Below are 53,748 nucleotides of genomic sequence, written 5' to 3'. Positions count from 1 at the left end.
GCACGCCGTCTACGCTTCACTCCGCTATTGTCTTCCAGCAAATTTCCTGCATTTTCTGCATCAAAATGTTTGCAAAACTCGTCTATAATACAAAATAATTCTGTAACTTTGCAATCGGTAGTCATATCAAATATTTTTGTAACTAATTGATTTTCACCTATAAAGATACAAAATATTTGTAAGACTACCAGCTTTTTACAAGCTATTTATTATCCCGAACTGGGGTATTATTTTATTTTCTCTCAGATAAATGAACTTGCATTCATTTTGTATTGTCTTCGTTTTGCACTATCTTTGCACACATGAAGAAGATACTTTTTCTACACGGATTCTTCGCCACGGGAAGTTGTCCGATGGCGAGAGCCTTGAAAGAGGCGTTTGAGGGGACGGCGGTGGTGCTGACTCCCGACCTCCCATTGCACCCCAAGGAGGCACTGAAGGAGATTCGCTCCATCATCGACCGGGAACAGCCCGACTTACTTCTGGGCAACAGCTGCGGCTCTTTCCTTGCCCAGATGCTGGCTCCGGTGGTGGGCATTCCTGCCCTGCTTGGCAATCCGTATTTCATGATGACGGAGTTTCTGAAGGAGCGAATCGGAGAGCATGAATACAAGGCGCCGAGAAGAGACGGCAATCAGCGGCTGGTGATTGACGAGGCGTTGATTAAGGAGTTTGCGGAGTTGGAAGCCGTACAGTTTGACCATTGCACCCCATATTATAAGAATCGTGTGTGGGGACTATTTGGTGAACAGGACACCCTGGCTCATTTCGCCCCTCTCTTCCTGGAGCATTACAACCAAACCTTCCATTTTCCAGGCGGTCACACGCCTACAGAGCAGGAGGTAAAGACCTGGTACGCTCCCCTTGCCAAGAAAATGTTGATGAAGTTTTCAGTAAACTTTTAATCGTTTCACGGAGATAGATAAATAATTATGGAGACATTCAATAATGTAATAAACAGTGGCCAGCTTGTTCTGGTCGATTTCTTTGCTACATGGTGCCAACCTTGCAAGGCGATGCACCCCATTCTGGAGCAGGTGAAGAGTGTGTTGGGCGACCGCATCCGAATCATCAAGGTGGATGTAGATAAGTATGGCGTAACAGCAAGCCAATACCGCATCCAATCCGTGCCTACACTGATGCTCTTCCGCAACGGAGAAGTATTGTGGCGCACAAGCGGTGTGGTAGATAAAGCCGAACTGCTGGCTACGCTTGATCCATTCTTAATATAAAAAGATGAAAAGAATAAAGGAAGAGCAGCGAGTTGTGGAGCAGATGATACGTTTGTACTGCAGGAAGAAGGAGGGCAATAATGAATTATGTCCTGGGTGCCAAGAGTTGCTACAGTACGCTACTGCAAGGCTGGAACGCTGTAAGTTTGGCGATAACAAACCAACTTGCAAGAAGTGTACCATCCACTGCTATCGCCCTCAGATGAAAGAACGAATGTGCAAAGTGATGCGCTGGGCGGGACCGAGAATGATTTGGTATCACCCGATAGCTGCCATCAAGCATGTCATAAGAGAATTGTAACAATAAGAAAATGAGCATGAAACAGATAGAAACACTCGTCTTTGATTATGGAAGTGTCATCGTGAATATTGATGATGCCTCTGTTGTAAAAGCCATGGAGAGCCTGGGCGTTACGGCGTTCATGCGACTAATCCATGTCCGCAAGATCAAGAGACTGATGCACCAATATATTAATGGTCTGGTAGCGGAAGCAGAAACTTTGAAAGAGATGCTGAGCCTTTGCCGCAAAGGAACCACAACAGAGGATATTGAAAAAGTACTTGAAGAGCTGTGTGGCAATCTGCCTGTGGAAAGACTGGAGGCATTGGTCAAGCTTCGGAAACGATACAAGGTCTATCTGCTCAGCAACATCAACGACACGCTTTGGCAGAAATCGGTCAGTCTGATGAAGCAACTGGGATATTCCACAGACGAGCTGTTTGATGAAATCTTCCTCTCATACGCCATGCGGAAAGAGAAGCCATCCGTCGAAATCTATGAAGAGATGACGCAGCAGACAGAATTGAATCCTGCCACCACCCTCTATTTCGATGACCGTGCCGAGAATGCCGAAGCAGGCAAGCGTTTTGGTTTTCAGAGCGTACTGGTAAAGACCAATCATCTGGAAGAGCATCAGGAATGGCAAGAAATTAACAAGAATATAAAAGAATAATCTTATGCGCATAATAGGAAACTTACTTTGGTGGCTCTTCGGAGGTCTCGAAGCTGCCATCGGTTATTTTACCGGAAGTCTGGCTCTTGCATGTACCATCATCGGCATTCCCTTTGCGATACAGACATTCAAGATTGGTCTGCTCTGCCTATGGCCTTTTGGTTCTACAGTAAGAGAATCGAATAGTCCAACTGGTTGCATTCGCATTCCGCTGAATTTACTCTGGCTGTTTTTCGGAGGATTGTGGGCTTGCATCATGCATCTGTTCTTCGGCATTCTCTTATGTATAACCATTATCGGCATTCCTTGGGGAAAACAGCATTTCAAGATGGCTGGGCTTTCGCTCGCACCATTCGGCAAGGATGTAGAATTGGGATTTTAAAGAGATAAAAAAGTAGTTGAAAGGATGAATACATTACACAGTTGCCTCGCCTACTATCTCCTTGTCATCAATGCAGTTACATTCATCGTGTACGGCATTGACAAGTATAAGGCTAAAAAGGCCAAGTGGCGCATTCCGGAAGCCACGCTTTTGTTGCTGGCTGTGCTTGGAGGAAGCATTGGGGCATGGATGGGAATGAAAGTCTGGCACCATAAGACGATGCACAAGAAATTCAAATACGGCATTCCTGCTATTCTCCTGATACAGATTGCGCTGATGGCGTATTTCCACATGAATCTTTGAAAACAAATAGTTTGAAGAAAATTATGGCAATGACAATTGATACAACAAACCTCTGTTCGCATCTTCAAAAAAAGTTGTTTGAACCTGAGGGAATATATTATCCTATCTGGCAAGCCATGCAGAATGATGAGGGGTTGACAGCCGTGGTTCGCTCACGACAGCTTCATATTTATCGTAACGCTAAGAAGATTCTCATTCTCGCTGGCAAGGCTCAGGCGAAGATGCAATTCTGATGTGGGCAATGAGAATGCTATGGAACAGGAGCACTATTCAGACTCGGAGTATGTAGCCTGATTTCTGCATCAATGTTTAGCGGTCTAACTAAGCAACTTGTTAAAATAGCCAAAAATAGAACAGAAAAGCAAGTAAAAGTTCGTTTTCTATTCCAAATTTTACTATTTTTGCACCATGATAATGGATTTAGAACATATAGGTAACATACCAGTCAGTACTTCAGCTATAGCTTCATTGTTTACAAACATTGAAGCAGGAAATCAGAAAGTACGCAGTCTTGAGGCGGCTCATAAAATTATCCGACTCAAGAAGGGGCTTTATGTGGTAGCCCCAAATGTGTCTCGTGTTGCTCTATCCACAGAACTGATAGCCAATCATCTTTATGCTCCTTCGTATGTGTCTATGCAGACAGCCTTACGTTATTATGGATTAATACCAGAAGCTGTTTATACTACTCAGTCTATGACACTAAAGCACTCCCGTAGTTTTGATACTCCTGTCGGGCGTTTTGAGTATAAGAACATGTCAAGAGAAGCCTTTTCAATAGGGATTACAAGCATCAATATGCAGAGTTACGCCTTTCTGATGGCAACACCAGAAAAAGCTCTCTGTGACTTAATCGCAAATTCTCCGAAGGTTAATTTACGTTACCTGAAGGATGTAGAGAACTATTTGGAGGAGGACATCCGAATGGAAATAGATGATTTCAGAAATATGGACATAAGTATATTTGAGCGATATGCTCAGGTTGGAAAAAAGTCTAAATCCATAGAAACTCTAATTAAATATTTAAGGAAATGAATACAAACGAGATATTCAATCAAATGCTTTCGAGCTATGCCATAACGACCGAACTGCAAAAGCGCAATGCTATCTTTGAGGTCAACCAGCAGATTATTCTTTCTGGTCTTTACAATGGTGGCTTTTTCAACGAGGCAGCTTTCTATGGTGGAACATGTCTGCGTATATTCCATGGATTGCAGCGTTTCTCTGAGGATATGGATTTTTCCCTGCTTGCTCCGAATGAAAACTTTGATTTTACACATTATTTTCAGCCCATCATTGACCAATTCGCTATGGTGGGTAGAGAGGTTGAGATCAGAAAGAAGGACAAAAAGAACTTTGGCAAAGTGGAGTCTGCCTTTCTGAAAGACAACACAGATGTATATGATATTACATTCCAAACTGAGAAATCTGTTAAGATCAAGATTGAAGTTGATACTCAACCTCCTTTGAAATTCCAAACAGAACAGAAGTTGCTTCTGCTCCCCCAATCTTTCATGACACGATGTTTCACTTTGCCAGCTCTCTTTGCAGGAAAGATGCATGCACTGGTGTATCGTGCCTGGAAGAACAGAGTCAAGGGACGTGATTGGTATGACTTCGAATGGTATGTTCGCCACAATGTTCCTCTTGACTTTACTCACTTGTGCGAAAGAGCCTTACAGTTCAATCACGAAGAGCTTGACAAGGAGACGTTCCTTCAAAAACTGAATGAAAGACTTACCACGGCAGACATGAATCAAATAAAGGCAGACGTGTTGCCTTTTGTCAGGAATCCCAAAGAGTTGGATATTTGGTCGAATGACTATTTTATGGAACTTGCAAAAATGATCAGATTTGAATGAAAGAAGCATTTCGATAACATCTGGGCTGATCATTTCACCGGAAATCCTGCATCAGGAAAGGTCATGGAGAAATGCGGTTTCGTCAATACTGGTATGTTGAATAAATGCAGCCAGCTCGTGGGTGGCGACAAGGATATGGTTAAAGTGTTTAAGTACAAAGAATAACAATGAGAAAGGTATCAAGAGCAATGGATAGTGAGTGGGCTTTGGAAGTAATGCACAAGGCTCCGTATATAACTGTCAGTTTTATTGACGAAGACGGCAAGCCTTATGGTTTACCCCTGTCACTCGCATCAGATGATGATGTGAATTGGTATTTTCATGGTGCCTTGGAAGGCAAGAAGCTGGAGGCAATCAAGGCTCATCCTGAGGTTTGCCTTTCAGCCGTAACCCGTTGTGCGCCTACGGTTGGTCCGAAGGACGGCAGTTTCACCCTGCAATTCAAATCAGCCATTGCATTCGGCAAGGCAGAAATCGTGACAGAGGATGCAGAGAAGATTCATGGCCTCCGACTGATCTGTGAACGTTTCCTTCCTCAACACATGGATGCTTTCGACCAGAGCATCGCCCGTTCCCTATCGCGCACGGCTGTTGTTCGCATCACGCTTACTGAGCCACCAACCGGCAAGCGCAAGCAATATGATAAGGAAGGTGTGGAAATGAAATATGGAAGAATGGAATAAATCTCCGATAATGGTAATATCTTCCGAAAACCAGGTATAAGCTCTTTAGGAGAATGTGCGTATCTTTGCAGAAATTTAAAAGCATAGGATTATGAAGGAATTATTCTTTAATACCATACAGGAGTTTAACGACTTCATAGGGGTGAAAACGCTTCATCCCTTGGTAAGCGTTGTGCGTGTAGAGAATGCCTCTCCTATACAGGAGGCTGTGCATCACTACGGACTTTATGCCCTCTTTCTGAAGGAAAACAAGGGCTGCAAATTGTCATACGGAAGAACAGAATATGATTTTGACGAGATGACCGTCACCTCGTTTGCTCCAGGACAGTCGATTAAGGTAGAACCCATTCCAGGTGTTCCGTTTGCCAAATATACGGTATTGGCTTTCCATCCCGACCTGCTCAACCGCACCCAGCTTGGCAAAAACATCTCCCGATACGAGTTTTTCGACTATACCAGCAACGAAGCATTACACTTATCCACTGCCGAGGTAAACATCTTCCGTGATGTGCTCTCAATGATTAAGCAGGAACTGCAGCATCCTATAGATAAGCATTCGCGCGAACTCATCGTTTCCAACATCGAGTTGCTGCTGAACTATTGTCTGCGCTTCTACGACCGACAGTTTATCACACGCGAGGAAATAAATCATTCGGTGGTCAAGAAATTCATCTCTCTGCTCGATGAATACATTGCCCGTGAAGCGATGCGTGAAGGTCTGCCTACCGTAGCTTACTTTGCCGACAAATGCTGCTATTCGCCTAAATATTTCGGAGAATTAGTCAAGACCGAGACAGGCAGAACTGCAAAGAGTCTGATTAACGACCGACTGCTTTCTGTAGCCCGCCAACTACTTGATGATGAAACCCTCAGCATTACACAAATCAGCCAGCACCTCGGCTTTGAATATTCTCAGCACTTCGTCCGCTTTTTCAAGGCACAGACGGGCAAGACACCAAGCGAGTATCGCAAAACTGCGTAGATATAATGAAGTATGGATAGAATAACTGTTATTCTTAATACATTGAAGAGTTCCTGAAGAAGAATTAAAAAAAAATGATACAATGAAGAAAATAATCGTAATCTCTACCAGTCTGCGTACTGGTTCAAATAGCGACATGCTCGCAGATCAGTTTATCGAAGGTGCCAAGGCTGCAGGTCATGAAGTGGAAAAGATTTCACTTGCAGGAAAAGACATCAAGTTTTGCAAAGGCTGTCTGGCATGTCAGAAGTTGGGCAAGTGTATCATCAAGGATGATGTGAACGACATCATGCAGAAGGTGCTGAATGCCGATGTGGTTTGCTGGGCAACACCTATATATTATTATGAGATGAGCGGACAAATGAAGACCCTCATCGACCGCATGAATGCCATGTTCGCGCTTGACTACAAGTTCCGTGATGTTTACATGCTCACTACGGCAGCCGAAAATGAGCCGGAAGTGCCTAAGCGTGCTGAAGCCGGACTGACAGGCTGGATTGACTGCTATCCAGAGAGCCATCTTGCCGGCACTCTGTTCTGCGGTGGTGTTGACGCTCCACGTACCATTCTAGGCAACAAGAAACTGCAGAAAGCATACGAGTTAGGAAAATCTATCAAGGGATAGAGACTCAACTATTGATTCTTATGAAAAAATATGCAACATTCATCATATTAACGACTATTTCATTTAATATAATGGCACAACAGAAAATAGTACAGACAGCAGGGCGCACCCAGCTGGGTGAGTTTGCCCCGGAGTTCGCCCACCTCAACGACGACATCCTCTTCGGAGAAGTATGGAGCCGCAATGACCTGCTTTCATTGCGCGACCGCAGTTTGGTAACAATCACTTCGCTCATCAGCCAAGGAATCACCGACAACTCGCTGAAATATCACCTGCAGTCGGCAAAAAACAATGGAATTACCCGCACGGAAGCGGCAGAGATTATTACTCACATCGCCTTCTACGCTGGTTGGCCAAAGGCCTGGGCTGCCTTCAATCTGGCAAAGGAGGTATGGAACGAGGACGTGAAAGGAGAAGATGCCAAGGCTGCATTCCAGCGTGAGATGATATTCCCTGTTGGCGAACCCAACACCGCTTACGCCAAATACTTCAAAGGTAATAGTTATCTGGCACAAATATCCGACAGTCAGATACCTTTCTTCAATGTTACCTTTGAGCCTGGTTGCCGTAACAACTGGCACACGCACCACGCCACAAAGGGTGGCGGACAGATGCTGGTAGGCGTAGCCGGACGTGGCTGGTATCAGGAGGAAGGCAAGCCTGTGCAGGAAATCTTTCCCGGCACAGTCATCCATATTCCTGCCAACGTGAAGCATTGGCATGGTGCCGCAAAAGACAGCTGGTTTGCCCACCTCGCCTTTGAAATACCTGGCGAAAACACATCCAACGAATGGCAAGAGGCTGTAAGCGATGAGGAATATAACAAGATAAAATAGCAACTATATGATTTTACAATTATGAAGAAGATAAAGTTAAGCAATGGCGTGGAAATGCCACAATTGGGTTATGGTGTTTATCAGGTGGAACCTGATCCAACCCTACCCTCACCCATATTGGCGAGAAATATGGAAAGACTGCCGCACAGGTAGCCTTGCGCTGGCTGTTGCAGAGCGACGTAATCATCAGCCGTGATGTAATCAGCGACATGCACACCACTGAGTTCCACATGATGCTAACTTCCGATCATTAAGGTCATTAAGGATTTCCGGTTATTCAAGATGTCCCAAGTTGTCCCTCAATGCCCCTCTATCTTATAAATAGGGTCCACTAATTATTCGATTATTACAGATACAGAATATAAAGGATAATTGGCAAGCCAATCCTGCTCTCTATAAGGTGACATAGATAGGCGCACACCTTTTAATCCCTGATTACGTTCCACAAACACCCTCAGACTCTTAGCTTGTAAATTTTCCTCAGCCTTTACTTCTATCGGAATGATTCTTTCCTCATCCTGCACCAGGAAATCAATTTCACCACGTGAATTATCTGCCGACCAATAATAGATTGACAAAGAAGCTTTCTCCTTAAGCTGCTGCAGGACATACTGTTCTGTCAGCGCCCCTTTAAAATCAGAAAACAACACATTTCCTTCCAACAAGCTTTGGATAGGAATATTGCTCATGGCTCCCATCAGTCCCACATCAGACAGAAATAACTTAAAAGCAGAGAAATCTTCGTATGCAGCCAAAGGCAACAGAGCCTTCTTGCAGCGGTTCACCTTATAGATTAACCCTGCATCTTTCAGCCATTCGATGGCGAGCTCAAAATCCTTTGCTCTGGCCCCTTTCTTCACAGCACCATAGATAAATTTCTTGTTTTCCTTGGCGAGCTGGGATGGAATGGATTTCCATACCATTCGGATACGTGGAACTTCTATAGCCGGTGCATGTTTGGAAAAATCACGCTCATACGCTTCAAGGATTCCTTTTTGAATGTTTCTGACTTTAGACAGATTCCCCTCACAGACAAAAGACTGGACTACAGCCGGCATTCCCCCTACCAGATAATACTGTCGCAGACATTCCTCGAATTTATTCCGGAACATGGTTATCATATTCCAATCCTTTTTCATGAGCAGTTCCACCATCCTACTTTCACCGATTGCATCCAAAAATTCAAAGAATGTAAGGGGGTATAAATGCATAAAATCTACCTTACCTACAGGAAAAGAGTCATTCTGATGCATCGCAATTCCGAGCAATGAACCTGCAGCTACGACATGATATTGAGGTGCTTTTTCTGCAAAATACTTTAACGCGGTGATGCCCCTGGGCGCTTCTTGTATCTCATCAAGGATAATAAGCGTATTCTCATCAATAGAAACTCCTGTACTCCATTGTATGCTATTAATAATGCGGGAAATATCAAAGTCATGCGCAAAAACTTCCCGGAGCATTTCATTGTCTTCGAAGTTCACATACGCACTATGGTTATAGGCCTCTTTGGCAAATTCTTGCATCAGCCAGGTTTTGCCAACCTGGCGGGCTCCAAGCATGACCAATGGCTTTCGGTCGTTACTTGCTTTCCATTGATATAGGTAGTCGATGGCTTTTCTCTTCATAACTATCTGATTGCTTGATGATTTCTGAATGCAAAGATACATTTTTTATTTCAAACCACGCCAAAAGTCGTCCTTAAAAATGTATAAAACCACAAAAAGTCATCCTTAAAAGTGTAGAAAACCACAAAAAGTCGTCCTTAAAAGTGTATTTCCAGTGGTCATATCCTAATAGATATTACCTCTACCTTATAGTCTTCTGTCTCTGTCTGCGTCATGTTAAGGACAAAAGTAACAACAAGTACCATTCCCAATCGGAGGGAAGCCAGAAATCAAAATCATGGATCCACGGAGCACACAGAGCACACAGAGCTCACGAATCATCGGAATTACAAACTGCCCTTCCCATCAGGTTAGACAGTTTCCCGTCAAGTCTTCGATAGTTTCTCGCTATTATCTCGTTCGACGTTCGTTGCTCTTTCGTTCGTTTTTCGCTTATTCCTCGTTCGGTCCTCGTTCGGTCTTCGATAGACTAACGAATAACGAACGAGAGACGAACGAGAGACGAACGAGGACCTAACGAGAAGTGAACGAGAAGTGAACGAGAACCGAACGATAACCGGTCGGGTGGCAATCGAGCAATCATGCTCCTTATGTTGCAACCAGTTGGAGGTATTTGGAATAGTACATGTAAACATAAATGAATGATTTTTAGTTGTATGATATATGGTTTTTTGCTAAAGCGCCTTTTTGTTTACGACGCCATCATTTTGGTATTTATAAATGTACAACATCACACCCCCTAAATGCAAATATTCGCCCAATTTTGAGCTGATATTTAATTTTATTTAACTTATTTATAGATTTTTTTATATAAATCACATATCAATTCAAGCTAAACATTTCGGTCAAGAGACAATAGTCAGCCAATATAGTGATATATCTTTTGTGCCTAACGAACCCACATAGGCTTCCAGATTATCTGTAATTAATATTTATCTTCAACATCCATCTTTAGTTATTTTTTAGACAATATTGTAGAAGTTGGCACAGCTGCTCATTTTTTAGATCTTTGTGTCATCAGCAATGTTATTACCTCATCCTTCGTTTTCATAGTGTCACCAGTTATATCATGACCTAAAAAACGATGGAGTTCAAAAGATTTCCATACAAAAGTACCAAAATTAAAAAAATCTATGGTACTTTTGTATCAATAATAGCAAGACGCGAATGGTTTTTTATTTTTCAGGAACAGGAAACAGCAAACATGTGGCACAATGCCTGGCGCATGCCACAAAAGAAAAGTGTGTGTCAATAACAGACTGCATGAGGAATGGCGAATTTTCATTTTCCTTATGCAAGGACGAACGCGTCGGATTTGTCACCCCTGTCTATTTCTGGGGGCTCCCCGACATCGTTGTAAGGTTTCTCAATCTGTTGAATATTACAGACTTGCGACATCACTTCATCTACCATGTGGTTACATTCGGAACTTCCACGGGGCAAGCACATTATATGATGCAACAACTACTGAAACATAAAGGCTTGTGGCTTGATGCAAAGTATAATGTGAGGATGGTGGATGTATGGACTCCCCTATTTGACGTGTCGAATCACGAGAAGTGCATGCGAAAAACGGAAGAAGCAGAAAAGACCATTACCCAAATAACGGAATGGGCTGTGGCTCGCAAGGCAGGCAACTTCGATTACCTGCGCCTTCCCCATTGGTTGGCACGCTGGTATTACCTCACCTACGACAGCCAGCGCAAGACCAAGCATTTCCACGTGATGAAAGACAAGTGTATTGGTTGCAATCAATGTGCGCATCAATGTCCAGAACAAGCCATAACGTGTAAGGACGGTTATCCTGTTTGGACAAAAGAGAAATGCACGCTCTGTCTGAAATGTCTGCACCACTGTCCACAGTTTGCCATACACTATGGTCATCAAACCATAAAACATGGTCAGTTCGTGCATCCATAAAATTGCTCACACAAATCACAGATTTACACTTTTTCCCTCCATGTGCCCACCAGTAAAACGTCAGAAATCACAGAAATTCTGGAGCAGCGAAGACAGAGTGAAAGCTCGGTTTCACGATATTGAGTCGCAAGAGAATAAGCCAAAGGCAAATCACGGAAATCACAGAAATTTTTATTTAGTTGTCTGAAAGCAAGAAATAAAACTTAGCGTGTGATCCGTGTGAGGGTTTGACAGTTTACGTGCGTGTGGCAAAAAACTTCCATAGTGGTGCCAACATCAATGCCTGGCAGAACTGACCAGAACGTAGCATCTCATAGACTTCATCTTTATCGCGAAAGAACACTTCCAAATCTTCCGTGGCATCAAGGTGCGTATCGGAAACGAGTTCTACACCCTCTGCCAAATAGGTATAGCACAGATTATTCATCACACTGGGATTTGGAGCCGTAACAAGGAATTGTGTCCACGTTCCACCACCAAAACCTGTTTCTTCTTGAAGTTCACGTTTTGCTGCATCCATAGGATTTTCCCCTTTTTCTACCACACCTGCAGGAATTTCGGTTGAAACAATCTTCAAACCATGCCGCCATTGCCGCTCCAGAATCATCTTACCATCTTTTGTTATGGCAATAACATTAATCCACGTAGGATATTCTAACGTATAATACTCATCGTATATACGACCATCAGGTAACTCAACCTTTTCCACCTTGGCGGTTAGCCAATTGCGCTTGAACAGATATTTCGTTTCAAGCGTTTTCCATTCCATTTCCTTATCACTTCTCATGATGCGTTATCAGATTTTTTGTTCATGCAATATATCTGTTACAAATTTACTCATTCTTTTCTAAACTTATAGTAAGAAGTCGCCTACTACCAAGTGATGGTATCGCCACCATGAAACTGATGCAACCTATCATTCTGATCTGACAGCATGTCGAAACAATGATCACCCGTACAATGGCCTGTATAGAACGTAACGTTGGAATATGTTTCGCGCAGACTGGCAGAAATGGCTTGCAACTGCGTATCGGTTTCGTAGTGTTGATCCAGATGGGAATCTAAAAGATGGAAGCCACCTATTGCCACGTCAAAAGGTTGTTTTACCGTCTCCAGTATGTTCAACAGTCCATTGTGGGCACAACCTGTGAAGAGCACTCCATCCACCAAGAATACGAGTTCGTGATGGAACGCATCGGCTGTAAGACTATCATCCGAAGTACGGATTAAAAGATTTTTATCGCCCAAGGGTAGTGCGTGGTGTTGCATGATATGGGCATAGACCTGTACGGGCCCCACCATGGTATTGTTATCGACAAAGACAAAACGGTCTTGATACCTATCGAAATCAACATGACTGGTTATGGAATGTTGATAGCGACGCACCGACACATACTCTGCACCAGGAATCTGTGCAGAGAGTATGACCTTAGCTTTGCTGTTGAAGGAAAGAAACGCATTCAGTCCACCTATATGGTCGCTATGACCATGGGAAATCAAGCAGTAGTCGATGTCGGATAAATCGATGTCCAACAGTGCTGCATTGCGGACAAAGAGATCCGATGCCCCTGTGTCGAGTAGAAACTTACCCGATGGGCCCTCCATATAGATAGAGAGTCCATGTTCTGTTTCCAGTCGTGCATCATTGGTACGATTATCGCTCAGTATGACCAATCGGTTATTCATTGTTTTATGTCTTTTATGTGATGGGGAATCTCCACGATAACGCGACCCTCGGTTATCAAGGTGTAAAGGTAGTGCTTTTTTTTAAGAAATGATAAAAATGCCACCTTTTTCATGAATATTTCACAATTATTGGTTATCTTTGTATGATATAAGTTACATTGATACCATTCATTAGGCATAACAGTTAGCAGAAATGAAAATGAAGAAGATTTTATTAGGAATGGCTGTCGCGCTGACGCTGACGGCATGCAACGAGAACAAGCAACAGGTAACGACCGCAACAGATACTGCAAAAACGGTGACCGATGTGATGATGAGTCGCAGAAGTATCCGCGCATACAAAGACTCTGTCATCAATCGTGAGACCCTGAATGAGATTCTGAAATGTGGTATCAATGCCCCAAACGGTCAAAACCTACAGTCGTATGAAATCAGAGTGATTGACTCTCCTGCCCTCATCGACTCTATTACGCAAGCCGTAGTAAAAGACAATCCGAAGATTGCTGAGCGTAAAGGTTTTAAGAACATCTTTGTGAATGCTCCCTGTGTGATCTGCATCGCCAACAATACCGAATACGACATGTCGCAGATAGACTGTGGACTGCTGGGTGAGAATATCATTCTCTCGGCATGGGATAAAGGTATCGGTTCATGCTGTCTGGGAAGTTCTGCACGCTGGATACAGGATTCTCCATCTGCCAAGCCATTCCTTGACCGCATGGCATTCTCCAAGGGTTATCAGCTACTCTACTGTATTGCCTTAGGTTATCCAGCAGAGACTCCAGACGCAAAGCCAAGACGCGATGACATGATCAGATATATGGAATAAGAACCTGATAAGCATTCGGACAACAAAAGACACGATGATACGACTCACCTATCTCTTCCACAGCGGTTTTGTTTTGGAAACAGACCATTGCGTGCTAGTATTTGACTACTGGATGGATCCTGCCCAAAAGATGGAGCGCTTTATTGGACCACAAAGTCAGAAACCAATATATGTCTTTGTCAGTCATTTCCATGAAGACCACTTCACGAAAGAGATCTTCACATGGAAAGCCACCACGCCTGATATCACCTATATTCTATCAAAGGATATTCTGAAACATCATAGAGCGTGCAAAGAGGATGCTGACGTGTGGATGACCAAGGGTATGGTGTGGAACGACAGCCATATCCAAGTGACTGCTACTGGTAGTAACGACAGTGGGGTCAGTTGGATAATAGAGACCGCCGGTTACCGCATCTTCCATGCAGGTGACCTCTGCAACTGGTTTGCCCGTTTTTTGGCAGAGGGCACTCCTGAAGGAAAAGTGTATAGTGAAGAATGTGACCAATGGATAGACCCTGTGGCAGAAGAGAAACAGTTTTTGGGCGAGTTGAAAGACATCAAGAAGATTGCCGATAGCTTTGATGTGGTTATGTTCCCCATAGATGGTCGTATTGGCAATGGATATACATTAGGAGCACGCCAGTTTATAGAGCGCTTTAAAGTAGGATTATTGGTTCCCATGCACTTTGTGATGAGCGGTTTTGACTCTGTCTGGCGCATGGAACCATTCTGCCAAGAAAAAAATATTCCGTTTTGGTGTATCAGAAACGAGGGAGATAGCATCACACTCGCAGACCATCTCGTCATCAGACAGACTGCACCAGAAGACCTGCCACGCCTCAAGGAGATTTTTGCCATTGCCCGGAAATTCATGAGTGAAACAGGCAATCCAGGACAATGGGACGAGAACTATCCTGGTGATCAACTCCTTCGTGAGGATATGGATAATGGCGACAGCTATGTAATACAAAAGGGCAACACCATTGTTGCCACCTTTGTATTACGTGGTGGAACAGATCCCACCTACAATGTCATCTACGACGGACAATGGTTAAACGATGAACCGTATGCTGTCATCCATAGGGTGGCAAGTAGTGGAGAGGTGAAAGGGGTTATCCGAGTTGTACTGGACTTTGCACGCCGGCAATATCGGAACATCCGAGTTGACACACATGCCGACAACAAAGTGATGCAACACCTGATGCAGAAAGAGGGATTTCGATACTGTGGTGTTATCCACTGCTGGAACGGTACAGAGCGACTGGCATACCAGTATGTGCAATAGTAAAAGGTGGCACACGTGAAACTAAGAAATAGTTTGTTTTCTATTAAACTTTCACTAGCTTTGAAATGACACTACAAAACAATGCCCGACCATAGATGAAGCATATTCGTCAATGGTCGGGCATTAAGATATGTAATAATGTGTATGTCTTTATTCTGAAAGATGGAATTTAGATACCTCGCTAACGGTATTGATTTCCAAAAGTTTTGTTCCACCACCATCGCTGATGTTTCCCGATAGGTAGGCAATCTTGTCGTCAGCCTGAAGATAACCTTTCTGACGAAGCATGCGAACCGCAGCTTGGAAAAGACGCTGCTTAGAGATATGGTCTTTCTGGAAAACAGGAATAACACCATACGACAGGTTGAGCAAACGCTGAAGTTTCTCGTTATAGCAAACAGCAAGTACGGGGTTGGGACCACGGAATGCAGCCAAATCACGGGCAGTCCTGCCACTTATCGAATCGATGATAATACCTTTGACACCCAAGCGTTCTGTTGCCTCAATGGCACTATGCGCCATAAATTCACGAATGTCGCAGTTGGGAGACAGAGGAACCTCGATATCGTTCTCGCGCAATTTGTCACATTCAGCCTGTTCGGCAATGGTCGCCATGGTTTGTACAGCCTCAACAGGATATTTTCCGCTGGCTGTTTCACCACTAAGCATCAATGCGTCGGTACGATAATAGATAGCATTGGCGATATCGGTCACCTCAGCACGTGTAGGACGCGGATTATTGATCATGGTATGCAGCATCTGGGTTGCCACGATAACAGGTTTGCGTTTCTGCACGCACTTACGGATAATCTGACGCTGAATACCAGGAATACGCTGAATGGGAATCTCTATACCAAGGTCACCACGCGCAATCATGATACCATAGCTGGCATCGATAATCTCATCGATATTATCAACACCCTCTTGGTTTTCAATCTTTGAAATGATCTTGATATCAGAATGATAAGCATCGAGAATCGCCTGTACGGCACGAACATCGGCAGCAGAACGCACAAAACTATGAGCAACGAAATCGATATCTTCTTCGATAGCCAACATGATGTTATGACGGTCTTTGTCGGTCAATGCAGGCAGGTCGATATGACGTCCCGGTACATTGACACTCTTGTGGCTACCCAGTTGTCCATCATTCTGTACCTGTGCAATAACAGCAGGTCCGTTGATATCCAGTACCAACATATCGAGTGCACCATCATCGAAGAGAATGTGGTCGCCCACTTGCACATCGTTGGCAAAATCAACATAAGAGAGATTGATGATATCATGCTCTGTATCCACTTCAGGACGACCGAAGATCTTCACCACATCGCCCGTTTTATAATCAATCGGCTGGTCACAACCGGTAGTGCGTACCTCAGGACCTTTAGTATCAATGAGCAAGCCAATATGGTGGCTCACAGCACGTGTATTGCGGATAATCTCACGCAGACCGTCTTCTGAAGCATGGGCGGTATTCATGCGCACCACGTTCATACCGGCATCAAAAAGTTGTCGAATAAAATCCTGACTGCATCTGCGGTCGCTGATGCTGGCAACAATCTTTGTCTGTTTCATATATAGATATTAATTAATGTATATTCTTGACGTAAGTAACGAGGGGGGATGCTTGCATAGGAAAAGCAATACCAACCGACTAAGATTTTGCAAAGTTAGTCTAAATTACGAAAATTACAAAATAAAATAGCTGCAAACTGTCGATAATTCGATTTTTTGCTTTAACTTTGCATCATATTAACAAACACCTAATATGGAAAAGCATGATTTTGTGACTATTGCCAATCTCACACGAGAAAAAATTCTCTATATGATTGAGATGGCACAGGAGTTTGAGCGCCATCCCAACCGCGAGTTACTCAAAGGAAAGGTTGTGGCTACACTCTTCTTTGAACCTTCCACCCGCACCAGACTTAGTTTTGAAACAGCAGCCAACAGACTCGGAGCACGCGTCATCGGTTTCGCAGATCCGAAGATTACCAGTGGTACAAAAGGCGAAACGCTGAAAGATACCATTTCTATGGTTGCCAACTACGCAGACGTTATCGTGATGCGCCATTATATTGAAGGCGCTGCACAGTATGCTGCGGAAGTTACCGATGTGCCCATTGTCAACGCGGGCGACGGTGCCCACCAGCACCCCTCACAATGTATGCTTGACCTTTACAGTATCTACAAGACCCAAGGTACCCTTGACAACCTCAACATCTACCTGGTGGGAGACTTGAAATATGGACGTACCGTCCACTCCCTTCTGATGGCCATGCGTCACTTCAACCCCACATTCCATTTTGTGGCTCCGAAAGAACTTGCCATGCCGAAGGAATACAAAATCTATTGTGAAGAGCACGGCATCAAATATCAGGAGCATACCGCTTTCAACGAGAAAGTCATTGCTGATGCCGACATCCTCTACATGACACGTGTACAGAAAGAACGCTTCTCAGACCTTATGGAATACGAACGTGTGAAGAATGTATATATCCTCAACAACGATATGTTGAAACTGGCAAAGCCCAACATGAAGATTCTTCATCCCCTGCCACGTGTCAACGAAATTGCATACGATGTTGACGACAATCCACATGCTTATTATATCCAACAGGCAGGCAACGGACTCTTTGCGCGCGAAGCCATCTTCTGCGATGTGCTCGGCATCGATTTGCACCAAGTAAGAAACGATCAAACCATTATCCCATGAACAAAAACGAAATGTTGGTTGCCGCCATCGAAAACGGCACCGTAATAGACCACATACCTTCTGAGAAAACATATCAGGTGGCACAGTTGCTCAATCTTGACAAACTTAGTTCTACCGTCACTATCGGCTATAACTACAGATCGAAAAAGCTCGGCAAGAAAGGTATTATTAAAGTAGAGGACAAATGGTTTACCGACGAAGAAATCTCACGGTTGTCGGTCGTAGCACCTAATATTGTGCTCAATATCATCCGTGACTACGAAGTAGTAGAGAAAAAAACGGTATGTACACCCGATGAGATTAAAGGCATTGTAAAATGCAACAATCCAAAGTGTATTACCAACAACGAACCGATGCCTACTTATTTCCATGTCACCAACGGCATCCTCACCTGTCACTATTGCGAAAAGGAACAAGATATTAATAAGGTGGAACTGGTATAAGCCATTCCCCACCCTTTTGACCATATCACCCCCGACAATCGCCACACAACAGAGCGACTTGTCGGGGGTTTCTGCATAACGCCAAGCGTTTGGCGTATGAAAACATCACATTTCACACAATAAATCCGCCCCGCACTCGTTATACTGATAATGAAACTGCAAAGAGTCATCATCACTATACTCGCACTACTCACCTATTCATGGGCAGAGGCACAGTCGTTCTCACTATCGGGAAAAATTCTCGATGAAGACGGTCACGGCCTACCCTTGGCAACAGTCAGTTGTCAGGAGCAACATGCCACAACCATTGCCAATATCAAAGGCGAATATTCACTCCATCTTAAATCGGCAGACTCTGTCAAGGTGCGTTTTTCGATGATTGGCTACCAAACCAAGACACGCACCCTACGCCGTCCCAAAGGACGTCAACGCATGGTAGTGACGCTTTACCCTGCCACTACACTCAACGAAGTTGTAGTGACACAACAAAAGCGCCAAACCAATACCATGCAACAACTGAAATCCGATGCTGTCCGCCATGCGCCATCAACAGCAGGCAACGGCATAGAGGAACTCGTTCAACAGCAAGCAGGCGTCTCCACCCATAACGAACTGTCGAGTCGATATAATGTCAGAGGCGGTTCGTTTGACGAAAACTCAGTATATCTGAATGGTACGGAAATCTACCGTCCCATTCTGGCAAAAACCGGGCAACACGAAGGACTCTCCATTATCAATTCAGACCTGGTCGATAAGATAGGATTCTCGTCGGGAGGTTATGAAGCAAAATATGGCGGTAAGATGTCCAGCGTGCTCGACATCACCTATCGCAGGCCGAAACAATGGGAAGGCAATATACAAGCAAGCCTGTTAGGTGGATCAGCTTATGTGGGCTATGGCAACAAGCATTTCTCTATGTCTCATGGGTTGCGTTATAAAACCAACAGATACCTACTGGGCAGTTTGGAAACAAAAGGAGAATATAAACCACGATACCTCGACTACCAAACCTATCTCAGTTGGCGTCCAAACCAACAATGGGAAATTGAGGCATTAGGAGACTATTCAGAAAACAGATACCACTTCACACCCACAGACCGAGAGACCTCATTCGGAACGATACAGAACGCAAAGACCTTCAAAGTATATTTCGACGGACAGGAGCGTGATCTGTTTCGTACTGCCACAGGAATGACTTCCGTCAGTTTTAGTCCCTCCAATAAAACCATAGTGCGTCTGCAAGGGTCAGCCTTCCATACCCGCGAGCAGGAACGCTATGACATACAGGGACAATATTGGCTCGATGATACACAGACTTCTGAAAACCTCGGAGTAGGCACCTATCGGGAACATGCCCGTAATTACCTGACTGCTCATGCAGAACAACTCCAACTGACAGCATCCCATCGCAACAGCCGCCATCATTGGGAAGCAGGTTTCACAATGAAATGGGAGCACGTCAAGGAGCAGTCGAAAGAATATGAGATGCGTGACTCCAGCGGCTATAACATCCCCCATAAGAGCGACCGCCTTGACATGATTTACTCGATGAACAGTCGCCAACAAGTGACATCCACCCGAACAGAAGCATACCTACAAGACCAGATAAAATGGCAGTTGGGCACCGACAGCCATCAATCCTATTGCACCTTGAATATCGGCTTAAGATGGGCAAGATGGAATTTCAATAGCGAGTCAACACTATCTCCGAGACTGAGTTTTGCCATTATACCAGCCTTCAATACCGACATGACATTTCGTTTGGCAACAGGCATCTACTACCAGTCACCTTTTTATAAAGAGATGCGCGATACGACCACCGCCAATGGTGTAACGATCGTGGCGCTCAACAGTCATATCAAAAGTCAACGCTCCATCCACATCGTAGGTGGATTCGATTATCAGTTCCGCATGTGGGGACGACCTTTCCGATTCACAGCAGAAGCCTACTATAAGAAATTAGACCACCTTATTCCATATAACATGCAAAACATGAAAATCGTCTATGAGGGTAATAACATCGCCAAAGGCCATGCCACAGGAATCGATTTCAAACTCTTTGGTGAGTTTGTTCCAGGCACAGACTCATGGCTGACCCTCTCGCTGATGAGTACCCGACAAGACATCAATGGTATCAGCACACCATTACCCACCGACCAAAGGTGGGGTGTCAACCTTCATTTCACAGACTATTTCCCCGGTACCGAACGATGGAAGATGACGCTTCGCCTTGCTTTCACAGACGGACTCCCCTTTGGTGCGCCACACAGCGGATTAGAACAGCAGCAATTCCGTGCGCCAAGCTATAAGCGAGCCGACATCGGAATGAACTATCTGATAGCAGGACAGACCTCATCCAAGCGCAAGGGTCTGCGCCATATCTGGCTCGGTATAGACCTGCTCAATGTGTTTGGTACAGCCAATGTCAGCAACTACTATTGGGTAACCGATGTGACCAATCAACAGTATGCAGTCCCCAACTATCTTACGGGCAGACAAGTAAACGGAAGAATCACAATCGACTTTTAATTAGTGTTAATTCATTGGTGTTTTTCGTTTCCGTAACTTTTTATTAGTATCTTTGCAGCAGATTTAAATACATTAATTTAAAACAACATGAAAATTTCGCACATTGAGCATCTGGGCATCGCAGTCCAGAGCATCGAAGAGAGCCTCCCTTACTTCGAAAACGTATTGGGACTCAAGTGTTATGCCGTTGAAACGGTAGAGGATCAGAAAGTTAAAACCGCATTCTTGAAGTGTGGTGAAGTGAAACTCGAACTGCTGGAGCCGACATCACCCGAAAGCACTATCCAGAAGTGGCTTGACAAAGGCAACAAGGGTGTACACCACGTAGCTTTCTGTGTAGAAGACGGTGTTGCCAATGCATTGGCAGAGGTTAGCGAAAAGGGCGTTCGTCTGATTGATCAGGCTCCCCGTAAAGGTGCTGAGAACCTCAACATTGCATTCCTCCACCCCAAATCAACCGCAGGTATCCTTACCGAGCTTTGCGAACACTAATCGATCATTCAAGTTAAGAATCAAAATACAATTATGTCTAAACAGTTAGAAAAAATCAAGCAGCTCATCGAGAAGCGTGAGAAAGCTCGTCTCGGTGGTGGTGAGAAAGCCATCCAGAAGCAGCACGACAAAGGAAAATATACAGCACGTGAGCGCATTGAGATGTTGCTCGACAAAGGCTCTTTTGAAGAATATGATATGTTCAAGGAACACCGTTGCCACAATTTCGGCATGGAGAAGAAGCAGTTCCTTGGCGATGGTGTAGTAGCCGGTAGCGGTACTATCGACGGTCGTCTGGTATTCATCTTTGCCCAGGACTTCACAGTTCATGCAGGTTCTCTCTCTGAGACCATGAGCCAGAAGATTTGCAAAGTGATGGACATGGCCATGAAGATGGGTGCTCCCCTGATTGGTATCAACGACTCAGGTGGTGCCCGTATTCAGGAAGGTATCAACGCTTTGGCAGGTTACGCAGAAATCTTCGAGCGTAACATCCTCGCTTCGGGTGTTATCCCACAGATTTCAGGTATCTTCGGTCCTTGCGCAGGTGGTGCAGTTTACTCTCCTGCTCTTACCGACTTCACTCTGATGATGGAAGGCACCTCATACATGTTCCTCACAGGTCCAAAAGTAGTAAAGACCGTAACAGGTGAAGATATCGACCAGGAGCACCTCGGTGGTGCAAGCGTTCACGCTTCAAAAAGTGGTGTAACCCACTTCACCGCTAAAACAGAGGAAGAAGCTATTGAAATGCTGAAGAGCCTGTTGAGCTATATTCCATCTAACAACATGGAGCAAGCTCCTCGCAAGGAATGCAACGACCCCATTGACCGCTTGGAGGATTCCCTCAACGAGATCATCCCTGAGAATCCCAATGAGGCATACGATATGTACAAGGTAATTGGTGCTATCATCGATAATGGCGAGTTCTTTGAAGTACAGCCTAAGTTTGCTAAGAACATCATCGTAGGTTTCGCTCGTTTCAATGGTCAGAGTGTCGGCATCGTAGCCAACCAGCCTTCTTGCTATGCAGGTGTGCTTGACGTAAATGCTTCACGTAAGGGTGCACGCTTTGTACGTTTCTGCGATGCATTCAACATCCCCATTGTATCACTCGTTGACGTACCAGGCTTCCTCCCCGGCACAGGCCAGGAGTACAACGCAGTCATTCTGCACGGTGCTCAGTTGCTCTACGCTTACGGTGAAGCTACAGTGCCCAAGATTACTGTTACCCTGCGTAAGTCATACGGCGGTTCTCATATCGTTATGGGTTCAAAACAGCTCCATACCGACCTCAACTACGCATGGCCTTCAGCTGAAATCGCTGTTATGGGAGCAAGTGGTGCTGCTGCTGTTCTCTATGCGAAGGAAGCTAAAGCCAAGAAAGAAGCAGGTGAAGATGTTAAGTCATTCATTGCCGAGAAGGAAGAAGAGTACAACGAACTCTTTGCCAATCCTTATCAGGCAGCAAAATATGGCTATATTGACGACGTGATTGAACCACGTAACACTCGTTTCCGCATCTGCCGTGCGCTTGCTCAGCTTGCCACCAAGCGTGATGCACTGCCCGCTAAGAAGCACGGTAACATTCCGATGTAAAATATCCCGTCTATGAAGAATGAAGTATATGCAGCTATTGCCATGGCTCTTCATGAGATCAAAGGCAATAATGTCCACGACAAAGAGTCATGCATCATCACTATTGATGACAAGCAGACCCAGTGGAATGGATATGCTCTGACTATGACAGAACATCCCTAAACACAAAGCGCGATGAAAAAAGAATACAAATATACAATTAATGGCAACAAGTATGAAGTAGCCATTGGTGACGTTGTCGAGAACATGGTTACCGTCAATGTCAATGGTGAAGAATACAAAGTGGAAATGGAACCAGAACCTGAAGTGGAGAAGGTTGTTGTGAAGCCTGTTGTGGCAAAGCCCACAGCAGTTCCATCAGAAGCTCCATCAGGAAGAGCCAACTCCAACAATGCGCTTAAGGCTCCACTGCCAGGTGTCATCACAGAGATTCGCGTCAATGTAGGTGACGAAGTACAGGCAGGCGACGTAGTCTTGGTATTGGAAGCTATGAAGATGGCTAATAATATCGAGGCAGAGAAGAGCGGTAAGATTACCGCAGTATGCGTTCAGCCTGGACAGAGCGTCATGGAAGATGATGCACTTGTAGTAATCGAGTAATCTCTATTCATACTAAATAAAGGAGGGAGCCTCTACTGAGGTTCCCTCCTTTATTTTTGTTTATCTGATTGATGCAGAGACTATATTGTTGCTGTACGATTGCAGGCAGTCATCTTCTCTGCCGATGTTTACCCTGACATTAGCACTTGATTACAGGCTGTTGTCTGCTTTAGGAAAGACAACGGTCGGCGTAAACGATTTAGCCTCTTCAAAATCCATCAAGGCATAGGATATGATGATGCACACATCGCCAACTTGCACTTTACGTGCTGCAGCACCATTCAGGCAAATACAGCCACTGCCTCGTTCTCCCTTAATAATATAGGTTTCAAAGCGTTCGCCATTATTATTATCTACTATCTGGACTTTCTCCCCTGCTATCATATTGGCAGCATCCATCAAATCTTCATCGATGGTGATACTTCCCATATAGTTAAGATTTGCCTCTGTCACTGTCACACAGTGAAGTTTTGACTTCATTACCTCTATCATCATGACTATGCCTTATATTTAATGTGATCAATGAGTCGGATTGGAGTCTTTCCACAATATACTGTGATGCAACCTACGACGTAGGGAGTATCGTCCCAAGCGGCAATATCCTGCAAGGTGTTACCGTCAACGATAGAGAAATATTCCACTTCAAGGCCATCCACCGCATTGATGGTATTGACCACAAAATCATGGGTTTCGCCCACAGTATGCGTCTTAGCGTAAGAGATACTTTCCTTCAGGGTCTTGTAGATGGCAGGTGCTATGGCGCGCTCATCTTTAGCCAACAGGGTGTTGCGTGAACTGCGTGCCAATCCGTCAGCATCGCGCACGATGTCGCATTCCACAATCTGCACTTTCAAACCGAGTTGTTTCACCATAGCCTTGACCACAGCAATCTGTTGCCAGTCTTTCTCACCAAAGTAGGCACGATTGGGCTTAACGATATAAAACAAGCGGCTCACCACCTGACACACACCATTGAAGTGTCCGGGACGGTGTGCACCTTCCATTACCGTTGAAACTGGCGGAAATTCAAACTGACGAGTGTCTGGAGTAGGATACATCTCCTCCACAGAAGGAGCCAGCACATAATCAGCTCCACACGCATCGAGCAACTGACAGTCGGCATCAAGCGTGCGTGGGTAATTTTTCAAATCATTCTTGTCGTTGAACTGTGTAGGATTGACAAACACCGACACTACGGTAATGCCATTCTCCTTGACACTACGTCTAACCAACGATGCATGTCCTTCATGGAGGGCACCCATGGTAGGAACCAAACCTATTTCTTTTCCATTTTTTCGGTCTTCAAACAATTGGTTTTGAAGATCTACGATTTTACTGAAAACTTTCATTTCAAATTTCTTTGTTTTTCTAAAGCGAGTGCAAAATAACTACTTTTTTATCAAATAATGAAAGGATTTGGTGAAAATATGCCAAAAGAAGGTACAAAAACCTTAAAATATCGCATTTACAAATCATTTTTTGAAAAAAAATTCGTATCTTTGCAAAGATTAAATCATTCAATAATATGGCAAAGAAGATATTGTTCATCAACCAAGAGATTGTTCCTTATGTACCGGAAACAGACCTTTCACACATGGGTAAGGCATTGCCTCAAGTCATGCAAGAGAGTGGTCACGAGATTCGCACCTTCATGCCCAAATGGGGTAATATCAATGAACGTCGCGGTCAACTACATGAAGTGATCCGTCTCTCAGGTATGAATCTTATCATCGACGATACCGACCATCCATTGATTATCAAGGTAGCTTCTATCGTCCAGACTCGCATACAGGTATATTTCATTGACAACGATGATTATTTCACTCGTCGTCAGATGGACAAGGATGAAAACGGTATGGACTATGCAGACAATGGCGAGCGTGCAATTTTCTTCGCTCGTGGCGTATTGGAAACTGTTAAGAAGCTCCGTTGGGTACCCGATATCATCCACGTACAGGGATGGATGGGAGCCGTAGTACCCTTGTTTATCAAAAAGGCCTATTATGATGAACCTTCATTTGCCAATACCAAGGTAGTCACCTCGTTGTTCCCCAACCAGATGACAAGTGATTTGGCGCCCAACTTCAAAAAGTGTCTTGAGTTCCGCGATATTACAGCCGACACCCTCACAAAATACAACGAAGTATTTGATGCTACAGAACTGGCTAAGTTGGCTATCGACTATAGCGACGGTGTCATTGCTGCCCATCAAGACACAGAAGCAGACTGGATGAACTACGCCGCAGAGCAGGGCATCCCCACTCTCGCCTATCCCGGTGCTGATTTCGGTAAGGCTTATGAGGAGTTCTACGAAAAGATTTAATGCAAACCTTAATAAGGTAAAAGATAAATTAGGATATCATTAAGATAATCATTACTTCAATGACAAAGGAAACACTATTAGCAGCTATTGTCCTCCCACTGATGGCAATCTGCTCTTGCGACGAGGAAACAGCAAACGTCGGTAATTCTATTAGCGACAGCGCTGACTTGTTTGCTATTGCAACCGACTCTTTTCAGGTGAGTTCTCGGTCGCTTGTGGTCGATTCGGTGATTTCACGAAGTGAATACAGCTATCTCGGTCGCATCAAAGATCCAGAGACCGGATCATATATCACGAGTGACTACATGTCGCAGTTTACCTTGCTTGAAAACGAAAGCAATGCCATCTTCCCTCCAAAGGATAGTGTGGCAAGTCTGATTGACAATGAAATCGTAGCAGACTCATGCGTACTGAATGTTGTTGTCAACAAGTGGCAAGGTGACTCTCTCGCAGCTTTGAAACTCTCTGTTTTTGAGATTGGCAATCCTGTAGAAGAAGGAAAAACCTACTATACTAATTTCGATCCTGCTGCAAAGGGTCATATCCGTGAAGACGGACTGCACGAAAACAAGATTTTCTCTATCGTCAATCTTCAGTTGAGTGACAGTCTGCGTAAAGTGCAGCAATCAGGTTCCTATTATGAGTATGTCAGCATTCCCCTCAACAAGGAATATACCGACAAGGATGGTAATACCTACAACAACTATGGTACCTACCTGATGCGCACCTACTATGCTCATCCAGAATACTTTAAGAACTCATATAACTTCATCCATAAAGTATGTCCCGGTTTCTATTTCAAGATTACAGACGGACTGGGACTGATGAACGAGGTGAGTCGTACACAGCTGATGATTTATTTCCGTGGCAAAGAGGGTGGCAAGACCTACGTGGGTAGCAAAACCTTTAACGGCACAGAGGAAGTATTGCAGACAACCCGTATCACCAACGACAAGAAGACTGTGGCTCGCTTGGCTTCAGACAATAGTTGCACCTATCTGAAGACACCTGCCGGTATTTTCACAGAAGTGACCCTGCCCATTGATGACATCAAGCGCAACCATGAGAATGATACGATCACGTCTGCTAAGATTGTATTCAACAAGATGAATACCCAAAACGATCTCAGCGATAATCTCCTTCAGCAACCCACACAATTGTTGATGGTAGAGAAAGACAGTCTCTATTCGTTCTTTGAGAATCTGAAAGTCACAGACAACAAGACATCGTATTTGGCAACATACAGCAGTACAAAGAATACCTATACATACAGCAATATCTCCAACCTCATCAATCATCTCTATAAGAAGAAGCAGGCTGGTGGTAGCAATTATACTGCAACACATCCTAATTGGAACAAGGTTGTATTGGTGCCTGTCAAGACTGTGACCACCTCGTCAACATCTTACTATCAGACGTCAACCACTATTACCGGTATCAACAACGAGATGTCGCTGACCAGTGTTCGTCTTGTGGGAGGTAGCGAGAATGCCCATACCCCACTCCACATTACCGTCATATACAGTAGAAACCAATAGTCATCATTATGGCCGATAATTTTCTGGAGAAGCATTTCGAAGAATATGAGGCTCGCAAAGCCGCTTATCTCCGTAAAAAGAAACATCTACCCAAGATCAAGAAACCATCGATACAACGGCCTGACGACGAAGCACTATAAGTAAAAACCCCGATTTCATCTTTCATGAAATCGGGGTTTTCTGTTTCGCATCAATATAGTAAGGTTCAGCTGACATTTCGAGTGATGAACGATCAATGATGGTGTATATCAGCAATTTGGGAAATTCTGTTTCCCACAAAACCCTTAATATACAAGACTAAGAGAATTCAAAAGTCTTAATTTGCATATAATGTAAGAAGAGATTGTTTTTAATAGCCCAAGTATTAAGTAAACTCTTTGCTGTAAACAACTTATACAAGATAATTTTAAAACAATCATAGATTATTTAATATGCCATCACTCCAAATTCCTGAAGTCCCCAAAATATCACATGATGAAACAGCAAAACCCGAACAAATCTCGTTGACGACCCGAATACACCGGGAATAAATAGCACAACTTAAACTGCAATCATTCAGAATACATGATACGGTAAGGGTTCTGGCATTGCCTCCTCCAGATTGGTAGGATGAACAAAACGGAAGCGAGCGCCACCATGATAGGTATTGTCGAGCCATATACGTCCTCCAAGTATCTCTATGATCTGACGACATATCTGCAATCCAAGACCAGTGCCTTTGGTAAACTGGTCAAGTTTGACAAAACGATCGAAAATCTTTTCAGCATATTCCGGTTTGATGCCACATCCCTGATCGGTAACAGCAAACGAAGCACTCTCGTCATCATGGTCCACAACAAGTGACACTGTAATATTACCTTTGTCACTAAACTTAATGGCATTGGTAAGCAGATTGACAAGTACTTGCCGCAGACGTGTCTTATCGGTAACGAAATGAACAGACGGTTCGTCACACTCAAAAACGAAATGTATGGGTTTACGACACGTCATCTCTACCGATTCTATTGTTGTCTGGCACAATTGCTTCACATCACACAGAGTCAACTCCATCCTTACATGTCCACTCTCTATACGCGAGAGATCGAGCACATCGTTGATGAGATTGAGCAACGCATTGGTATTCTCTTGTATGACATTGCTGAAATGGGTTTTCTCTTGAACGCCCAAATCTTCTGACTGTGTAGCCAACAAATCTGAGAATCCCACAATAGCATTGAGTGGCGTGCGGATTTCATGACTCATATTGGCAAGAAAAGCCGATTTCATATGATTAGCTTCCTCGGCTTTATCACGTGCCTCTTCCAATTCCTTTCCTTTCTGAATCAGTTCTTTGCGTAAGCGGTGAGACTTGATAAGTGCCACAATGGCAATACTGAGTCCTATACTGAGAAACACCGTGGCAAAAAGGATGTAGTCGATAACCACACTATGTTTCTCGAAGAATGGTTTCGGCTCATTTATAATCGTAAAACCTTCGGGCAACCGGCTCTCGCTGATGTCTAAATCCTGCATGCGCCGATAGTCGAAGACAAAACCTTCATTCAGATATACCCATCCTTGGTCAGAGCGTGTTTCAAGATAATCCTTACACATCTCACCAAGTTTCTCATTCTTGTTAGCATATTCAGGAATCCAACCACCCACAGCCCATCCATTCATACCCGATCCCGCAACAGAGAATACCGGTACTGACGGATTGAGCGTACGAAACAGTTCTGCAGAATGGCTCACATTGAAACTGTTGTTAGCATCAAGTCGCCAAGAGCCTATCAGAAGTACATCAGTTTCGGGATTAAGCCGTTTTATTTTCTTGGCTAACGTATCAAAAAAGCCTGTACGCCCATCATAATAATGCATCTTAATATTGCTGAACTTAGCTTGCCGCATATCCTTGCGTGCCAAGGCTTGCAATGACACACCGCCCAACGAATTATCGGAAACGAAATAATAGTTTTTCGCATGAGGATACATCCGTTTGGCTAACTCTATATTTTTCTCAACAGAATAGCGCGTCAGAATACCACCAATAAGATTATAGTCCTGATAATCAGAGCGCAAGTATTTTAATTCAGGGGTCCACGATGCCACATCGGTTGTATCATCCGGCAATTCCACCATGGAAAAGCTACAACCACCTACGAGCACTGGGATTTTCTTATACTTTGGGTTTGGAATAGAAAGGAAAGTAGATACTGCCTCACAGCCCGTCAGCACTACGATATCGGGGCGCATGTGACCATTATTGTATTTGCTGATGATGCCTTCCATCCATTTGCGCCAGTCTTTTATGTCAATCATTCCATTACAGTTCATGCTCTCCACAAAAAGACGCGAATTGGGAATATTTGTCTTGACATAATTGGAAAACTCTCCCAAATTATCAGCAACTATCTTGTTGTCGGGTTCATAAGAAGTCACATAGAGAATGCGGTCATCGGCTAAAAGTCGGTGAGGCATGCCTAACATAAGCAACAATAGACAAATGTGTGTCCAAAAGGAAATATTCTTATAAATCCTATTCATGATGCAAAGATACTGTTTTTTATTGCTTTCTGCGAATAATTAACCAGAATATTTTCAATCAAAACATTTTTTCCCTATCTTTGCAAAACAATAACAAACAATAGAAATCATTCCCATAGCGTATGAATATCATTATGGTCAGACACACCCGTGTCAATGTTGCACCAGGCACCTGTTATGGTCAGACAGACGTTAGCGTAGCCGATACTTTTCAGCAAGAAGCAGAACAAACAAAAACACAGCTTGAAACATATTGGAAGGATGGTTTTCCTGATGCTGCATTCACTTCACCACTTACCAGGGCGCGATTGTTGGCAGACTATTGTGGCTTTGCCTCTGCCAACGCCGACAAGCGATTGATGGAAATGAACATGGGCGATTGGGAAATGCAACGCTACGACAACATTACAGCCCCCTATCTGCAACAATGGTATGATGATTATCTGCATTTGCCGACACCCAATGGCGAGAGTTTTCCAATGCAGTATCAACGGGTAGCCTCCTTCTTCGACGAATTGAAAGATCACAACTACCATCGGGTGGTCATCTTCGCCCACGGTGGTGTACTTGCCGCAGCTTCCATCTATGCCAAGCTCTATTCCCCAGAAGAGGCATGGAAGCATCAGACACCTTATGGTGGGGTGATAGAATTGAATATCGCCCCATAAAGCGCATCATACAGAACGTAAAAAAGAGTGAAGAACCTGATTCTTCACTCTTCTTTTATGATTTCAACTGTTCTGTTACTGTTTAGCGATAATCTTACCACCCTCTTCAATGGCTTGCATATTCAGCGGAATAAGACCATGATGACGTTCAGGCAACGTTTTGAAAAGAGCTTTCTCTACGCCAGCAGTACTTACAACAGGGGCAACCTTGAGCAGTCCACCCAACACAATCATGTTGAACACCTTACCGTTTTTCATCTCGGCAGCCTTGTCCATCGCATCAATACGATATACTGTGATGTCGCTACGTGTAGGAGGATTAATGATTCCGAAACTGTCGTATATCAGAATGCCACCAGGTTTGAGTTTTGGTTCAAACTTTTCCAGCGAAGGTTGGTTGAGCACAATGGCAATGTCAAACTTACTGAGGATTGGTGACGATATCTTCTCGTCATTCACAATGACTGTGACATTGGCAGTACCACCACGCTGTTCTGGGCCGTAAGCAGGCATCCATGTCACTTCCTTATTGTCCATCAGTCCCGAATAGGCCAGGATTTTACCCATAGAGAGTACACCTTGTCCTCCGAAACCGGATATGATGATTTCTTTTTTCATTGCTTCGTTGTTTATTTCCTGTTGATTGACTAAAGTCCCGTAGTGTCCTTGAGGTCACCCTTTGGATAGTATTTGAACATGTGTTCTTCCATCCATTCGTTAGCGGCCTTAGGTGACATTTTCCATCCACTATTGCAGGTTGATACAATCTCTACAAGACTACTTCCCTTTCCTGCCATCGAAGCTTCGAAAGCCTTACGTATGGCTTTCTTGGCACCACGTATGGCAGCCACAGTTTCCACACTCTGACGAGTCACATAGCATGTGCCTTCGAGTGTAGAAGCAATCTCGGTGATGTGAAGGGGATATCCATGAAGATCAGCCTGACGACCATAAGGACAGGTAGAAGTCTTCATTCCCATCAAGGTAGTAGGCGCCATTTGTCCGCCTGTCATACCATATATAGCATTATTGATGAAGATAATAGCGATATGTTCACCACGATTCAAGGCATGGATGGTCTCACATGTTCCAATACAAGCCAAGTCGCCATCACCTTGATAGGTAAACACAAGACGGTCAGGCCAAAGCCGTTTAACGGCAGTAGCCACAGCAGGAGCACGTCCATGGGCAGCTTCCTGCCAGTCGATGTCCAGATAGTTGTAAGCAAAGACGGCGCATCCCACTGGTGACACGCCAATGGTTTTATCGGTCATACCCATTTCCTCGATGACCTCAGCCACCAACTTATGTACCACACCATGTGAACAACCAGGGCAATAATGCATGTGGTTGTCGTTCATCAGGGTCGGTTTCTGATATACCAGATTCTCCGGTTTAATGATTTCGTTCTCCATAGTTACCTCATCTTCTTTATAGCTTCAACGATTTCCTCTGGCTCGGGAACAATACCTCCCAAGCGACCGAAATGCTCTACAGCGATATCGCCGTTAACAGCCAGGCGCACATCCTGTACCATTTGTCCGGCGTTGATTTCTACCACAAGTACGCCTTTCTTGCCTTTTGTCACTTGAGCGATAGCTTCTGACGGGAATGGCCACAGCGTGATGGGGCGCAACAGTCCCACCTTCAGTCCTTCTTCGCGAGCCATTTCCATGGCTTTCTGTGTCAGACGTGCTGCACTACCGAAGGCCACAACGATAAAATCAGCATCATCACACTGGATGGTTTCATAGCGTACTTCCTTCTCGCGGATGGTCTTATACTTCTCTTGGAGATGAAGATTTCGCAACTCCATAGCCTCAGGTTTGAGTTCGAGCGACGTGATGATATTGGGTTTGCGGTCTTTGGTGCGTCCGATAGTAGCCCAAGGACATTCTTTTCTGATTTCCTCTTCTGTGCGACGCGGTTTGATGGGTGGCAAAACAACCTTTTCCATCATCTGTCCTATCACACCATCAGCCAAAATCATGGCAGGGTTACGATATTTGAAAGCCAGCGTAAATGCGAGATCCACAAAGTCTGCCATTTCCTGAACGCTATCAGGAGCTAAGACGATGGTATTATAGTCACCATTACCTCCTCCACGAGTAGCTTGGAAATAGTCGCCCTGTGAGGGTTGGATGGTTCCCAGTCCGGGTCCTCCGCGTTGCACGTTGATAAACACACCGGGCAGTTCTGCACCAGCCATATAGGTAATACCTTCCTGCATCAATGCGATGCCTGGCGATGATGACGAGGTGAGCACGCGCTTTCCTGCAGCGGCTCCACCATAGATCATATTGATAGACGCCACTTCACTTTCAGCCTGCAACACCACCATACCGGTGGTTTCCCAGGGTTTCAGTTCAGCCAGAGTCTCGATGACCTCACTCTGCGGAGTAATAGGATATCCGAAATATCCGTCAGCACCACAGCGGATGGCAGCATGGGCCAAGGCCTCATTGCCTTTCATGAGTGTTACTTCCTGTTCTATCATAATCTTATCCCTCCATTTTTTGACGATAGACAGTAATACAAGCGTCCGGACACACAATGGCGCACGAAGTGCAACCTGTACACTTGTCTATCTGTGCAGGTTCCACATAGGGATAGCCATGCACATTGACACGATTGGCCAATACAATAACGCCTTGTGGACAAGCACGTACACACAGCGCACATCCTTTACAGCGGTCGGTATCAACCACAACAGCTCCTTTAACCTTTGCCATAATTTTTATATTTTATGGGTTATACGAATCCTTGTGATAATAGTTCAGTATATCGTCAAGCATTTGCTTTGCTTCGACAGCAGGACTCTCTGGGTCAATCTCGATGGCTTTCAAGTAATTGTTGATAGCTCCTTGCCAGTCGGCCTGTCTGCGGCAAGCATTACCTTGTTCATAATATTCCTGAGCTGTCATTGTCATTATTCTCTATTTATAGTATTCCTTCTTACCAGCAGCCAAAGTATTCTTCATCAGCGAGCAGATAGTCATCGGCCCTACTCCACCGGGCACGGGAGTGATAAACGAACACTTAGGTGCTACCTCATCAAACTTGACGTCACCATTAAGACGGAATCCGCTTTTGCGTGTGGCATCAGGTACTCGAGTGGTGCCCACGTCAATAATAACTGCACCAGACTTCACCATGTCTGCTGTAACGAAGTCGGGACGTCCAATGGCAGCGATGATGATATCAGCATTTCTACATTCCTCTTTGAGGTTCTCCGAATGAGAGTGACAAACAGTAACGGTAGCATCGCCATATTGTTTCTGCATCATGAGTTGTGCCATAGGTTTGCCCACGATATTGCTTCTGCCCAATACGACACACTTCTTGCCACTTGTTTGAACATTATAGCGCTTGAGCAAAGTAATAATGCCCAATGGTGTGGCAGAAATGAAGCAAGGCAATCCAATAGCCATACGTCCTACGTTGACGGGATGGAATCCATCCACATCCTTTCGATAGTCGATGGCTTCAATCACTTTCTGCTCATCAATATGTTTGGGCAATGGCAACTGTACAATGAATCCATCGACATCGGCATCTTTGTTCAACCGATCGACGCACTTCAGCAGTTCCTCTTCAGTAATATTGTCCTCATAGCGGATAAGGGTTGATTTAAATCCACAAGCTTCGCAAGCCAGTACTTTATTTTTCACATAGGTCTCCGAACCACCGTCGTGACCTACCAACACTGCTGCTAAATGAGGTTGCTTACCTCCATTGGCCATGATGCCTTTCACTTCTTCCGCTATTTCAGCCTTAATAGCCGCTGCGGTTGCTTTACCGTCTATCAGTTGCATAAAGTTTATTTCGTTTGAATTGTTATGTTTCTGTGTCCTTTATCTATAAGAACATTACATCTTGGGCATTCCACCCTTCATGTGGCGCATGGCATTAGCCATCTGCATCATTTTCGAGCTATTGCCGCCTGTCATCATCTTCATCACCTTACGGGTCTGCTCAAACTGTTTGAGCAGGCGGTTCACATCTTCTATCTTTGAACCACTACCCTTTGCTATACGCTGACGACGACTTTGATTGATGATATCTGGGTTTGCACGTTCTTTGGGTGTCATCGACTGAATGATGGCCTCAACACCTTTAAAGGCATTATCATCGATATCCACATCCTTGATAGCTTTTCCTACACCAGGTATCATGGCTGCAAGATCTTTGATATTACCCATTTTCTTGATTTGCTGAATCTGACTCATGAAGTCGTTGAAATCAAACTTGTTCTTGCGAATCTTCTTCTCAAGTTCTTTGGCCTGTTTTTCATCAAACTGTTCCTGAGCACGTTCAACAAGTGATACGATATCACCCATTCCAAGAATACGGTCTGCCATACGATCAGGATGGAATACATCAATAGCTTCCATCTTTTCACCTGTTCCCACAAACTTGATGGGTTTGGTTACAACAGTACGAATGGAAAGGGCAGCACCACCACGGGTGTCACCATCGAGTTTGGTGAGTACTACACCATCGAAGTCTAGCCGATCGTTAAACTCCTTGGCAGTATTAACAGCATCCTGACCCGTCATGGCGTCAACCACGAAGAGCGTTTCATCTGGATTGACAGCCTCTTTGAGCGTAGCTATCTCGTTCATCATCTCCTCATCAACGGCCAAGCGACCAGCAGTATCGATGATGACAACATTATAGTTTTTAGCCTTCGCTTCACGAATGGCATTATTGGCAATCTCTACAACATTTTTATTATCTGGCTCGGAATATACAGGTACACCAACACTCTCGCCCACTACGTGCAACTGCTGGATAGCAGCAGGACGATAGACGTCGCATGCCACGAGCAATGGATTCTTATGCTGTTTGTTTTTCAGCATATTAGCAAGTTTTCCGCTGAACGTTGTCTTACCCGAACCTTGCAGACCCGACATCAGCACGATGGCAGGACGATTCTCTAATGTAAGTTCGACAGCTTTACCGCCCATCAGTTCAGCCAGTTCGTCGTGTACAATCTTCACCATCAACTGACTGGGCTTCACAGCAGTCAGCACATTCATACCCATGGCTTTCTGCTTTACACTATCAGTAAAGCTCTTGGCTACCTTATAGTTGACGTCAGCATCCAATAAAGCACGACGCACATCTTTCAAGGTTTCTGCCACGTTTATCTCAGTGATTTTTCCTTCACCTTTCAGTATCTTGAACGAACGTTCAAGTCTTTCACTTAAGTTTTCAAACATATCTTATTACTTATATCTTTGGTGCAAAGATACAAATTAGAACCCGAAATACCAAATTTTACTGCACGTAATGCTTGGGAAAAATACAACCGCCCCTTCTATTTGCACACCACAAAACGGAATGTGCAATATCTGTAATCGAGAATCGCCATCAGAGATGGAAAAGAAAAACGGCCGGCAGCATACCGACCGATTTCATACTAAACTAAGCAAATACTATTACCATTTTTGTGTCTGTGATGTTCTTAACACGTTGCAAAGGTACGCCTATTCTCCCAATGCCACAATACCTAAAAATGAGGGATTAGCCAAACACAAAGCGTATGGACTCATAGATTTGCATGAATAGTATATAGAAAAGTATGAAAGGAGTAATACTACGGAGTCCATCCAACAACGAGTCATAGACATGCCCGATATGACGGATTCGCTCCATTACCGCTCCATATAACATGGATGAGGTGACGATGGAGAATGCCAATACAGGAAGGAGGCTTGAAGCGAATGGCGACGGAAACAGATGTCCGGTAGCGCTCAACAACACGGCATGGGGCAGTATGGTCAGCAAAAGTAATGCCACAGCATAGACCACCAAGAGTCCCAGACTCATCAGCAAGGCACGGCGTTCGCGATAGGTATTGCTGTAGGCCAATACTCCACATCGGCGCAAGCAACCATAAGCCATTCCCATCAACAATATATTCACCATCAATGGCGTTGCCAATATCTCAGAGAAATGTCCGAAAAACCAGCGCAATCCTTCACTAGACAGGAGAGAACGAACTTGATCGTTTGGAAATGCCGCACTCCATATCCACGAAAACAAGATTAACGCCACCTCTGCCATTGCCAAGGTTGTTGCAAAATATGCTAATCGCTTTTTCACCATATCGACATACTCATACTGATTACTCTCTTCACCTCTAATCGGTCAGTTTCATCACTCTGCGTCAGGTTCAAGATTGTCAAGGTCGAGGATACGCAACTCCAAGGCTCTTACCACCAAACGGGTGGCGTTAACACTCTCTCCTTCAGGAAAGAGTTTGTGGATCAGTTCATTCTGTCGTTTCTCCAGACTCTTCACGCCAAAGGGCATTCCCCGCAGGTTGGTAATCTGTTCTTTAGTATAGCCGAGGGCCAGATGACGCAGGAAACGCTCATCATATTCATCAATCTCATAGTTGACCAAAGCCTCTTGACGTACCAGTTGCATGGTAACATCCCGTTTGAAACGCTCAACAATCTTTTTGAGTATAGGTTCGTTGAATACCAGTTGTTTGCCTTCCAATACAGCTCCGACATCTGAACGAGTCAGCAATTCTCCACTTTTAAGAATGATGCCGTCTGCCCCCGCATCAAGTGCATCAACCCATAGTTTCTCATTGAGAATCTCGCCGGTAAAAATCAGCACTTTTACCTCTTTATAGTTTTGTTTGGTCTGACGACAGATTTCCACGCCAACAGTTGTAGAACCTCCAAGTCCGAGGTCAAGCAATACCAAGTCCGGTCTTTGCTGACGGATCAGCTTCCAATAGTCAGCTTCATTGCTTGCCGTACCTATGATGTCGGCTTCAGGAATATCGTTTCTGATGATTCCTTCCGTGCCTTTAAGTTCCAACGGCACATCTTCTACGATAATAAGTTTAAAGTTTTCCATATTTGGGTAATGTTAATTTCACATAAGTTTTACCATCCTCTACTGTTGCCCAAATGCCACAACCACGCAAGTTTGTTGTTTCTCCATGATCGCGCACCACCTGTCGGCATAACAGATAAGGTATATGTTCTGAAGAGGAAGGGGTGAAGAGTGTTTCTGCCTCCTCCTTTGAAATATTCATGTGTGGTTGGGTAATAGTAAAGAGCCAATAACGGTTGTCTTTGCTCTCTACACTAACCTCGCTGTCTTTTTGCACCAAGATTTGCCACATCACATTCAGCGCATGGCTATCTCCCAAAACTTGATGACCATAGCAATCGACAGCCTTGAGATGAAGATGGAAGCGTTCCACTTGTCGAAGTGCTTGTTCGCTGAGAATACCATAGAGTTCGCGATAGTAGCTGACCACTTCTGCGAGATTGTTCTGATCATCTGCAGAAGCCAACTGCCGGATGCGGTTGGGATAATACATGGTCTCATGTTTTAGCGTTGACAAACAGTTGTCAAGTACGGCATTGGTAACATGAAGATTGCTACATTCAAGTTCTGCCCGCCGCAATTCGTCATCCGCCAGTTCGATATCTATGCGTTGTTTTTTCTCCCTATTGAACTGTTTATATAGTCGATGCCGATAATATTGCATATAGTAGGCTGGGATGAGAAGCATGAGGATGATGATGAGCAGAATGACCGCGATACGCTTATTAGATTGCGATTGCTGCATTTTTCGGCAATAGTCAGCAAGGGTATTGTCTGCTGAGAGTTCTTTATACAGCTGGGTGTAGGCCTTGTTATTATAAGCATAGAGTTGCCAATCGTGAAGGGCAAGGGCTGCCACCGCACTCTCATTACGAATGTCGAGCACTACTTGATAGTTGACATCAACACTATCGTGCAGCCACGCTATTTCTGGCGATAGTGTGGAACTCTCGTCAATCAGTTTCATGAGCAGGCGGCTGTCAGAACGTTGTTTGAGATACTGCAAGTTAAGGTATTTCATGCATGAATCTGCAAATTCCAACGTGCGTTCATACGTTCCGTTGATATTGGAGAAATAGGCTGAGTCTGCATAGATATGAGCCTGATTGCGGTTATATTGAGCGACCATGGTGTTCCACCCTACCATTAGCAACAACAATACTGTGAGCGTACGACGAACTCCTTTGGGCAATCGGAAGGCAAACCTACTCCCCTTTCCTACTGCGCTTTCTGCAGTCAGCGTACAGACGCTGAAGATGCTGCTTATCTTACGGTATTTCTCAATAATACCTTTACAGTTCATCAATCCGAACCCATGCGAGCGTTGTTCTCCTGTTGGCGTTTCGCCCACATGATCTATTACTGGCTTGGCGTCGAAGAGATGGTCGAGGGTCTGTTGGTCCATTCCTTTGCCGGTATCGCTAACCGTTACCTCCACGTATGTTTCAGTTTCGCTGGCGCTGACCGTCACGAGTCCATTACGTTCTGTAAACTTCCGGGCATTATCTGCCAACGTATTAAGCATGAAGAGGGTGAGCACTCTGTCGGCCTTGACTACTGCGGTAGTTGGTTCCACTTCGAGTGTCACTTGTTTCATATTGAATCCTGTACGACTATGGGCAACAATATCGAAGAGTCCTTGAAGTGGGAAACTCTCGATATGGAGATTCAGACTGCCTTGACGCAATTGAATCCATTGTGTCAGCACATCATTATATTTATTGATTTGATCGGTCAGTTCCTGAATATAGCCAAGCCGTTCCTGCCGTATCTTGAGCATATTCTGCTGTTCATCAGTCGAAGGTTTAGCATGAGGAGTGTCCCCGAGTCGCTTCACTTCATGGATAATACGGTCTATGAGTGGTATGATGCTGATGACAAGTGCGACCTTGGCCCGCTGTTCCAAATGCTGTTTTTCGTTGCGCTCCACCCTCATCCATGCTTCTGCAACTTCTTCTTGCTTTTGTTCCAGGATCTCTGTCAGTTGGTTGTCCTGCTTCTGCCTGCGGTTCATGCGGTTGAAGATCCAAAGTAACAGTATCAGCAGAAAGATGGCCACGATAACGGCTATTATCATGACGTTAAGTTGCATGGAAGCCACTTCATACATATTGGCGCGTGCTTCTAATTCACGATCCTGACGAGTGCGTTCCTGTATATCGATATAAACATTGCGGTTATAATCGCTTTGGGGTTTATCGTTGAGAGCCGCATAGGCCACACTCATCTGTTCGCGAATACTTGCCACAAGGTCTGGAGCCTGATTGATGCGTTTGTCTGCCAATGCTTGGTAAAGGTGTTTGAGGGCTTGGCGGTCGTCTCCCATGACATGGTAGCATGTGGCCAGCGTGCGGTGTGCACCTGCAATCTGATAGACATCGCCAAACTGCCGGAACAGCATGAGTGCCTCTTCTGCCAGTTGCAGGTCATTCTGACGTTCTGCCAAAGCCTCTTTGGCGTTGGCTTCAAAGTAGGGATAATGACAACGTTCTGCCATGGAAACACAATGGAAAAGATTTTCTATTTCTTCGTTGGCAATATCTTCGGCTGTTCCCTCTATGATAATACCTCCTGCGCCGATATTGTAGAGGTAATTAAGATACTGTGCTGTGTCGCGACGCACATCATCCTCGTTGATTTGTCGAATGGCATTGGAGGCTTGTCGCTCCAAACCTACATAATAATAGTAGGTGGAATTGACGATGGCCAATTCGCTCTCGGCATAAATCATCCGTCGGGTATCTCTTGGCGAGAGTGCTGCACGCTCTTCGTTGATACGGCGCAAACAGTTTAGTGCTCGTTCGCGATGCTCATAAAAATCACGATTGCGAGAACGACGTTGACAGAGTCGCATCAGTTGCACTTGCGAGACGAGTTGTTCTATCTGATTGTCGGTTAGCGTAGCAGCCTCTGTCAGTTGCTGTTCTGCCTTGGCATAATCCATCCGGACAATATTGGCGAAGGCCAGATTGTTGAGTGCTTCTGCCTTTCCGTCATCGTCATACTGTGCCAGTTGGAGGGCTTTTCGGGCATAATGCTCCACAGAATCCAACGAGCGGTAATGGGCTTCATAGGCCTTGTCGTTGAATTGTTGTACATCTTGCCGTGGAGGAGCCTGACATGAGCTCGTCAGCAGAAGGAGTGCTAATGGTGCAATAAAAAAAACGTAAAGGAGATTAAGAAATGAACTCTCTGCTTTTATCGCATCGTGTTTCATATCGTAATCTCCTTTTGTATATGATGATAATAAGCCGATGATTTTCTCCTTTTAGCAAAGGGAGTGAGTCATCATGCGCGAGCAGCGGCTACATAGCCAAGTGCTTCCTTGCACTTGTCGGTAACATACTGCCAGTCGCCGGCTTTTACCTTGTCAGCGGGGAAGAGCTTCGAGCCCATACCTACGCAATAGACGCCAGCCTTGAACCATGCTTTGAGGTTTTCGGCTTCTGGAGCCACACCACCTGTAACCATGATTTTTGACCAAGGCATTGGAGCCTTCAGACCTTTTACCATGTTGGGACCTACCACATCGCCAGGGAACACCTTGGTCAGGTCGCATCCCAGTTCCTGGGCTTTACCGATTTCGCTGACTGTCATGCAGCCTGGGCAATAAGGCACAAGGCGGCGGTTGCACACGGGAGCAATTTCGGGATTGAACAATGGACCAACCACGAAGTTGGCACCCAACTGCAGATAAAGAGCTGCTGTGGGAGCGTCAACTACAGAACCGATACCGAGAGCCAGTTCGGGGCACTCTTTATCAGCCCATTTCACGAGTTCACCAAAAATCTCGTGGGCGAAATCGCCACGGTTGGTAAATTCGAATGCACGGACACCACCTTCGTAGCAGGCTTTTACCACATTCTTACAAACCTCAAGGTCTTTATTGTAGAATACAGGAACCATTCCTGTATCGCCGATTTTCTTCAGTACGGCTATCTTATCAAATTTACTCATAATGATTGCTATGATTAGAATGATTAGCGCTGAACACGTCCGTTGGCATTTCCGCCAGCCAAAGCCTCTACCTCGTCAGCACTTACAAGGTTGAAGTCGCCGTTGATAGTATGCTTCAGAGCTGAAGCAGCTACTGCAAACTCAAGGGCTTCACCCTGAGTTTTCTTGGTGAGCAGACCATGGATCAGACCACCAGAGAATGAGTCGCCACCACCTACGCGGTCGATGATGGGGTTGATCTCATAACGCTTCGACTGATAGAACTCCTTGCCATCGTAGATCAAAGCTTTCCAACCGTTGAAGGTTGCTGAGTAAGACTCACGAAGAGTAGATACTACATATTTGAAGCCGAAAGTTTCCTTCATCTGCTTGAAGATAGTCTCATAACCTGAAGCATCGGTCTTTCCACCTTCTACATCGGCATCGGGTTTGAATCCGAGACAGAGTTCTGCGTCTTCCTCGTTACCAATACATACATCAACATACTGCATAAGTGGACGCATGATAGAGATTGCTTTCTCTGAGGTCCAGAGCTTCTTACGGAAGTTCAGGTCAACAGAAACGGTCACTCCGTGACGCTTAGCAGCCTCACAAGCCAGACGGGTCAGCTCGGCAGCTTTGTCAGAAATGGCAGGAGTAATGCCTGACCAATGGAACCACTGAGCACCTTCCATGATTTTATCAAAGTCGAAATCGGATGCATCAGCCTCGGCAATAGCGCTGTTGGCACGGTCGTAGATAACCTTTGATGGGCGCATAGAAGCACCAGTCTCTGCATAGTAAAGACCGACACGGTCACCACCGCGAGCCACAAATTCGGTATTCACGCCATAGCGGCGCAGTGCGTTAACGGCAATCTGACCAATCTCGTGCTTGGGCAGTTTGCTGACAAAATAGGCTTCATGACCATAGTTGGCCACTGAGATTGCCACATTAGCCTCACCTCCACCGGGGATGATGCGGAATGATTCACTCTGAATGAAACGGTCGTTGCCGTTGGGTGACAGGCGAAGCATAATTTCGCCCAATGTTACGATTTTTGCCATTTGTTTTAGTAATTATCTGCTGTTTGATATTTTGTTTGCAAAAGTACATATTAAATTTCAAACGTGCAAATTCTATACTGTTTTTTCGATTTAAATATGCCGTAAACGTTTTAGTCTGACCTTTTTTTGTCCCTAAAGACGGCAGAAACAGACTATAAGAGTCATGCTATTCCGTATTGGTTATCATACACCTATTTTATATATATGTTTCAGAGTTTCTTCAGCACTTGATAGAATTTCTTCAGAACATCCACAATACCTTTATACAACTTTCGCATGATTCCGCCACAGCTTGCCACTCTTCATTTCTTACCATCAAACTCCCATTATCGTCTGTTATTTCTTGGGACTTACTTAGGACTCACTTAGGACTTATCGCTTGTAAACATCCCGAAGCCATTCCCAAGGCATCCCGAAGCCGAGAGCAAAGGCTTAAGTTTACTTTAAGACTATGCCGAGGCGAAGATGGCTCGACCAAAGGTCAAGGCATCCCGAAGCCGAGAGCAAAGGCTTAAGTTTACTTTAAGACTATGCCGAGGCGAAAATGGCTCGACCAAAGGTCAAGGCATCCAGAAGCCGAGAGCAAAGGCTAAAAATCGGTAATATATAACCACTCAATCCCTCCCCCACAACCAAACATGATACTATTATGCCATTTTCTGATACCAAGGACAGACTACATCTTAAGAAACAGACAAAGAAAAACGAGTTTTCTTTTTGTATTTTGAGCGAATTACATTACCTTTGCAACAACTATGGATACAGGCAAAATAAGGATCAAGGATATTGCCGAACGTGCTGGCGTCAGCGTCGGCACGGTCGATAGGGTGCTCCATAAGCGTCCCAACGTGTCGAAAAGCGCACTCGAGAAAGTAGAAAAGGCTTTAGCAGAAATGGACTACAAGCCCAATATGTATGCCTCTGCACTGGCGTACAACAAGTCGTACCAATTCTTTTGCATCCTTCCCAAACACGAATCGGAAGCATATTGGGACGAAGTGGAAGAAGGCACCCTGGCAGCATGCGAACGCTTCCGTGACTTCAGAGTCTCGGTCAAACTGCTCTATTACAATAGGTTTGCGACAGACACTTTTGAAAAGGTTATGGACGAATGTCTCAAGGAAGAACCAGACGGCATCATCATGGTGCCGACAAAAATCGACGTCATGCGCAAATACTGCGACTTGATTCACCAATGGCAGATTCCATTCGTACTACTCGACTCATACATGCCGGACCTCAAACCGCTGACATTCTTCGGACAAGACTCATTCTCCAGCGGATATTTTGCAGCACGCATGCTCATGATGCTCGCTCCTCACGAGACAGAAATCATGCTGATGAAACAAATGCGCAACGGCAACGTGGCATCAAAACAACAAGAAAACCGAGAAACGGGATTCCGACACTACATGCACGACCATTTCCCTGATGTAACGATTACAGAAGTTAACCTGTCACTCGACACCGAACGCGAACAATACGATGATATTCTCGAAGAATTCTTCACCTCGCATCCACTCATACACCATTGCATCACCTTTAATTCGAAGGCACATCTGGTAGGAGAATTTCTACTACGCTCCAACAGAAGAAACGTGCAGATTATGGGATACGACATGGTGCCCAAGAATGCTGAATGCGTACGCCAGGGAAGCATCTCATTTCTTATCGCACAGCATGGATTCATGCAAGGATACACCTGTGTCGATGCACTTTTCCGAGCCATCGTGCTGAAAAAAAAGGTGGAACCCATCAATTATATGCCCATCGAACTCCTCACCAAGGAGAATATCGACTTCTACCGACGTAACAACATCGGATAAACAGCTTCAGAAAACAAACTAAACTACTATACAAAATGAAACCACTCAAGACTTATCTCAAAATCAATCCAGCCGACTCGGTTGTAGTATGTCTCGAAGCCAAACAGAAAGGCGACATCATCGAAATCGACGACCAACAGATTTTCGTCAATCAAGACACTCCTGCCGGACACAAAGTGCTCATCAAGGATGTGAAACAAGGCGAAGACATCATCAAATACGGCTACCCTATCGGACATGCAAAGACTGACCTAAAAGCAGGCGACTGGGTAAACGAAAACAATCTGAAAACAAACCTCAGCGGAACACTTGAATACACCTATCAACCCGTTGATGCAACACTCAATATTGCCGACGAACACCGCACCTTCAAAGGTTATCTACGCAAAAACGGCGACGTAGGCGTACGAAACGAAATATGGATCGTTCCGACCGTGGGATGCGTCAACGGCATTGCAGAACAACTGGCACACAGACTGCAAGCAGAAACCCACTGCGAAGGTATTGACGCCATTTGGACTTGGCACCACAATTTCGGATGCTCACAACTCTCAGACGATCACGAGAATACTCGAAAAGTGCTACGCGACATCTGCCTACACCCCAATGCAGGTGGTGTACTCGTACTCAGTCTCGGATGTGAGAACAATCAACCCGAAGACTTCATGGCTATGTTGGGAGACTACGACAAAGACCGCATCAAACTGCTTGTCACACAACGTGTTGAAGGAGACGAAGTAGAAGCCGCCATGCAGGAACTACGCCAACTCTATCAAAACGCACGTCAGGACAAGCGCGTTGACGTACCCGTCAGCAAGCTCCGCATCGGACTGAAATGCGGTGGTAGCGACGGATTCAGCGGAATCACAGCCAACCCACTCGTGGGAGAATTCAGCGACTGGCTCGTAGCACAAGGCGGAACAAGCGTTCTGACAGAAGTTCCTGAAATGTTTGGAGCAGAAACCATTCTCATGAACCGCTGCAAAACTCCAGAACTCTTCCAGCAAACCGTTTCTATGGTCAACAACTTCAAAGAGTATTTCCTCGCACACGGAGAACCCGTAGGAGAAAACCCAAGCCCAGGAAACAAAGCAGGAGGCATTTCCACCCTCGAAGACAAAGCATTAGGATGCACACAAAAATGCGGAAAAGCACCTGTGAGCGGCGTCATGGAATACGGAGACCGACTGCAACACGACGGACTCAACCTGCTTTCTGCACCAGGAAACGACCTCGTTGCATCTACCGCTCTGGCTGCCAGCGGTTGCCATATCGTACTCTTCACTACCGGACGCGGAACACCATTCGGCACTTTCGTACCCACCATGAAGATTGCCACCAACCCCACTTTGGCAAAAAACAAACTACATTGGGTAGATTTCTCTGCCGGACAACTCATAGAAGGACGCACCATGCAAGAACTACTGCCTGAATTCATCGACAAAGTACTGGCTGTGGCAAGCGGACAACAGGCACGAAACGAAGAACATGGCTATCGCGAAATATCCATCTTCAAAAATGGAGTTACGTTATAATAAAAGTATAATCACAAAAAAGGTGTAACACAATCGTGAAAAAAGGCATCATCGCACTATCACCACTATTGGTGTTCATCGTCCTATATCTAGTCACGAGTATCATTGCTCGTGACTTTTACAAAGTGCCCATCACCGTGGCTTTCATGGTGGCCTCTATCTATGCGGTCATTATGGCAGGAGGAATCCCACTACGCAAACGCATAGACATCTACAGCCGAGGAGCAGGAACAGGACAGATGATGCTGATGATATGGATTTTTATCTTGGCAGGAGCCTTTGCCAATAGCGCAAAGGCCATGGGATCTATCGACGCTACCGTCAATTTAGCACTTACACTACTGCCCGCCAACATGCTGCTGGCAGGACTGTTTCTGGCGGCTTGCTTCATTTCGCTCTCTGTGGGAACAAGCGTAGGCACAATCGTCGCCCTGACCCCTATTGCAGCAGGCGTTGCCAGTCAGACCGGTACAGCACTACCACTCATGGTGGCAGTCGTAGTTGGCGGTTCGTTCTTCGGCGACAACCTCTCATTCATATCCGACACGACAATTGTTGCTACCTCAACCCAAGGTTGCAGACTCTCAGACAAATTCCGAGTCAACTCCTATATCGTCATTCCTGCAGCCATCGCTATCCTCGCCATATATGTGGTCATGGGACTCCATACTCAGGCACCACAAAAGGTAGGACCAGTATCGCTACTAAAGGTTATACCATACCTCGTCGTTCTGCTGACAGCAGTTTGCGGAATGAACGTCATGGCAGTACTCACGCTGGGCATCGCACTCACAGGAGCCATAGGCCTTATCGACGGATCGTTTGACTTCTACGGATGGATGGGATCCATGGGGCAAGGTATCATGGGAATGGGTGAACTCATCATTATCACCATGATGGCAGGAGGCCTGCTGGAAATCATCAAACACCAGGGAGGAATAGACTTCCTTATCCAGCGCATGACGCGTCATATCCACACCAAACGGGGAGCAGAACTCGCTATCGCCGCTCTGGTATCGCTCGTTGACCTCTGTACAGCCAATAATACCGTGGCAATCATTACCGTAGGAGGTATTGCCAAGCAAATAGGCGACCGTTTCGGAGTAGATAACCGGAAATGCGCATCCATACTCGACACCTTCTCATGCATGATGCAGGGACTTATACCCTATGGAGCACAAATGCTAATGGCTGCAGGACTGGCTGCACTCAACCCCATCAGCATTCTGCCTTATCTCTATTATCCAATGGCAATCGGCTTTACTGCCCTACTCGCCATCTTGTTGCGTTATCCTAAACACGTATCCTGATTATGAACATCATCCAGCGCAATTGTATCCGTCTGCTACGCGAAGGGGCTTTCAACGAGCATCTGACGCTTGAACCCATGTCGGCATGGAAATGGGAACGCGCACTCGTCTTTGCACAAATCCATGATATTACACCATGGGTATTTGACGGAATACGACAGTCTGCCGATGACTTCTTCCTACGTCTTGACGCAAGTCTATTGGCCAACTGGCAACAAGCAACTATTCATGCCGTTTCAGAGCAAGCAGAAGCCGATATCGACAAACAAGAAACCGAAGAACAACGGTTGTCCAATCCCCTACTCAACAGAAAACTGCGCCGACTGCTCCAACAAGCTGAAAAGGAAATATCAATAGAAAGCCTGCAAGCTACTAAGGCTTTCATGCTACGGTTGGTAGGAATCTCGCGCAACCTACTCACACAAGGCATACATCTACGGCGCTTCGTAGAACTGGCCATCTATCTACGAACCACACGCGACAACATCGACTATGAACACATCCGTTCATGGATAACACAACTCTACATGGAACATGTTGCCAGTCTGACAGCTTCCGTATTGGTCAGTCTCTTCGACTTCGATGCCGGCAATATCCCATTTGCAGAGGCATCTTCACCCAAAGAAGCACAGCAACTGATACGCGAATTCATGAAGATTTCAGGCAACGAACTCGATGAATGGTACTTCACACAAGGAGACCATGTCTTTGTCGGCACCAACAATTCCAGTTCTCTTATCTGGCACGTGAGACACTCCTTCAGATACATGTATGTTTTCCCACAAGAGTCACCATTCAATCTTTTGGGAAACTTCATCCATTCCCTATCGCATATCGAAGAATAATCGAATCTGAATATCAGAAATTCCGTTTGATGTAAACGAATCTAAAAAAAAACATATACCTTTGCATCAATCTTGGTAAACCGACCGACGAATCCCCATAGGTTAACGCCATAGAAATGATCACAATTAAATATTATTATTAAAAAACAATTAATCATATGGAAACTAAAGAATTCAACTACTCAGGCATGTGTCTCAACGGTATCATAATGCTCGTGCTCAATCTGTTATGCTTCTTCGGAGGTATTGCATTAGTCATTACAGCCATCAGCATGGAAGAATGGGAACTCGCCTGCTCCATCACCAGCGGTATTGCCGGAGGACTTCTTATACTACTCTCGCTTATCATGGCAGGAGGATTCATCCTCGTAGAACCGGGAGAAGCTCGTGTCCTGATGTTTTTCGGCAAATACAAAGGAACCTTCACCAAGGCCGGTTTCTATTGGATACACCCCTTCATAAACCAAAAGAAACTATCACTCCGAGCACGTAACCTTGACGGGAAACCCATTAAGGTAAACGATAAAACGGGAAATCCTGTAATGATTGGAATGGTACTGGTATGGAAGCTGAAAGATACCTATAAAGCCATGTTTGAAATTGACTCACAGACCATGGCAAGCCAACAAACACAAGGAATCGCTACCGCAGCAGGAATCATGAACGCCTTCGAACTCTTCGTAAGCATTCAAGCAGATGCCGCCCTACGACAAGTGGCTGGACAATATGCTTATGACAACGAAAACAACAACACCCAAGAGCTGACACTACGCGACGGAAGCGATGAAATCAACAAACAACTGGAAGCACATATCGACGAACGACTGGCGATGGCTGGCATAGAAGTAATTGAAGCACGAATCAACTATCTGGCTTATGCACCGGAAATTGCTGCCGTGATGCTGCGTCGCCAACAAGCTACAGCCATTATTGCTGCACGCGAAAAGATTGTAGAAGGGGCCGTATCAATGGTTAAAATGGCACTCGACAAACTAAACAACGAGGGAGTAATGACACTTGACGACGACAAAAAAGCAGCGATGGTGAGCAATCTGCTTGTCGTACTCTGTAGCGATGATGCTGCCCAACCCGTGGTAAATACCAGCGCATCCAACTAAAGAAGTCCTCACACGAACATACCATTAATTACGCATTTCTGATGAAAAATCATCAGGAATGCGTAATTTTGCATACGAAAAACTATAAAAAACAAGCTATATGAAGAATTTCAACTATTATGCTCCAACACAAGTTGCGTTTGGTCGCAATACAGAAAGCCAAGTGGCAGAACTCGTAAAAAAACACGGAGGTTCAAAGGTTTTAATACATTATGGCGGACAAAGCGCCATACGCTCTGGCCTCTTGGCGAAAGTAGAACAGATCCTCACAGAAGCAGGAATAGCATACGTAAAACTGGGAGGCGTAAAACCCAACCCACGTCTTTCACTCGTAAGAAAGGGCATAGAACTCTGTAAGGAGGAAAATGTAGATTTTCTCCTTGCCGTAGGCGGAGGATCTGTCATTGACTCCTGCAAAGCCATATCATCTGGACGATTCTACCTAGGTGATGTATGGACACTATACGAGCACAAGGATCACGCAACACAATATCTTCCTATCGGCTGTATCCTGACTATCCCCGCAGCTGGCAGCGAGATGAGCAACGGCTCGGTAATCACCAATGATGAGGTAGAGAGCTGGCTCAAAAAAGACTATTGCGTAGATGAGTTCAGATGCAAATTTGCCATCATGAACCCAGAACTGACATTCACACTCCCTGCTTGGCAAACAGCATGCGGTATCACAGACATGATGATGCACACCATGGAACGCTATTTCAGCAAAGATGATGACATGGAAACAACTGATGCCATTGCAGAGGCTATACTACGCACTTGCATGAAAGAAGGGCCTTTGGCATTAGCCAACCCTACCGACTATACCTGTCGGGCAAATATCATGTGGGCAGGTACTCTGGCACACAACGACCTCACAGGATGTGGAACAACAGGCGACTGGGCTACTCACAATATTGAGCATGAGCTCTCTGGACTGTTTGACGTGAGCCATGGAGCAGGACTTGCGGCAGTTTGGGGGAGCTGGGCTCGATACACTCGCAACGAGAACCTTCCTCGCTTTGCACGCTTCGCCCACAACGTAATGGGCATCGATACCACTAATATGAGCGATATGGAGGCTTCTGAAACGGGTATCAAAGCGATGGAGCAGTTTTTCCGCTCAATAGGTATGCCAACAGACATACATACTCTCGTTGGCAAAGATATCACCGATGCAGAAATTGAAGAAATGGCACAGAAATGCACCAATGGAGACACCACCACTATCGGTGGACTGAAAATACTTCATGCTGCTGACATCGTGAAAATCTACCAAATGGCCAAGTAATTTCTGTAGAATAAACCACTATCCGCAGAAATGTGCCATTTCATGGCGAGAAAACTTAGGCAGAAAGCCACAAGAATCAAGAATTGACAAGCACATGGCTACAAGCATTTACGCCATACTAAGAAGACCCTTCTATCATATATGCAGGAAGGGTCTTCTTTTTTGCGCGCATTATAGACTCCAGAAGATGTCTCTGTAGGGCCTTTACAAAACCTGAAGGACCTATCAAATGCCCCATTTGTCCGCAGATATCATAATATTTGTTGTCCGAATACATCAATGAGACTTCATGTAAGTGAGTTGCCAAGGCCGGTATTACCATCGGAACAAGCGGTTCTCGCATCTCACGAGACGCCTGGGAGAGGATAAATTTGATAAAATGAGTGCCCCTACCAGTGTTTAGCATCGTTGGAGCGGTAGTACTAAAAATATCGTAAGTCATTGATAATTAATTTTTTAATCATTTAAATTACTTGTTACTTGTTGTGCCGTAATCTCAATCTCAGTTCTCTCAATTAAAAAAAACATACCCCCTAACTTTACTTTCTTATATATATATTATTGATTATTAAATAGTTATAAGTATATAAAGAAGGGGGTTTCGTTTTTCATGTGACTATTTTATAATTGAGATAACTGTGATTGAGATTCTTTCTCTATCGAAAACGACCTGTCAATCGGGTGATGAAGTGGCAGGATTTCCCTCTCCTTGGCGTCAAGGCCATATAAACTGGTTTCCGCCTTGTGAAGCAAGTTCATTTATGGGTAGTAAACATTTTGATAAAAATGTCCTCAAATCGCAAGAAACGTATGATTGTTTTTGGGGATGTTGTATCTTTGCAACGTGGTTCAAGAGAGAATCACTCATCGCACAAAACATTCCGTCCGCACACAGTCGTAGTCAACTCCTAAGTAAGTCACAAGTGACTCCGCACTAAGTCCCAATATTTAGCGGACAATGATGTGACAAAGATGGGAGAAACAAGGAACAGAACAGGAGAATACCACGATGTGGGAATGTTGAGAGCGAGAAAATATCACATCATGAAACAACAAAACCCGAACATATCCCGATGATGACCCGAACACACAGGGAAGCAATAGTATGATATGAAAGTTAAGCCAAATGAGCAGAGTTAAGTTCACTTGAACTATGCCATGGCGAGAAAAGGTGCCATGAAATGGAACGTTTCTGCGGACTGTTTTTACCTATCAACTCAAAATGGGAAAAGCAATGGAAGAATTATCGTCATGACAATGCCTATGATAATCTGCAAAGGCAATCCCACGATAATATAATCCATAAAAGTATATCGACCGGCTTTCATCACCAAAGCATTGGGAGGGGTTGAAAATGGCGATGCAAAACACATACTGGCTCCCAATGTTACGGCAAACATGAATGAGTATGGACTCACTCCGATTTGTTGGGCTGCAGTAAGGGCAATAGGAGCCATCAATACCGCCGTTGCTGTATTGCTAATAAACATAGTCATCAATGAAGTGGTGAAATACATACCTGCCAATAAGGCATAAGGACCTAACGCTCCCAGACTCCTTACTAGATTTTCAGACACTATCTGTGACACACCCGTCTTTTCCAAAGCAATTGACATAGGCATCATACTTGCAATCAACATAACGCTCTCCCAATTGATGGTCTTATACGCAGCATCCACACTTCGGAAACAACCTGCAAAAACCATCAGCAAGGCTGCTGACACAACCGCAACCACAGGCGCTATGGGAATGAAATCGAACACCATCATCACGATCATCAAAAGCATGATAGCTGCAGCTACTGGTGCCTTGTAATCAAGGGAAACCCTCTCCATCAACTTGTCAGGACGACCTAATACTACCCAGTTTTCATTTTCGTGGTTCATCTGCATGATTTTTTCCCACTGACCCTGCACCAACAGGATGTCACCGTTTTGCAAGCGATGTTCACTGAGTTCTTCCTTAATATACTTCTTATCTCTGTGAATACTGAGAATATTGACCGAGTAATCCTCACGCAGACGGGAATCCCTGATACGGGTTCCGATAAGGCGCGAGGTGGGAAGTACTACAATCTCAGAAATGCCTATATCATAGAAATCAAGTCGGTCGGTTGACATGCTGACAAGATGACGCTCACGGGCAAATGTCTCCATTGCCTGTTTGTCGCCATAGAAATATAAGATGTCACCCTGCACTATCATAGTGTCCGCCCAAGCCATATTCTGACGGATTTCCTTGCCCAACGCGTTCTTCGTTTCATTGCGTATTTCAAGTATCGTCAATCCATACTTATTCTGCAAGTCCAAATCTTGCACTCGCATGCCAGCCAATCCTCCTTTGTTGTTGCCTACACTATACTTATAGATATTTTCATGAAGCTGATACTGAACTGCCAAATCATCAACGCTCTTGCCTTGACCACCGTTTTGATGTTTGCCTATCTTCTTAATGAGCAACAAACTCATTGGCAACAATACAGCCAGGCCGATAGCAATCACAATAACACCAACTGGGAAAAAAGAAAAGAACTTCAACGGAGCATAACCATTCTCTTCAAGTGTTTCACTAATAACAAGGTTAGGAGGAGTACCTATCAATGTCAGCATACCACCAAGACTACCAGCAAAGGCAACTGGCATTAACAGACGCGACGAACGTATGCCGGAACTTGCAGCCATACTCATAATGATGGGCATCATAATAGCAACCGTTCCTGTATTGCTCACAAAAGCACCAATAATAGAAGTGGCCAATACCACATATATCAAAGCTCTGGTCTCATTACCTTTAGCCATTTTCGAAATGCTATTACCTGCCGATTGAGCTAATCCGGTTTGCAATATTGCTCCACCAACAACAAAAAGTCCCACCATCATGATAAGAATTGGCGATGAAAAACCACTTAGTGCTTCACTTGTTGTTAGAACACCTGTTGCAGTAAGAACCATGAGAGAAGATAAGGCAACAATATCGCCACGCACCCTTCCCCAGATAAACATGGCTATAGTTATAATCAATACAATTATAGTTATGGTCATGAATCTATTATATTTTGTTATTCTACAAAGATACTACAATATCACAAGACATACGAAAATACCATAAAGCTACAACCATAATATTAACCAAAGTTAACATGTTTTGAGGGTTGTTATCAACACATAGACTAACAACATTCACAATAATCGGAAACACTAGTGTCCACTAAAAACGATTAACAATCGTTGTAAGTGGTTGATATGCGACAAAATACGAGCAAAAAATGACTCTATGGGTTAGAAATGACTATCTTTGCAGAAAATTACAATCTGTAAGTTAG

Annotated in this window: 53 protein-coding genes and 2 pseudogenes; 34 read left to right on the top strand and 21 right to left on the bottom strand. The window is 44.8% G+C overall.

Translation table 11 applies throughout. The features are described from left to right. Positions 1 to 125 (bottom strand): annotated as a pseudogene (locus CIK96_RS13485) (IS982 family transposase); the annotation flags it as partial. Positions 126 to 302: 177 nt separating this feature from the next. Between CIK96_RS13485 and CIK96_RS07170 the strand changes: the two are divergent. From CIK96_RS07170 to CIK96_RS07105, 13 genes are all read left to right on the top strand, one after another. Beyond that, positions 303 to 905, top strand: coding sequence for a YqiA/YcfP family alpha/beta fold hydrolase (locus CIK96_RS07170; protein ID WP_094440161.1), 603 nt, complete (start codon positions 303 to 305; stop codon positions 903 to 905). A gap of 27 nt (positions 906 to 932) precedes the next feature. Next, on the top strand, positions 933 to 1,232 hold the full coding sequence (gene trxA, locus CIK96_RS07165) for a thioredoxin (RefSeq protein ID WP_022121765.1): 300 nt from the start codon (positions 933 to 935) through the stop codon (positions 1,230 to 1,232). A gap of 4 nt (positions 1,233 to 1,236) precedes the next feature. Beyond that, positions 1,237 to 1,533 carry a nitrous oxide-stimulated promoter family protein gene (locus CIK96_RS07160; RefSeq protein WP_094440160.1) on the top strand — a complete coding sequence of 99 codons (297 nt, stop codon included), beginning with the start codon at positions 1,237 to 1,239 and terminating at the stop codon, positions 1,531 to 1,533. A gap of 16 nt (positions 1,534 to 1,549) precedes the next feature. Continuing rightward, on the top strand, positions 1,550 to 2,185 hold the full coding sequence (locus CIK96_RS07155; protein ID WP_158214846.1) for an HAD-IA family hydrolase: 636 nt from the start codon (positions 1,550 to 1,552) through the stop codon (positions 2,183 to 2,185). A 4-nt stretch (positions 2,186 to 2,189) separates the two neighbouring features. Next, entirely contained in the window at positions 2,190 to 2,567 is a 378-nt protein-coding gene (locus CIK96_RS07150; protein WP_094391580.1) for a YccF domain-containing protein, read from the top strand. Between the two features lie 24 nt (positions 2,568 to 2,591). Further along, positions 2,592 to 2,870 carry a DUF1294 domain-containing protein gene (locus CIK96_RS07145; RefSeq protein ID WP_094434515.1) on the top strand — a complete coding sequence of 93 codons (279 nt, stop codon included), beginning with the start codon at positions 2,592 to 2,594 and terminating at the stop codon, positions 2,868 to 2,870. Positions 2,871 to 2,899: 29 nt separating this feature from the next. Continuing rightward, on the top strand, positions 2,900 to 3,103 hold the full coding sequence (locus tag CIK96_RS07140) for a hypothetical protein (protein WP_094440162.1): 204 nt from the start codon (positions 2,900 to 2,902) through the stop codon (positions 3,101 to 3,103). 175 nt (positions 3,104 to 3,278) lie between these two features. Beyond that, on the top strand, positions 3,279 to 3,905 hold the full coding sequence (locus tag CIK96_RS07135) for a hypothetical protein (protein WP_094440158.1): 627 nt from the start codon (positions 3,279 to 3,281) through the stop codon (positions 3,903 to 3,905). Beyond that, positions 3,902 to 4,732, top strand: a complete 831-nt coding sequence (locus CIK96_RS07130; protein WP_094440157.1) for a nucleotidyl transferase AbiEii/AbiGii toxin family protein — start codon at positions 3,902 to 3,904, stop codon at positions 4,730 to 4,732. Before CIK96_RS07135 ends, CIK96_RS07130 begins: the two co-directional genes overlap by 4 nt. A gap of 167 nt (positions 4,733 to 4,899) precedes the next feature. Then, positions 4,900 to 5,415: a pyridoxamine 5'-phosphate oxidase family protein gene (locus tag CIK96_RS07120; RefSeq protein ID WP_094440156.1), complete on the top strand. Its 516-nt coding sequence runs from the start codon at positions 4,900 to 4,902 to the stop codon at positions 5,413 to 5,415. 91 nt (positions 5,416 to 5,506) lie between these two features. Further along, entirely contained in the window at positions 5,507 to 6,397 is an 891-nt protein-coding gene (locus tag CIK96_RS07115) for an AraC family transcriptional regulator (protein ID WP_094440155.1), read from the top strand. Between the two features lie 82 nt (positions 6,398 to 6,479). After that, on the top strand, positions 6,480 to 7,022 hold the full coding sequence (locus CIK96_RS07110; RefSeq protein WP_094440154.1) for a flavodoxin family protein: 543 nt from the start codon (positions 6,480 to 6,482) through the stop codon (positions 7,020 to 7,022). A gap of 20 nt (positions 7,023 to 7,042) precedes the next feature. Beyond that, on the top strand, positions 7,043 to 7,858 hold the full coding sequence (locus tag CIK96_RS07105) for a carboxymuconolactone decarboxylase family protein (RefSeq protein WP_094440153.1): 816 nt from the start codon (positions 7,043 to 7,045) through the stop codon (positions 7,856 to 7,858). A 335-nt stretch (positions 7,859 to 8,193) separates the two neighbouring features. Here the strand turns inward: CIK96_RS07105 and CIK96_RS07100 are convergent, their stop codons facing one another. Then, positions 8,194 to 9,486 (bottom strand): ATP-binding protein, encoded by a 1,293-nt coding sequence (locus CIK96_RS07100; protein WP_094440152.1) that lies wholly within the window; start codon positions 9,484 to 9,486, stop codon positions 8,194 to 8,196. Positions 9,487 to 10,653: 1,167 nt separating this feature from the next. Between CIK96_RS07100 and CIK96_RS07095 the strand changes: the two genes are divergently transcribed. Next, on the top strand, positions 10,654 to 11,406 hold the full coding sequence (locus CIK96_RS07095; RefSeq protein WP_094391588.1) for an EFR1 family ferrodoxin: 753 nt from the start codon (positions 10,654 to 10,656) through the stop codon (positions 11,404 to 11,406). Positions 11,407 to 11,641: 235 nt separating this feature from the next. Here the strand turns inward: CIK96_RS07095 and CIK96_RS07090 are convergent, their stop codons facing one another. Both CIK96_RS07090 and CIK96_RS07085 read right to left on the bottom strand, forming a co-directional pair. After that, positions 11,642 to 12,193 carry an NUDIX hydrolase gene (locus CIK96_RS07090; RefSeq protein WP_094391589.1) on the bottom strand — a complete coding sequence of 184 codons (552 nt, stop codon included), beginning with the start codon at positions 12,191 to 12,193 and terminating at the stop codon, positions 11,642 to 11,644. An 86-nt stretch (positions 12,194 to 12,279) separates the two neighbouring features. Continuing rightward, the gene (locus tag CIK96_RS07085) at positions 12,280 to 13,092 is read right to left on the bottom strand and encodes an MBL fold metallo-hydrolase (RefSeq protein ID WP_094440151.1); all 813 of its coding nucleotides are present in this window, start codon (positions 13,090 to 13,092) and stop codon (positions 12,280 to 12,282) included. Between the two features lie 193 nt (positions 13,093 to 13,285). Here CIK96_RS07085 and CIK96_RS07075 point away from each other — a divergent pair, with 193 nt between their 5' ends. The 3 genes and pseudogenes from CIK96_RS07075 to CIK96_RS13710 all read left to right on the top strand — a co-directional run bounded on the left by CIK96_RS07075 (position 13,286) and on the right by CIK96_RS13710 (position 15,209). Beyond that, complete coding sequence (locus CIK96_RS07075; protein ID WP_094440149.1) at positions 13,286 to 13,921, top strand: nitroreductase family protein; 636 nt, start codon at positions 13,286 to 13,288, stop codon at positions 13,919 to 13,921. A 37-nt stretch (positions 13,922 to 13,958) separates the two neighbouring features. Next, positions 13,959 to 14,714, top strand: a pseudogene (locus CIK96_RS07070) (MBL fold metallo-hydrolase); the annotation flags it as partial. A gap of 15 nt (positions 14,715 to 14,729) precedes the next feature. Then, positions 14,730 to 15,209 carry an N-acetyltransferase gene (locus CIK96_RS13710; RefSeq protein WP_371591459.1) on the top strand — a complete coding sequence of 160 codons (480 nt, stop codon included), beginning with the start codon at positions 14,730 to 14,732 and terminating at the stop codon, positions 15,207 to 15,209. 150 nt (positions 15,210 to 15,359) lie between these two features. Here CIK96_RS13710 and pyk read toward each other — a convergent pair whose 3' ends face one another. Continuing rightward, positions 15,360 to 16,784, bottom strand: a complete 1,425-nt coding sequence (pyk, locus tag CIK96_RS07065; protein WP_094391593.1) for a pyruvate kinase — start codon at positions 16,782 to 16,784, stop codon at positions 15,360 to 15,362. A gap of 193 nt (positions 16,785 to 16,977) precedes the next feature. Here pyk and pyrB point away from each other — a divergent pair, with 193 nt between their 5' ends. The 7 genes from pyrB to CIK96_RS07035 all read left to right on the top strand — a co-directional run bounded on the left by pyrB (position 16,978) and on the right by CIK96_RS07035 (position 23,588). After that, entirely contained in the window at positions 16,978 to 17,925 is a 948-nt protein-coding gene (pyrB, locus tag CIK96_RS07060) for an aspartate carbamoyltransferase (RefSeq protein WP_094440148.1), read from the top strand. Continuing rightward, positions 17,922 to 18,368, top strand: a complete 447-nt coding sequence (locus CIK96_RS07055; RefSeq protein WP_094391595.1) for an aspartate carbamoyltransferase regulatory subunit — start codon at positions 17,922 to 17,924, stop codon at positions 18,366 to 18,368. Before pyrB ends, CIK96_RS07055 begins: the two co-directional genes overlap by 4 nt. Before the next feature lie 150 nt (positions 18,369 to 18,518). Next, positions 18,519 to 20,897 carry a TonB-dependent receptor gene (locus tag CIK96_RS07050; RefSeq protein WP_094440147.1) on the top strand — a complete coding sequence of 793 codons (2,379 nt, stop codon included), beginning with the start codon at positions 18,519 to 18,521 and terminating at the stop codon, positions 20,895 to 20,897. 87 nt (positions 20,898 to 20,984) lie between these two features. Continuing rightward, entirely contained in the window at positions 20,985 to 21,389 is a 405-nt protein-coding gene (gene mce, locus CIK96_RS07045) for a methylmalonyl-CoA epimerase (protein WP_094391597.1), read from the top strand. Between the two features lie 33 nt (positions 21,390 to 21,422). Next, the gene (locus CIK96_RS07040; RefSeq protein ID WP_094391598.1) at positions 21,423 to 22,988 is read left to right on the top strand and encodes an acyl-CoA carboxylase subunit beta; all 1,566 of its coding nucleotides are present in this window, start codon (positions 21,423 to 21,425) and stop codon (positions 22,986 to 22,988) included. Positions 22,989 to 23,000: 12 nt separating this feature from the next. After that, positions 23,001 to 23,150, top strand: a complete 150-nt coding sequence (locus CIK96_RS13320) for a hypothetical protein (protein ID WP_173839796.1) — start codon at positions 23,001 to 23,003, stop codon at positions 23,148 to 23,150. 12 nt (positions 23,151 to 23,162) lie between these two features. After that, a complete protein-coding gene (locus tag CIK96_RS07035) occupies positions 23,163 to 23,588 on the top strand; it encodes a biotin/lipoyl-containing protein (protein ID WP_094391599.1) in 426 nt (141 codons plus the stop codon). Between the two features lie 150 nt (positions 23,589 to 23,738). Here CIK96_RS07035 and panD read toward each other — a convergent pair whose 3' ends face one another. Then, positions 23,739 to 24,083, bottom strand: a complete 345-nt coding sequence (gene panD, locus CIK96_RS07030) for an aspartate 1-decarboxylase (protein ID WP_094389969.1) — start codon at positions 24,081 to 24,083, stop codon at positions 23,739 to 23,741. A 2-nt stretch (positions 24,084 to 24,085) separates the two neighbouring features. Then, positions 24,086 to 24,937, bottom strand: coding sequence for a pantoate--beta-alanine ligase (panC, locus tag CIK96_RS07025; protein ID WP_094389970.1), 852 nt, complete (start codon positions 24,935 to 24,937; stop codon positions 24,086 to 24,088). A gap of 176 nt (positions 24,938 to 25,113) precedes the next feature. Here panC and CIK96_RS07020 point away from each other — a divergent pair, with 176 nt between their 5' ends. Genes CIK96_RS07020 through CIK96_RS07010 form a run of 3 tightly spaced genes read left to right on the top strand, consistent with a single transcriptional unit; the run spans position 25,114 to position 27,589 of the window. Continuing rightward, positions 25,114 to 25,911 (top strand): glycogen/starch synthase, encoded by a 798-nt coding sequence (locus CIK96_RS07020; protein ID WP_094433913.1) that lies wholly within the window; start codon positions 25,114 to 25,116, stop codon positions 25,909 to 25,911. Between the two features lie 59 nt (positions 25,912 to 25,970). Further along, on the top strand, positions 25,971 to 27,449 hold the full coding sequence (locus tag CIK96_RS07015; protein WP_254046691.1) for a DUF4270 domain-containing protein: 1,479 nt from the start codon (positions 25,971 to 25,973) through the stop codon (positions 27,447 to 27,449). 8 nt (positions 27,450 to 27,457) lie between these two features. After that, on the top strand, positions 27,458 to 27,589 hold the full coding sequence (locus CIK96_RS07010) for a dehydrogenase (protein WP_094389973.1): 132 nt from the start codon (positions 27,458 to 27,460) through the stop codon (positions 27,587 to 27,589). A 415-nt stretch (positions 27,590 to 28,004) separates the two neighbouring features. On the opposite strand, the gene CIK96_RS07005 is transcribed toward CIK96_RS07010, so the two are convergent. After that, the gene (locus tag CIK96_RS07005) at positions 28,005 to 29,906 is read right to left on the bottom strand and encodes a HAMP domain-containing sensor histidine kinase (protein WP_158214845.1); all 1,902 of its coding nucleotides are present in this window, start codon (positions 29,904 to 29,906) and stop codon (positions 28,005 to 28,007) included. A gap of 188 nt (positions 29,907 to 30,094) precedes the next feature. Between CIK96_RS07005 and cobC the strand changes: the two genes are divergently transcribed. Next, on the top strand, positions 30,095 to 30,640 hold the full coding sequence (gene cobC / locus CIK96_RS07000; RefSeq protein ID WP_094433916.1) for an alpha-ribazole phosphatase: 546 nt from the start codon (positions 30,095 to 30,097) through the stop codon (positions 30,638 to 30,640). 75 nt (positions 30,641 to 30,715) lie between these two features. On the opposite strand, the gene CIK96_RS06995 is transcribed toward cobC, so the two are convergent. The 12 genes from CIK96_RS06995 to CIK96_RS06940 all read right to left on the bottom strand — a co-directional run bounded on the left by CIK96_RS06995 (position 30,716) and on the right by CIK96_RS06940 (position 42,504). Next, complete coding sequence (locus tag CIK96_RS06995; RefSeq protein WP_094440144.1) at positions 30,716 to 31,258, bottom strand: 2-oxoacid:acceptor oxidoreductase family protein; 543 nt, start codon at positions 31,256 to 31,258, stop codon at positions 30,716 to 30,718. Positions 31,259 to 31,287: 29 nt separating this feature from the next. Continuing rightward, on the bottom strand, positions 31,288 to 32,055 hold the full coding sequence (locus tag CIK96_RS06990) for a thiamine pyrophosphate-dependent enzyme (RefSeq protein ID WP_094440143.1): 768 nt from the start codon (positions 32,053 to 32,055) through the stop codon (positions 31,288 to 31,290). A gap of 2 nt (positions 32,056 to 32,057) precedes the next feature. After that, positions 32,058 to 33,137: a 3-methyl-2-oxobutanoate dehydrogenase subunit VorB gene (locus CIK96_RS06985; RefSeq protein ID WP_094440142.1), complete on the bottom strand. Its 1,080-nt coding sequence runs from the start codon at positions 33,135 to 33,137 to the stop codon at positions 32,058 to 32,060. A 4-nt stretch (positions 33,138 to 33,141) separates the two neighbouring features. Further along, positions 33,142 to 33,372 carry a 4Fe-4S binding protein gene (locus tag CIK96_RS06980; protein ID WP_094440141.1) on the bottom strand — a complete coding sequence of 77 codons (231 nt, stop codon included), beginning with the start codon at positions 33,370 to 33,372 and terminating at the stop codon, positions 33,142 to 33,144. A 12-nt stretch (positions 33,373 to 33,384) separates the two neighbouring features. Further along, entirely contained in the window at positions 33,385 to 33,564 is a 180-nt protein-coding gene (locus tag CIK96_RS06975) for a tetratricopeptide repeat protein (RefSeq protein ID WP_094389665.1), read from the bottom strand. A gap of 12 nt (positions 33,565 to 33,576) precedes the next feature. After that, positions 33,577 to 34,455 (bottom strand): bifunctional methylenetetrahydrofolate dehydrogenase/methenyltetrahydrofolate cyclohydrolase FolD, encoded by an 879-nt coding sequence (gene folD / locus CIK96_RS06970; RefSeq protein ID WP_094440140.1) that lies wholly within the window; start codon positions 34,453 to 34,455, stop codon positions 33,577 to 33,579. A gap of 54 nt (positions 34,456 to 34,509) precedes the next feature. Further along, complete coding sequence (gene ffh, locus CIK96_RS06965; RefSeq protein WP_094440139.1) at positions 34,510 to 35,865, bottom strand: signal recognition particle protein; 1,356 nt, start codon at positions 35,863 to 35,865, stop codon at positions 34,510 to 34,512. 304 nt (positions 35,866 to 36,169) lie between these two features. Then, positions 36,170 to 36,574: an AbgT family transporter gene (locus tag CIK96_RS06960; RefSeq protein WP_158214844.1), complete on the bottom strand. Its 405-nt coding sequence runs from the start codon at positions 36,572 to 36,574 to the stop codon at positions 36,170 to 36,172. A gap of 231 nt (positions 36,575 to 36,805) precedes the next feature. Continuing rightward, positions 36,806 to 37,522, bottom strand: a complete 717-nt coding sequence (locus CIK96_RS06955; protein ID WP_094440138.1) for a DUF5932 domain-containing protein — start codon at positions 37,520 to 37,522, stop codon at positions 36,806 to 36,808. Further along, positions 37,509 to 40,718, bottom strand: coding sequence for a DUF5112 domain-containing protein (locus tag CIK96_RS06950; RefSeq protein ID WP_094440137.1), 3,210 nt, complete (start codon positions 40,716 to 40,718; stop codon positions 37,509 to 37,511). The genes CIK96_RS06955 and CIK96_RS06950 overlap by 14 nt, the downstream gene beginning before the upstream one ends. Positions 40,719 to 40,789: 71 nt before the next feature. Continuing rightward, entirely contained in the window at positions 40,790 to 41,458 is a 669-nt protein-coding gene (locus CIK96_RS06945) for a bifunctional 4-hydroxy-2-oxoglutarate aldolase/2-dehydro-3-deoxy-phosphogluconate aldolase (RefSeq protein ID WP_094389671.1), read from the bottom strand. 23 nt (positions 41,459 to 41,481) lie between these two features. Continuing rightward, a complete protein-coding gene (locus CIK96_RS06940) occupies positions 41,482 to 42,504 on the bottom strand; it encodes a sugar kinase (protein ID WP_094389672.1) in 1,023 nt (340 codons plus the stop codon). 755 nt (positions 42,505 to 43,259) lie between these two features. Here CIK96_RS06940 and CIK96_RS06935 point away from each other — a divergent pair. The 6 genes from CIK96_RS06935 to CIK96_RS06910 all read left to right on the top strand — a co-directional run bounded on the left by CIK96_RS06935 (position 43,260) and on the right by CIK96_RS06910 (position 50,426). After that, positions 43,260 to 44,330, top strand: coding sequence for a LacI family DNA-binding transcriptional regulator (locus tag CIK96_RS06935; protein WP_094389673.1), 1,071 nt, complete (start codon positions 43,260 to 43,262; stop codon positions 44,328 to 44,330). 35 nt (positions 44,331 to 44,365) lie between these two features. After that, the gene (locus tag CIK96_RS06930) at positions 44,366 to 45,865 is read left to right on the top strand and encodes a UxaA family hydrolase (protein WP_094440136.1); all 1,500 of its coding nucleotides are present in this window, start codon (positions 44,366 to 44,368) and stop codon (positions 45,863 to 45,865) included. 35 nt (positions 45,866 to 45,900) lie between these two features. Then, positions 45,901 to 47,175: a Na+/H+ antiporter NhaC family protein gene (locus CIK96_RS06925; RefSeq protein ID WP_094389675.1), complete on the top strand. Its 1,275-nt coding sequence runs from the start codon at positions 45,901 to 45,903 to the stop codon at positions 47,173 to 47,175. A 2-nt stretch (positions 47,176 to 47,177) separates the two neighbouring features. Further along, entirely contained in the window at positions 47,178 to 48,020 is an 843-nt protein-coding gene (locus CIK96_RS06920) for a hypothetical protein (RefSeq protein ID WP_094389676.1), read from the top strand. Between the two features lie 158 nt (positions 48,021 to 48,178). Continuing rightward, complete coding sequence (locus CIK96_RS06915; protein WP_094389677.1) at positions 48,179 to 49,138, top strand: SPFH domain-containing protein; 960 nt, start codon at positions 48,179 to 48,181, stop codon at positions 49,136 to 49,138. Positions 49,139 to 49,238: 100 nt separating this feature from the next. After that, complete coding sequence (locus tag CIK96_RS06910) at positions 49,239 to 50,426, top strand: iron-containing alcohol dehydrogenase (RefSeq protein WP_094389678.1); 1,188 nt, start codon at positions 49,239 to 49,241, stop codon at positions 50,424 to 50,426. A 1,217-nt stretch (positions 50,427 to 51,643) separates the two neighbouring features. On the opposite strand, the gene CIK96_RS06900 is transcribed toward CIK96_RS06910, so the two are convergent. Next, positions 51,644 to 53,467 (bottom strand): SLC13 family permease, encoded by a 1,824-nt coding sequence (locus tag CIK96_RS06900; protein ID WP_094433923.1) that lies wholly within the window; start codon positions 53,465 to 53,467, stop codon positions 51,644 to 51,646. Positions 53,468 to 53,748: the final 281 nt, after the last annotated feature.

The sequence above is a fragment of the Prevotella sp. P4-98 genome (assembly GCF_002251405.1).
Lineage (GTDB): Bacteria > Bacteroidota > Bacteroidia > Bacteroidales > Bacteroidaceae > Prevotella.
This window is presented reverse-complemented; position numbering and strand designations above follow the sequence as displayed.

Bases quoted from the DNA above. Each gene is read 5' to 3' on its own strand.
- CIK96_RS06950 (WP_094440137.1), bottom strand. From the start codon at position 40,718: ATGAAACACGATGCGATAAAAGCAGAGAGTTCATTTCTTAATCTCCTT.
- CIK96_RS07110 (WP_094440154.1), top strand. From the start codon at position 6,480: ATGAAGAAAATAATCGTAATCTCTACCAGTCTGCGTACTGGTTCAAAT.
- CIK96_RS07040 (WP_094391598.1), top strand. From the start codon at position 21,423: ATGTCTAAACAGTTAGAAAAAATCAAGCAGCTCATCGAGAAGCGTGAG.
- CIK96_RS07170 (WP_094440161.1), top strand. From the start codon at position 303: ATGAAGAAGATACTTTTTCTACACGGATTCTTCGCCACGGGAAGTTGT.
- CIK96_RS07150 (WP_094391580.1), top strand. From the start codon at position 2,190: ATGCGCATAATAGGAAACTTACTTTGGTGGCTCTTCGGAGGTCTCGAA.
- CIK96_RS06955 (WP_094440138.1), bottom strand. From the start codon at position 37,522: ATGGAAAACTTTAAACTTATTATCGTAGAAGATGTGCCGTTGGAACTT.
- CIK96_RS06990 (WP_094440143.1), bottom strand. From the start codon at position 32,055: ATGGAGAACGAAATCATTAAACCGGAGAATCTGGTATATCAGAAACCG.
- CIK96_RS06900 (WP_094433923.1), bottom strand. From the start codon at position 53,467: ATGACCATAACTATAATTGTATTGATTATAACTATAGCCATGTTTATC.
- CIK96_RS06980 (WP_094440141.1), bottom strand. From the start codon at position 33,372: ATGGCAAAGGTTAAAGGAGCTGTTGTGGTTGATACCGACCGCTGTAAA.
- CIK96_RS06985 (WP_094440142.1), bottom strand. From the start codon at position 33,137: ATGATAGAACAGGAAGTAACACTCATGAAAGGCAATGAGGCCTTGGCC.
- CIK96_RS07095 (WP_094391588.1), top strand. From the start codon at position 10,654: ATGGTTTTTTATTTTTCAGGAACAGGAAACAGCAAACATGTGGCACAA.
- CIK96_RS13320 (WP_173839796.1), top strand. From the start codon at position 23,001: ATGAAGAATGAAGTATATGCAGCTATTGCCATGGCTCTTCATGAGATC.
- CIK96_RS07140 (WP_094440162.1), top strand. From the start codon at position 2,900: ATGACAATTGATACAACAAACCTCTGTTCGCATCTTCAAAAAAAGTTG.
- pyk (WP_094391593.1), bottom strand. From the start codon at position 16,784: ATGAAACAGACAAAGATTGTTGCCAGCATCAGCGACCGCAGATGCAGT.
- cobC (WP_094433916.1), top strand. From the start codon at position 30,095: ATGAATATCATTATGGTCAGACACACCCGTGTCAATGTTGCACCAGGC.
- CIK96_RS06940 (WP_094389672.1), bottom strand. From the start codon at position 42,504: ATGGCAAAAATCGTAACATTGGGCGAAATTATGCTTCGCCTGTCACCC.
- CIK96_RS07100 (WP_094440152.1), bottom strand. From the start codon at position 9,486: ATGAAGAGAAAAGCCATCGACTACCTATATCAATGGAAAGCAAGTAAC.
- CIK96_RS06935 (WP_094389673.1), top strand. From the start codon at position 43,260: ATGGATACAGGCAAAATAAGGATCAAGGATATTGCCGAACGTGCTGGC.
- CIK96_RS06995 (WP_094440144.1), bottom strand. From the start codon at position 31,258: ATGAAAAAAGAAATCATCATATCCGGTTTCGGAGGACAAGGTGTACTC.
- CIK96_RS07090 (WP_094391589.1), bottom strand. From the start codon at position 12,193: ATGAGAAGTGATAAGGAAATGGAATGGAAAACGCTTGAAACGAAATAT.
- CIK96_RS06920 (WP_094389676.1), top strand. From the start codon at position 47,178: ATGAACATCATCCAGCGCAATTGTATCCGTCTGCTACGCGAAGGGGCT.
- CIK96_RS07050 (WP_094440147.1), top strand. From the start codon at position 18,519: ATGAAACTGCAAAGAGTCATCATCACTATACTCGCACTACTCACCTAT.
- CIK96_RS06930 (WP_094440136.1), top strand. From the start codon at position 44,366: ATGAAACCACTCAAGACTTATCTCAAAATCAATCCAGCCGACTCGGTT.
- CIK96_RS07085 (WP_094440151.1), bottom strand. From the start codon at position 13,092: ATGAATAACCGATTGGTCATACTGAGCGATAATCGTACCAATGATGCA.
- CIK96_RS06910 (WP_094389678.1), top strand. From the start codon at position 49,239: ATGAAGAATTTCAACTATTATGCTCCAACACAAGTTGCGTTTGGTCGC.
- panD (WP_094389969.1), bottom strand. From the start codon at position 24,083: ATGATGATAGAGGTAATGAAGTCAAAACTTCACTGTGTGACAGTGACA.
- CIK96_RS07020 (WP_094433913.1), top strand. From the start codon at position 25,114: ATGGCAAAGAAGATATTGTTCATCAACCAAGAGATTGTTCCTTATGTA.
- CIK96_RS07115 (WP_094440155.1), top strand. From the start codon at position 5,507: ATGAAGGAATTATTCTTTAATACCATACAGGAGTTTAACGACTTCATA.
- CIK96_RS07010 (WP_094389973.1), top strand. From the start codon at position 27,458: ATGGCCGATAATTTTCTGGAGAAGCATTTCGAAGAATATGAGGCTCGC.
- CIK96_RS07005 (WP_158214845.1), bottom strand. From the start codon at position 29,906: ATGCCTCACCGACTTTTAGCCGATGACCGCATTCTCTATGTGACTTCT.
- CIK96_RS07120 (WP_094440156.1), top strand. From the start codon at position 4,900: ATGAGAAAGGTATCAAGAGCAATGGATAGTGAGTGGGCTTTGGAAGTA.
- CIK96_RS07130 (WP_094440157.1), top strand. From the start codon at position 3,902: ATGAATACAAACGAGATATTCAATCAAATGCTTTCGAGCTATGCCATA.
- CIK96_RS06975 (WP_094389665.1), bottom strand. From the start codon at position 33,564: ATGACAGCTCAGGAATATTATGAACAAGGTAATGCTTGCCGCAGACAG.
- CIK96_RS07135 (WP_094440158.1), top strand. From the start codon at position 3,279: ATGATAATGGATTTAGAACATATAGGTAACATACCAGTCAGTACTTCA.
- CIK96_RS06960 (WP_158214844.1), bottom strand. From the start codon at position 36,574: ATGGTGAATATATTGTTGATGGGAATGGCTTATGGTTGCTTGCGCCGA.
- CIK96_RS07015 (WP_254046691.1), top strand. From the start codon at position 25,971: ATGACAAAGGAAACACTATTAGCAGCTATTGTCCTCCCACTGATGGCA.
- folD (WP_094440140.1), bottom strand. From the start codon at position 34,455: ATGCAACTGATAGACGGTAAAGCAACCGCAGCGGCTATTAAGGCTGAA.
- CIK96_RS07145 (WP_094434515.1), top strand. From the start codon at position 2,592: ATGAATACATTACACAGTTGCCTCGCCTACTATCTCCTTGTCATCAAT.
- CIK96_RS07105 (WP_094440153.1), top strand. From the start codon at position 7,043: ATGAAAAAATATGCAACATTCATCATATTAACGACTATTTCATTTAAT.
- CIK96_RS07055 (WP_094391595.1), top strand. From the start codon at position 17,922: ATGAACAAAAACGAAATGTTGGTTGCCGCCATCGAAAACGGCACCGTA.
- CIK96_RS07035 (WP_094391599.1), top strand. From the start codon at position 23,163: ATGAAAAAAGAATACAAATATACAATTAATGGCAACAAGTATGAAGTA.
- CIK96_RS07075 (WP_094440149.1), top strand. From the start codon at position 13,286: ATGAAAATGAAGAAGATTTTATTAGGAATGGCTGTCGCGCTGACGCTG.
- mce (WP_094391597.1), top strand. From the start codon at position 20,985: ATGAAAATTTCGCACATTGAGCATCTGGGCATCGCAGTCCAGAGCATC.
- trxA (WP_022121765.1), top strand. From the start codon at position 933: ATGGAGACATTCAATAATGTAATAAACAGTGGCCAGCTTGTTCTGGTC.
- CIK96_RS07160 (WP_094440160.1), top strand. From the start codon at position 1,237: ATGAAAAGAATAAAGGAAGAGCAGCGAGTTGTGGAGCAGATGATACGT.
- CIK96_RS07155 (WP_158214846.1), top strand. From the start codon at position 1,550: ATGAAACAGATAGAAACACTCGTCTTTGATTATGGAAGTGTCATCGTG.
- ffh (WP_094440139.1), bottom strand. From the start codon at position 35,865: ATGTTTGAAAACTTAAGTGAAAGACTTGAACGTTCGTTCAAGATACTG.
- pyrB (WP_094440148.1), top strand. From the start codon at position 16,978: ATGGAAAAGCATGATTTTGTGACTATTGCCAATCTCACACGAGAAAAA.
- CIK96_RS06945 (WP_094389671.1), bottom strand. From the start codon at position 41,458: ATGAGTAAATTTGATAAGATAGCCGTACTGAAGAAAATCGGCGATACA.
- panC (WP_094389970.1), bottom strand. From the start codon at position 24,937: ATGAAAGTTTTCAGTAAAATCGTAGATCTTCAAAACCAATTGTTTGAA.
- CIK96_RS06915 (WP_094389677.1), top strand. From the start codon at position 48,179: ATGGAAACTAAAGAATTCAACTACTCAGGCATGTGTCTCAACGGTATC.